The sequence below is a fragment of the Calditrichota bacterium genome (assembly GCA_013151735.1).
Classification (GTDB): domain Bacteria; phylum Zhuqueibacterota; class JdFR-76; order JdFR-76; family BMS3Abin05; genus BMS3Abin05.
Genome location: JAADHR010000188.1, coordinates 1 through 46978, shown reverse-complemented (window position 1 = coordinate 46978; position 46978 = coordinate 1). Strand labels below are relative to the sequence as shown.

At 48.1% G+C, this 46978-nt stretch carries 38 protein-coding genes; 29 read left to right on the top strand and 9 right to left on the bottom strand.

What is annotated here, in order from left to right; all coding sequences use genetic code 11:
- The 7 genes from hisH to nifJ all read right to left on the bottom strand — a co-directional run.
- Positions 1-559, bottom strand: a 559-nt coding sequence (gene hisH / locus GXO76_13370; protein NOY78847.1) for an imidazole glycerol phosphate synthase subunit HisH, incomplete at its 3' end; no start/stop codon positions are given.
- Positions 556-1137: an imidazoleglycerol-phosphate dehydratase HisB gene (gene hisB / locus GXO76_13365; GenBank protein ID NOY78846.1), complete on the bottom strand. Its 582-nt coding sequence runs from the start codon at positions 1135-1137 to the stop codon at positions 556-558. The genes hisB and hisH, both read right to left, overlap by 4 nt.
- 188 nt (positions 1138-1325) lie before the next feature.
- Complete coding sequence (gene hisC / locus GXO76_13360) at positions 1326-2405, bottom strand: histidinol-phosphate transaminase (protein ID NOY78845.1); 1080 nt, start codon at positions 2403-2405, stop codon at positions 1326-1328.
- Positions 2406-2427: 22 nt separating this feature from the next.
- Positions 2428-3723, bottom strand: a complete 1296-nt coding sequence (hisD, locus tag GXO76_13355; GenBank protein NOY78844.1) for a histidinol dehydrogenase — start codon at positions 3721-3723, stop codon at positions 2428-2430.
- Positions 3720-4325, bottom strand: coding sequence for an ATP phosphoribosyltransferase (locus tag GXO76_13350; protein NOY78843.1), 606 nt, complete (start codon positions 4323-4325; stop codon positions 3720-3722). The genes hisD and GXO76_13350 overlap by 4 nt, the downstream gene beginning before the upstream one ends.
- A complete protein-coding gene (hisZ, locus tag GXO76_13345) occupies positions 4325-5302 on the bottom strand; it encodes an ATP phosphoribosyltransferase regulatory subunit (protein ID NOY78842.1) in 978 nt (325 codons plus the stop codon). Before hisZ ends, GXO76_13350 begins: the two co-directional genes overlap by 1 nt.
- Positions 5303-5967: 665 nt before the next feature.
- Entirely contained in the window at positions 5968-9549 is a 3582-nt protein-coding gene (gene nifJ / locus GXO76_13340; protein NOY78841.1) for a pyruvate:ferredoxin (flavodoxin) oxidoreductase, read from the bottom strand.
- 387 nt (positions 9550-9936) lie between these two features.
- Here nifJ and GXO76_13335 point away from each other — a divergent pair, with 387 nt between their 5' ends.
- From GXO76_13335 to GXO76_13200, 28 genes are all read left to right on the top strand, one after another.
- Entirely contained in the window at positions 9937-11592 is a 1656-nt protein-coding gene (locus tag GXO76_13335) for a sodium:solute symporter family protein (GenBank protein NOY78840.1), read from the top strand.
- A 51-nt stretch (positions 11593-11643) separates the two neighbouring features.
- Entirely contained in the window at positions 11644-11892 is a 249-nt protein-coding gene (locus tag GXO76_13330; protein ID NOY78839.1) for a hypothetical protein, read from the top strand.
- 571 nt (positions 11893-12463) lie between these two features.
- Positions 12464-13417 carry a hypothetical protein gene (locus GXO76_13325; GenBank protein ID NOY78838.1) on the top strand — a complete coding sequence of 318 codons (954 nt, stop codon included), beginning with the start codon at positions 12464-12466 and terminating at the stop codon, positions 13415-13417.
- 14 nt (positions 13418-13431) lie between these two features.
- On the top strand, positions 13432-14715 hold the full coding sequence (locus GXO76_13320; protein NOY78837.1) for a galactokinase: 1284 nt from the start codon (positions 13432-13434) through the stop codon (positions 14713-14715).
- 241 nt (positions 14716-14956) lie between these two features.
- Entirely contained in the window at positions 14957-18550 is a 3594-nt protein-coding gene (locus GXO76_13315) for a PAS domain S-box protein (protein ID NOY78836.1), read from the top strand.
- Between the two features lie 172 nt (positions 18551-18722).
- Positions 18723-19904, top strand: coding sequence for a glycine C-acetyltransferase (locus GXO76_13310; GenBank protein ID NOY78835.1), 1182 nt, complete (start codon positions 18723-18725; stop codon positions 19902-19904).
- Positions 19905-20011: 107 nt separating this feature from the next.
- The gene (locus GXO76_13305) at positions 20012-20326 is read left to right on the top strand and encodes a nucleotidyltransferase domain-containing protein (GenBank protein NOY78834.1); all 315 of its coding nucleotides are present in this window, start codon (positions 20012-20014) and stop codon (positions 20324-20326) included.
- Positions 20310-20696 carry a HEPN domain-containing protein gene (locus GXO76_13300; protein ID NOY78833.1) on the top strand — a complete coding sequence of 129 codons (387 nt, stop codon included), beginning with the start codon at positions 20310-20312 and terminating at the stop codon, positions 20694-20696. Before GXO76_13305 ends, GXO76_13300 begins: the two co-directional genes overlap by 17 nt.
- A 46-nt stretch (positions 20697-20742) precedes the next feature.
- Positions 20743-21633 (top strand): squalene synthase HpnC, encoded by an 891-nt coding sequence (hpnC, locus tag GXO76_13295; protein NOY78832.1) that lies wholly within the window; start codon positions 20743-20745, stop codon positions 21631-21633.
- The gene (hpnD, locus tag GXO76_13290) at positions 21617-22519 is read left to right on the top strand and encodes a presqualene diphosphate synthase HpnD (protein ID NOY78831.1); all 903 of its coding nucleotides are present in this window, start codon (positions 21617-21619) and stop codon (positions 22517-22519) included. The genes hpnC and hpnD overlap by 17 nt, the downstream gene beginning before the upstream one ends.
- Complete coding sequence (locus GXO76_13285; GenBank protein NOY78830.1) at positions 22519-23847, top strand: FAD-dependent oxidoreductase; 1329 nt, start codon at positions 22519-22521, stop codon at positions 23845-23847. The genes hpnD and GXO76_13285 overlap by 1 nt, the downstream gene beginning before the upstream one ends.
- Before the next feature lie 264 nt (positions 23848-24111).
- Positions 24112-25272 carry a Re/Si-specific NAD(P)(+) transhydrogenase subunit alpha gene (locus GXO76_13280; GenBank protein ID NOY78829.1) on the top strand — a complete coding sequence of 387 codons (1161 nt, stop codon included), beginning with the start codon at positions 24112-24114 and terminating at the stop codon, positions 25270-25272.
- Positions 25272-25568: an NAD(P) transhydrogenase subunit alpha gene (locus tag GXO76_13275; protein NOY78828.1), complete on the top strand. Its 297-nt coding sequence runs from the start codon at positions 25272-25274 to the stop codon at positions 25566-25568. Before GXO76_13280 ends, GXO76_13275 begins: the two co-directional genes overlap by 1 nt.
- Before the next feature lie 78 nt (positions 25569-25646).
- Positions 25647-27017, top strand: a complete 1371-nt coding sequence (locus tag GXO76_13270; GenBank protein ID NOY78827.1) for an NAD(P)(+) transhydrogenase (Re/Si-specific) subunit beta — start codon at positions 25647-25649, stop codon at positions 27015-27017.
- Between the two features lie 348 nt (positions 27018-27365).
- Positions 27366-27875, top strand: coding sequence for a ferritin (locus tag GXO76_13265; protein ID NOY78826.1), 510 nt, complete (start codon positions 27366-27368; stop codon positions 27873-27875).
- A gap of 256 nt (positions 27876-28131) precedes the next feature.
- Positions 28132-30774 carry a TIGR03960 family B12-binding radical SAM protein gene (locus tag GXO76_13260; GenBank protein ID NOY78825.1) on the top strand — a complete coding sequence of 881 codons (2643 nt, stop codon included), beginning with the start codon at positions 28132-28134 and terminating at the stop codon, positions 30772-30774.
- 130 nt (positions 30775-30904) lie between these two features.
- Positions 30905-32461, top strand: a complete 1557-nt coding sequence (locus tag GXO76_13255) for an Rne/Rng family ribonuclease (protein NOY78824.1) — start codon at positions 30905-30907, stop codon at positions 32459-32461.
- 317 nt (positions 32462-32778) lie between these two features.
- The gene (rplU, locus tag GXO76_13250; protein NOY78823.1) at positions 32779-33090 is read left to right on the top strand and encodes a 50S ribosomal protein L21; all 312 of its coding nucleotides are present in this window, start codon (positions 32779-32781) and stop codon (positions 33088-33090) included.
- A 19-nt stretch (positions 33091-33109) separates the two neighbouring features.
- Complete coding sequence (rpmA, locus tag GXO76_13245; protein ID NOY78822.1) at positions 33110-33361, top strand: 50S ribosomal protein L27; 252 nt, start codon at positions 33110-33112, stop codon at positions 33359-33361.
- A 266-nt stretch (positions 33362-33627) separates the two neighbouring features.
- Positions 33628-34551 carry a malate dehydrogenase gene (gene mdh / locus GXO76_13240; protein NOY78821.1) on the top strand — a complete coding sequence of 308 codons (924 nt, stop codon included), beginning with the start codon at positions 33628-33630 and terminating at the stop codon, positions 34549-34551.
- A gap of 145 nt (positions 34552-34696) precedes the next feature.
- Entirely contained in the window at positions 34697-35539 is an 843-nt protein-coding gene (locus GXO76_13235) for a fumarate hydratase (protein NOY78820.1), read from the top strand.
- Positions 35540-35561: 22 nt separating this feature from the next.
- Positions 35562-36119, top strand: a complete 558-nt coding sequence (locus GXO76_13230; GenBank protein NOY78819.1) for a Fe-S-containing hydro-lyase — start codon at positions 35562-35564, stop codon at positions 36117-36119.
- A gap of 133 nt (positions 36120-36252) precedes the next feature.
- Entirely contained in the window at positions 36253-37971 is a 1719-nt protein-coding gene (locus GXO76_13225; GenBank protein NOY78818.1) for a succinate dehydrogenase/fumarate reductase flavoprotein subunit, read from the top strand.
- A gap of 11 nt (positions 37972-37982) precedes the next feature.
- On the top strand, positions 37983-38432 hold the full coding sequence (locus GXO76_13220) for a succinate dehydrogenase (GenBank protein ID NOY78817.1): 450 nt from the start codon (positions 37983-37985) through the stop codon (positions 38430-38432).
- A gap of 13 nt (positions 38433-38445) precedes the next feature.
- Positions 38446-38820: a hypothetical protein gene (locus GXO76_13215; protein NOY78816.1), complete on the top strand. Its 375-nt coding sequence runs from the start codon at positions 38446-38448 to the stop codon at positions 38818-38820.
- Between the two features lie 12 nt (positions 38821-38832).
- Entirely contained in the window at positions 38833-39687 is an 855-nt protein-coding gene (locus GXO76_13210) for a succinate dehydrogenase iron-sulfur subunit (protein NOY78815.1), read from the top strand.
- A gap of 269 nt (positions 39688-39956) precedes the next feature.
- The gene (locus tag GXO76_13205) at positions 39957-41108 is read left to right on the top strand and encodes a hypothetical protein (protein NOY78814.1); all 1152 of its coding nucleotides are present in this window, start codon (positions 39957-39959) and stop codon (positions 41106-41108) included.
- A 39-nt stretch (positions 41109-41147) separates the two neighbouring features.
- The gene (locus tag GXO76_13200) at positions 41148-42290 is read left to right on the top strand and encodes a hypothetical protein (GenBank protein ID NOY78813.1); all 1143 of its coding nucleotides are present in this window, start codon (positions 41148-41150) and stop codon (positions 42288-42290) included.
- Between the two features lie 38 nt (positions 42291-42328).
- On the opposite strand, the gene cydC is transcribed toward GXO76_13200, so the two are convergent.
- Together cydC and cydD are read right to left on the bottom strand one after the other, a co-directional pair.
- Positions 42329-44074 carry a thiol reductant ABC exporter subunit CydC gene (gene cydC, locus GXO76_13195; protein NOY78812.1) on the bottom strand — a complete coding sequence of 582 codons (1746 nt, stop codon included), beginning with the start codon at positions 44072-44074 and terminating at the stop codon, positions 42329-42331.
- Entirely contained in the window at positions 44074-45804 is a 1731-nt protein-coding gene (cydD, locus tag GXO76_13190) for a thiol reductant ABC exporter subunit CydD (GenBank protein NOY78811.1), read from the bottom strand. The genes cydC and cydD overlap by 1 nt, the downstream gene beginning before the upstream one ends.
- 306 nt (positions 45805-46110) lie before the next feature.
- Between cydD and GXO76_13185 the strand changes: the two genes are divergently transcribed.
- Positions 46111-46978, top strand: an 868-nt coding sequence (locus GXO76_13185; protein NOY78810.1) for a TIM barrel protein, incomplete at its 3' end; no start/stop codon positions are given.

Genomic DNA, 46978 nt, shown 5'->3' with positions numbered 1-46978 from the left:
CATCCTGACTCTTTTCCGGGTGGAATTGAACGCCGAAAACGTTCCGATTAAAGGCCACGGAGGTGAAAACCTGTCCGTATTCCGTTGTCGCTAATTGGTGGTCGCTGTCGGTTTCCGAATAGTAGGAATTGGCAAAATAAAAAAAGGTCCCGGTGGGAATACCCGCAAAAAGGGGAGAGGGCTGGGTCCAATTAACCCGATTCCATCCCATGTGCGGAATGCGCACGGTTTCCGGGAACTGCTTAACGTGTCCGGGAATCCAATCCAGACCCTTGAAAAAGCCGTGTTCTTCGCTGTCGGTGAAAAGTAACTGGTGTCCCAGACAGATGCCGAGCAGCGGAGTCCCTTTTTTGAGACTTTCCTCCAGCACGGAAACAAGCCCCGTTTTCTGGAGATTTTGAATGGCGGCTCCGAAGGCGCCCACGCCGGGGAAAATCACACGTTCGGCCCGGAAAAGGGTTTCGGGCGCGTCGGTAATTTCTGCCGCGTATCCCAGCTTTTTCAGGGCTTTGGCCACGCTGGCCAGGTTGCCCACACCGTAATTGACAATGGCAATCATTTGGTTGACAGCACTCCTTGAATTTTGGGATCGATTTCCACCGCCTGCCGCAGCGCCAGTCCCACAGCTTTGAAAATGGCTTCCACGATATGGTGTGTGTTGCGGCCCTTCAATAGGTCGATGTGCGGGGTGAGCCAGGCATTGGACGCAAAGGCGCGGAAAAATTCCTCCACCATCTGGGTGTCGAAACCCAACGCCGGGTTGGTCGGAATGTCGCCGTCCAGGTGAAGAAAGGCGCGCCCGGAAATGTCCAGCGCCACCCGGACAAGTGCCTCGTCCATGGGGAGCAGGGCGTTGGCAAACCGCCGAATGCCCGCGCGATCGCCAATGGCTTGCGCAAAAGCCTGCCCCAGTACGATGCCCACATCTTCAATCGTGTGGTGCTGGTCCACGTACAAATCCCCTTTGGCCTGGACGGTTACATCAAACAAGGATGTTCGGGCCAGGGCGTTCAGCATGTGGTCAAAGAATCCGATTCCGGTTTTCAGCGTGGCCTGGCCGGTACCGTCCAGGGTAAGGCTCAAAGCGATGTCCGTTTCCCGTGTTTTTCGGGTAACGGTGGCGGTGCGTGTTTTCATGGTTCAAGTCCTTTCTTTTTGGATTGAAAGGCTGTGTAAAATTGGTTTTCCCGGAATTTTTGTGGGAAAGTAACAATTTATTCTTTGTAGAGCCGCAAAATCTTGCGGCTCTACAAGTGTTTTTTTGCCCATTTCACCAAAGGTTTTCCCTAATCCGTTTCGGTGTTTTTCAGCCTTCCGGCATCCCCCTAAAAGGGTTTTAGCTCTCTCTCAACGATTTCCTTTAGCGCAGTTAAAAATTGGTCATTTTCTTCCGGTTTTCCAATGGTCACGCGCAGGGCTTTTTCCAGCTTCGGGTAGTGGGACACATCCCGAATGAGAATGCCCCGCTGTTTCAATCCCTCAAAAATCGTTTGAATGGGGAGCTCCCGGCTTTCAAAGAGAATAAAATTGGCCCGGCTGGGGAAAACACGGATTTTATTCAGGCGGGTCATTTCCAGAAAAAGGCGTTCCCGCTCCGAACGAATAAGGGCAACGTTTTTCTTAATGGCATCTGCGTGACGAAAAAGTACCGCGGCAGCCACCTGCGAAAAGCGGTTCACACTGAAAGGTAGTTTGGCTTTTTTGAGTTCAGCCACCACCTCCGGCTGGCCGAGCATATAACCCAGACGGAGTCCCGCGAGACCGAAGCCCTTGGAAAGTGTCCGTAAAATCAGCAGGTTGGGGTAGACGGCAATCAAATCGCGGGCGGTCTCCTGAGAAAATTCGAAATAGGCCTCGTCCAGCACGAACAGACCGTCAAAATGCTGAAGAATTTTTTCCACCACCCGGGTGTTCAGAAACGCACCAGTCGGATTGTTGGGCGAATCAATGAGAAGCATTTGAACAGATTTTTCACGCAGGGTGGCGAAGATTTTTTCTTCGTCAAATTGAAAATCCCTGTTCAGGTAGACTTCAAACACCTCGCAATTAAAAATTTTTGCCAGCCGGGGGTACACGGAAAATCCCGGCCGAATAAGCAGAAGACCGTCCCCGGGATTCAGTGCGCCGATCATGGACGCCTGAATCAGCTCGTTGGATCCATTTCCAATAAGAATTCCCTGCCGGGGATGGCCGGTGTAGGCGGAAAGGGCCTCGAGCAAGTCCTCCGGCTCCTCGCTGGGGTAGCGTGACCATTCATCCTGCTGAAAGCGCTGCCAAATTTCCTGTTTGATTTCCGGAGGCACGTCAAAAGGGGATTCGTTCTGATTGAGTTTGATTGGGAAACCCTCCTGAGGAACCGTATACGCCTCCAAATCCTGGACGGAAAATTTTAAAAATGGAATCATTCTGTTTTTCCTGTTTCGCGGGCTACTTTTTTCCCGGGTTAATATTTTTCTTTCGGATTTCTACTGACTTCGCATGTGCCGTTAGTCCTTCGGTTTCGGCAAAACGTGCGATTTTGTCGGCTTCCTTTTGTAATTTTTCCTGCGAATACGCAATCCACGAGCTGCGTTTTAAAAATTCCAGTACACCCAGCGGAGAGGAAAACCGCGCTGTTCCGGATGTCGGGAGCACGTGCGACGGCCCTGCCCAGTAATCCCCAAGAGCCACAGGGGAATAGGCTCCCACGAAAACCGCCCCGGCGTGGGTGATTTTTTGAGCCACTTCGATCGCGTTTTGGGTTTGAACGGAAACGTGTTCCGGCGCAATCTGATTGACCAGCCGTATACCCTCCTCGATGGCGCCTTCAAACAAAATAATCTGGCTGGCTTCTGTCAGCGAAACCTCCAAAATCGCTTTTCGGGCCAGTTTTTTTACCTGTTTCTGAACAAGAGTTTGAACGGCTTCTACCAAACTGTCGGAATTGGTTACCAGAATGCTGCGTGCCCGTTCATCGTGCTCGGCCTGCGCCAGAATTTCCCAGGCCACAAAGTCGGGATTGGCCGTTTCGTCTGCCAGAACCACCACCTCGCTGGGGCCGGCGAGACTGTCGATGCCTACCTGTCCGAACACCGCTTTTTTGGCAATCTGAACAAACACATTCCCGGGGCCCACAATTTTGTCTACAGGACGAATGGTGGCCGTTCCGTAGGCCAAAGCAGCAATGGACTGCGCCCCGCCTACCCGGTAGGCCTCCGTGACGCCTGCAATCTGGGCGGCAGCCAGAATCGCCGGATGAACGGTTTTGTCCGGTCCGGGTGGCGTTACCAGTACGATCTCCTTTACGCCGGCCACACGAGCGGGGATCGCCGTCATAAGCACGGTGGACGGGTAGGGCGCTTTTCCGCCCGGGATGTAAATTCCGACCCGTTCCATGGGCAGGTAGCGCTCGCCCACAATTTCACCCAAAGCCCCCTTTTTTTGCCAGGATCGAGGCAGTTGCTGTTGTGAAAAGATCTCAATATTTCGTGCTGATTCAGTTAAGATTTCAAACAAAGCCGGTTTTACAAGTTTTTTGGCCTCTGGATTTTGGAAATCCAGTGGAATGTCGGAAATATCGAAATCCGAGCTGTCAAATTGACGTGTCCAATGTGCCAGGGCGGTGTCCCCTTCACGGCGGACGGAATTCAGAATTTCCTTCACGGATTTGGATACCTGGGAATCGTCACCCGGTAATTGGAATCGGCTCAGGCTGAATGTATTTGCGTGAATGACAGGAATCATGTTTTCAGTCTCCGGCAAAGGGTTTCAATGGCCTGGCGTTTCAGGGCAAAGCTGGCCCGGTTGACAATGAGGCGCGCGGAAATAGGGGCAATCGTTTCCAGTACGTGCAGATTGTTTTCCTTGAGGGTACGTCCGGTTTTGACGATGTCCACAATCACATCCGACAGGCCCAGAACAGCTCCCAGTTCCACCGAACCGGAAAGTTTAATCAACTCCACGGGAACGCCCTTTCGATAGAAAAAATCGGTGGCGATGTTGGGATATTTGGTAGCGACCTTTAAGAACGGCAAGGTCTGGTATTCTTGAAGCGGTTGTTTTCCGGCAACCACCATATTGCAGGTGCCAAACTTCAGGTCCAGAAGCTCGTACACATCGCCTCCTTTTTCCCAGATATTATCTTTCCCGCAAATGCCCACATCCGCAATGCCATATTCGACGTAAAGCGGCACGTCCTGGTCCTTAATGAAAATTGCCTGGAATTGGTTGGACGCGTCGTTGGCGACCAGTGCGCGATTGTGGGGTTCGGAAAGGGCAACCCCGGCAGCCCGAAGGCGCCGAATGGCCGTTTGCAAAAGTCGCCCTTTGGCCAGCGCAAGGGTCATCATAGGACAGCCTCCAATCGTTCTAATGTGAAAGAGAATCCCACGGCAGGCAGATCGGCCCCGAATTTTTGGAGAAGTTGATCGTAGCGGCCGCCGCTGCCAATTGGGAACCCAAGGTTTTGAGTAAAAATTTCAAACAGAATCCCCGTGTAGTAGCGCATGCCCTTTAGATTTCCCAGATCAAATGTGACAAATTGCAAGAGATTCTCATCGTTGAGGCGCCGGTACAGGGCATTCAAGTGGGTGAGAATAGCGTCAATCTGAAATGAACCGGACAGAGCTTCCAATTTTTTTAGGATTTCTTCTTTGCCAACCCAGAGCGGAAGCTGGCGCAGGATGTCCTGAATATCAGAGGAAATGGACCGGGATACAAGAAACTGGTCCAGCTCTGGAAGACGTTTTTCCCCCAAAAAGAAGCGAATGGTTTCTTGATCATTCGAAGACAGACCAGCTTCGGTCAAAATAGCGTTAACCACACCTACGTGTCCCAGGTTGATTTGAAACCGGGACAGCCCGATGGTTTGCAGAGTGGTAATGGCTGTCTTCAGAAGCTCGAAATCAGCAGTGACCGTATTGGTGCCAATGAGTTCAACGCCCGCCTGAACGAATTCGGAGAATTTTCCGGCATGAGGGGCTTCCTTCCGAAACACCGGGTTGATGTAAAAAAGCCGCAACGGCAGGGGAGAAGGCGTGAGTTTTGTGGCCACCAGTCGCGCAACCGCGCAGGTGCTGTCTGCACGAAGGGTCAGCAGATCGCCGTCCCGGTTGAAGAAACGGTACGACTGATTGAGCAGATCGTCCCGCATGCCCCGCCGAAAGACATCGAAATATTCGAACGTGGGGGTAATCACTTCTTGAAATCCCTGCAGGCGGAATTGGTCCCGCAGGCGTTGTTCCAGATTGCGGCGTTTTTCTGCGCGTTTAAAATAATAGTCCACTACACCAGGTGGCAGTTGTGCCACCGATCGGTTGAGCATAAAAATCTCCAGAATAGTTTTTTGGTTTTTTCTATTTTTCGGTACGGTCTGACCAGGTAGTCAGACAACACCTAAAAATGACCTGTTTTTACCTAAACAAAAAAGCCCACTTCCGATTGGGTAAGTGGGCTCGATTTGAAAATCCTGTATTTTTATTTAAAGTTTACCCGCAAATCGGCCCACGGTGTTCCGATGGTGATGGTGTAAATGCATGTCAGGCCTGCGAATAAACATAGCGTTCTCCAAAATTCCTTAATTAAATTGAACTAAAGATAAGCAAAATTCTGTCAAAAAGCAAGAAGTTTTTGGAAAACAATTAAAAAAATCACTGTGCAGGTGCGATGGCGCAAGGGGAAAAATAAACAAATGTTAAGTGGTGAGATTTTACGATCCGAGCAATTTACACAAAAACGCCGAAGGCGTTAAACATTTGCAGGAGTTAGAAAAGGGATCGATTTTGACAACCCCAGCGGGGTTGAACCGAAATGTTCTGATGTTGAACCCCTTCAGGGTTCCAAGATTTTTCCTTTGAATCATTCTACACATGTTCAACCGCTTCGCGGTTGAAAAAATCACTGTGGAGGTGCGATGGCGCAAAGGAAAAAATAAACAAACAATAAAAAAAGGGGCGCTTTTAGACAAGGCGCCCCTCTTATGGTTTCTTTTTATTTCATCGTGTCCGGAATACTGAACTGACTGTAATCCATTTCGGCCAGTTGCTTGTAGTAGCTCCAGCGGGCTTTGGCCTCGCGTTCGGCTTCTTGCAGTAATTTCTCAGCCCGTTCCGGGCGGCTCTTGGTCAGCATCTTGAACCGGGTTTCGTTGTAGGCGTATTCCTTAAAGTGAATCGACGGTTCCTTCGAATCCAGCTTTAACGGATTTTTACCCTGTTTGGCCAGCTCAGGATTGTAGCGGTAAAGCACCCAGGCTCCCGATTTTACCGCCAGTTCCTGTTGGCGGTCGCCCAGCATCATGTCGATACCGTGTTCAATGCAGTGGCTGTAGGCGATGATGATCGAGGGACCGTTGTAGGCCTCGGCTTCCATAAAGGCGCGAACCGTTTGGGCATCGTTGTAGCCCATGGCCACTTTGGCCACGTACACGTTGCCGTAGGTCATGGCCATCAGCCCCAGGTCCTTTTTGGGCAGGGGTTTTCCGGCGGCTGCAAACTTGGCTACGGCGCCCAGCGGGGTTGCCTTGGATGCCTGACCGCCCGTGTTGGAATACACCTCTGTGTCCAGAACCAGAACGTTAACATTCCGTCCGGAGGCCAGCACGTGATCCAATCCGCCGTACCCGATGTCGTAAGCCCAGCCGTCACCACCGATAATCCAGACGCTCTTCTTAACCAGAAGGTCGGCCAGAACCAGAAGGTGTTTGGCCTCTTCAGAATCCATTTTGGCCAGTTTCTGTTTCAACTGAGCCACGCGTTCCCGCTGCAACCGAATCCCGATTTCATCATGTTGATCGGCACTCAGAATCTCTTCAGCCAACTGCGGGCCAATCTCTTTGGCTAACCGCCTTACGAGTTCTGCTGCAAATTCAGACCGCTGGTCAATCGATAGCCGAAAGCCATAGCCGAACTCCGCATTGTCTTCGAACAAGGAGTTTGACCAGGCTGGTCCGCGCCCCTCGGGATTAATGTCCCAGGGAGAGGTTGGCAGGTTCCCGCCGTAAATGGATGAACACCCCGTCGCGTTGGCAATCAGTGTCCGGTCGCCAAACAATTGCGTAACCAGCTTAACGTAGGGTGTTTCTCCGCAGCCTGCACATGCGCCGGAATATTCAAATAGCGGTTGCAGGAATTGGGAGCCTTTTACCGTATCCAGACGCACTTTGGTTCGGTCCACCTCGGGGAGGCTTTCGAAAAATTCAAAATTTTCCCGTTCCTGTTCGCGCAGCGGCGGCTGAGGTGCCAGATCCAGCGATTTGTGTTCGGGATTCTTTTTGTCTTTTGCCGGGCAGATGTACACACACGCACCGCAGCCCGTACAATCTTCGGGGGCTACCTGCACCGTATATTTCCATCCGGGGAATTCTTTACCGCGGTAGTCCATCGATTTAAATGTGGGCGGCGCGTCATCCAGGTGTTTGGGATCGTATGCCTTGATCCGAATAGCGGCGTGGGGACAGACAATGGCACATTTGTTACACTGAATACAAAGGCCTTCGTCCCAGACAGGAATTTCCAGCGCAATGTTACGTTTTTCCCACTTGGCCGTTGCATTCGGAAATGTGCCGTCCGGAGGCAGCATACTTACCGGCACCTCATCGCCTTCACCCGCAATAAGTCGGGCCGTAAATTTTTGCACAAATTCCGGCGCTTTCGGAGAAACCACCGGAGGCATTTCGATTGTGCTGGTCGGCTTGTCAGGATAATCAATTTTGTGAAGATGAGCAAGGGCCTGATCCACCGCGTTGAAGTTTTTCTGAACGATTTCTTCACCCTTTTTGCCGTATGTTTTTTTGATGGCATTTTTGATGGCGTCAATGGCCTCATCTTTTGGAAGAATACCTGAAATGGCAAAAAAGCAGGTCTGCATAATCGTGTTGATGCGTAAACCCATGCCCGTCTTTTTTGCGACTTCATAGGCGTCGATCGCATAAAAATTGAGCTTTTTATCGATAATTTGCTGCTGGACTTTTTTGGGAAGTTTGTCCCAGGTTTTTTCCGGTCCGTAGGGGCTGTTCAGCAGAAATGTGGCCCCTTCCACGGCATTCTTAAGCATATCAAATTTTTCGATGAAGAAAAACTGGTGACAAGCCACAAAATTTGCCGCGTTAATTAAATAGGTAGACCGAATGGGACGCGGTCCGAAACGCAGGTGCGAAACCGTCATCGAACCGGCCTTTTTGGAATCGTACACAAAGTAACCTTGTGCGTAATTTTTGGTGCCTTCTCCAATAATCTTAATGGAGTTTTTGTTGGCGCTCACGGTTCCGTCAGAACCGAGCCCGTAAAACATGGCCCGCACCACATCATCCTTCTCGAGGCTGAATTTGGGATCCCATTCCAGACTGGTGTGGGTTACATCGTCGTGAATACCCACTGTGAAGTGGTTTTTGGGTTTGTCTTTTTTGAGCTCATCAAACACACCCTTTACCATGGCCGCTGTGAATTCTTTGGAAGAGAGACCGTAGCGTCCGCCGACGACCCTGGGGGCTGTCTTAAAAGGAGCCGTGCCATCGCTCATGGCTTCTGTAATGGCGGTGATCACATCCAGATAAAGCGGTTCGCCTGTGCTGCCGGATTCCTTGGTTCGATCCAGTGTGGCAATCACTTTTACCGTGGGCGGCAGGGCCTGCATGAGGTGCTTAATAGAGAAGGGGCGGTACAATCGAACCTTCACCACACCCACCTTTTCGCCCTTTTCCATCAGGTATTCCACGGTTTCGTGAGCGGTTTCCACACTGGAACCCATCAGCATAATCACGCGTTCGGCATCCGGAGCCCCGACATAATCAAACAGGTGGTACTGACGCCCCGTAATTTTAGCAAATTTATCCATCTGTTTCTGCATGATGTCCGGGGCTTTCAGGTAGAAGGGATTGGCGGCTTCCCGGTTCTGGAAGAATACATCCGGGTTTTGAGCCGTGCCGCGAATAAAGGGATTGTCCGGGCTGAGGGCGCGCTGGCGATGGGCTCTGACCAGGTTGTCGTCGATCATGGCCCGCATGTCGTCGTCACTTAACTGTTCAATCTTGGAAATTTGATGCGAGCTTCGAAATCCATCGAAAAAATGAACCAGCGGCACACGGGATTCCAGTGTAGCGGCCTGGGCAATCAATGCAAAATCCATGATTTCCTGGGTAGAACCCGAAGCCAAAAGCCCAAATCCCGTTCCTCGGGTAGCCATGACGTCACTGTGATCGCCAAAAATAGAAAGGGCGTGCGTAGCAACGGAACGAGCAGCCACGTGAAAAACAGTGGAATTTAATTCGCCCGCAATTTTAAACATATTGGGAATCATCAGAAGCAAACCCTGGGATGCGGTAAAGGTGGTGGTTAGCGCACCTGATTGCAGGGAGCCATGCACCGCACCCGATGCCCCGCCCTCGCTCTGGAGCTCCACCACGGTGGGAATGGTGCCCCAGATATTTTTTTGATTCATTGCAGACCACAGGTCTGCCCATTCTCCCATTGGAGAGGATGGTGTGATGGGATAAATGGCGCAGACTTCGTTTACTTTATGAGCAACATAAGCCGCGGCCTCATTTCCATCGATTGTGACCATTTTTCTACTCATGTTCAATCCTCCAATCTATTAAAATTTTGGTAAGAGACGCGTGTGATGTGTACAAAACGATCTCTTATTCCAATGCCATTTCCAAATCAGCACTAAATATAATCAAAAATTAAACAAAATACAAAATAAAATTGGGCTTGTGCTATATTTTTGATGTTTTATCGGCAAATAAATGGGCTGAATTGAGTCCTATTTTCAATAATTCCGAATGGAGCCGTTGCATTCGGCTTCTTTCCAAAACTCGTTCCTTAGTAAATTGTGGAACGGTGTTCGATTTTGCTTGACTTAAATCGATTTAATCTTTAAATTAGCTTTTTAAAATTACTAACCTTGTAAACAACTACCGTACGTTAAGGAATCTGGAAGAAGATTGAGGAGGACAACAGCATGCTGCATATTTCCTGGGTAGATTGGTCAGTTATTGCGCTCTATTTTGTTTTCGTTATTGGCATTGGAATTTATCTGCGAAAATTTACCAGCACAGGAGAAGATTTCTTCCTGGCGGGACGCCGAAACAGCTCATGGATTGCCGGACTCGCTTTCCTGAGTGCCAATATGGGTGCCCTGGAGCTGCTCGGAATGACAGGAAACACTTTCGAGTATGGCATGTACGTCGCGCATTTTTATTGGATTGGGGCCATTCCCGCCATGCTTTTTCTGGCTGTTTACATGATGCCCTTTTACTACAGCAGTAAAATCCACTCGGTTCCCGGATATTTAAAACTCCGATTTGATGAAAAAACCCGGGTCTTGAATGCGATTTCCTTTGCCCTGATGACGCTCCTGGTCTCTGGGATTAATCTGTACGCCATGGCCCTTGTCCTGCGGACATTTTTGGGGTGGAACTGGGACGCCTGCATGTGGGCATCGGCTGTAACGGTAGCCGCTTATGTGACTATGGGCGGATTAATGTCCGCTATTTTTACGGAGATCATTCAGTTTTTCCTGATCTGGTTTGGCCTGATGCTGGCATCAATTATGGGGTTGATTGAAATAGGGGGCTGGAAGGCCATTTTTGCACGAATTCCCGATTCCATGGGAAAACTCTGGTCCACTTCTGCCGATCCCTCACTGAATGGCATGCACGTGACCTGGATGGGAATTGTTCTGGGGTTGGGATTTGTTCTTTCATTTGGCTATTGGACGACTGATTTTTTGGTGGTCCAGCGTGCCCTCTCAGCCAAAAATCTGCGTTCTGCACGAATGACTCCGGTCATTGCTTCATTCTTTAAAATGGCGCTTCCTTTTATTGTCATTATGGGGGGGCTGATTGCCTGGGTGCTTGCACGTGACCCCAGCAGCGGCTTTAAATTATTGGTTGATAACGGACAGGTCCGCTACGATTCGGCTCTGCCCATGCTTCTGGCGCGGTACTATCCGGAGGGTCTGATTGGCCTTGGGGTAACGGCCCTGCTGGCCGGATTTATGGCCGGACAGGCCGGAAACATCAGCGCATTTAATACCGTCTGGACCTACGATATCTACAAATCGGTCATTAAAAAGAATGCCTCCGACAAGCATTACGTCTGGATGGGACGGGTGGCCACCATTGCAGGTATTCTCATCAGCATCGTCACTGCGTATTGGGCAAAATCCTTTCCCAGCATTATGGACTACATGCAAGCGATTTTCTCGTGGGTCAATGCTCCTTTGTTTGCAACCATGCTTTTGGGAATGTTTGTGGTCTGGATTACGCCCAATGGCGCCTTCTGGGGATTGGTGGCAGGGATGGTTTCTTCTTTTACCCTGTTTATCCTGGTGAAATTTGATCTCATTTCCCGCTCGCTAATCACCCTGTCAAATAATGCCAGTCCCATGGCAGCCAATTTCTGGCGTGCCTGGTGGGCCTGGTTGATTTGTTTTAGCGTAACCATTATCGTAAGCTTTTTTACAAAACCGCGACCCAGGGAGGAACTGGTGGGCCTTGTGAAACGAATGACACCGATTGCAAAGGAAGAGGACGCTCCCTTTTACAAAAAGCCGGCCGTTGTTGCCGTTTTTTCTCTGATTATCCTGGTTGTACTAAATCTGCTCTTCTGGTAAAAATAAGTTTGTTTGAAGTCGTTTTGATTGTTTCACTTAAGGAGACTAAAAATGTCTGAGAAGAAAATGTTATCCATTTGGTTTTTTGTAGGTCTTATGTTGACGGTTCTGGGGTTAATGGTTACCCTCACGGGAGTTAATTATTTGTTTCATCCCCAAAATCAAACACCGGTAACGCTTGTCCATCAACATCTCTGGTGGGGTCTGAGAAATCCAAACCTGTGGTGGGGAGCCATCATGTTGGTCGGGGGGTTGCTTTTTCTGATTCCGGCGTACATTCATTACCGGGCGGAGCGGTAAATAAAGGGTTTTTCATCTTTCGATAGGAAGAGTCTTTTTTTCAGTTCTCCGGTATGGCACGTTAATGTGTTCGTGAAGAAATTTTGAAATCTATTCTTTTCTGCGTTTTTACAGGAGATTAAAGATGGACAGGCGTACATTTTTAAAAGATCTTGCATTCATGGTACCAGCCAGCTGTTCGTATGGGAAAATGGAAAGGAATTCGGCGAAATATCAAAAAAGGGAATTTAAAACTTGAACTGTACAATCTCGAAAATGATGTACAGGAACGTCACAATGTGGCAATCAACACCCGGAGATTGTGCGCGAAATGGAAGCCATTATGAACCGGGAACATCAGGTAGCGGAAAACCCTGCGTTTCGATTAGCCCCGCTGGATTCGCTGAAAAAGCGTGGTTCAGCCGGATCAGGCATTCATTCGCCGATGGCACCCCTAAAAAAATGAAAGTGCAATGCGGAAATTGAGGCGTAGAACCGAGGGCGATCTCTGAAATTCAAAGCGGTCCCAAATCTCGGATTTCTTGATCAGAAAGACGAAAGAGTTTAATTCTCCACGGTTGAGGTGCTGAATATGTTTGGTTGGGAAAAAGAGCGATTCGGAACATTTACCCGAATCCGGTTGATCAATCGAGAAACGAAAGAATTCGTTGCGTTTGTTCCCGGATTTGGGGGGAATGTAAATGAACTCGTCCTCAGAAAAAATGGAAAAACGATCTCGGTTATCGATGGATTTTCTTCCGCTGAGGAAATGATTCAAAATAAGTTTATGAAAAGCGGAAGACTCATTCCGTTTCCGAATCGGATTTTAGACGGCATTTACAAGTTTAATGGAAAAAAGTACCAATTGCCGATTACGGAACCGGCAAGGCAGAATGCCATTCACGGCTTTTTTTACAATCAACCCTTAGAGGAGAAATCGATTCGTTCCCTAAGTGATCGAATCGTGGCGGAGTTGGCCTTTGATTACACCGGCGAGTACCCGGGATACCCTTTCAGGTTTTCCGTTGGACTAACCTACACGCTGACCGAGAATCACGAGTTTATCATTCATTCCCGGGTAAAAAACAGCGGCACTCAACCCCTTCCTTTTGGAGACGGATGGCACCCGTATTTTCGGCTGAACCGGCCACCGGATGAATTGTTCTTGAAACTTCCAGCCAGCAAAAAACTGCGTCTCACGGATCGGATGGTTCCGAACGGGGAAACAGAAATCGACAATCGTTTTACACAGGCTGCCCGGATTGGCACCTCTCAATTGGATACGGTATTTAAATTGCCTGAAACCGAAGGCGTAGCCGCTGCCGATCTGATAGACCCGCAGGAAAACGTGACCCTTCGGGTGTGGCAGGAAACCGGTCCCCGCAAATACAATTTCATGGTGGTTTTTATCCCTCCCAATCGCCGGTCCATTGCAATTGAACCGATGACCTGTGCTACAAACGCGTTTAATAACCATGATGGGTTAATTGTTCTGGAACCGGGTGAGGTTTTTGAAGCCGAGCATGGTGTGAAATGGGTCCAATAGAGGATATTGCGAAGATGCCCGAACAAAAAGAGACGGTATTTTCCCGTGAGATGCGGGATTCATTATCGCAACTTTACGGCACGGCCGAAACAGAGATTGAAAAACAGGTCAGACGCTTTAAAAAAATATTGGACACCTACACCCGGCTCTTTGGGACAGATCGCGTGAGTTTTTACAGTGCACCCGGCCGAACGGAGCTTGGCGGAAATCACACGGATCATAACCATGGAAAAGTACTGGCGGCCAGTGTCAATCTGGATGCCGTAGCGGCTGCAGGGGAGTTTCCCGAAAACAAGATCGTCCTTTTTTCAGACGGTTATCCCGAGGCATTTGTGGTTGATCTTGCCCGGCTGGATCCGATTACGGCCGAACGGGGTACCACCTCTGCCCTCATTCGGGGCATTGCCGCGCGATTTGTGGAGACGGGACACAAGATCGGAGGCTTCCGGGCCGTTGTTTCAAGTGACGTTTTGCCGGGTTCAGGCTTGAGCTCATCGGCAGCCATCGAGGTGCTTATCGGAACCATCCTGAATGAAATGTACAATTCAGGGGAAATTCCACCGGAAAAAATTGCCGCCATGGGGCAGTTTGCTGAAAATGTGTTTTTTGGTAAGCCGTGCGGGCTAATGGATCAAACGGCATCGGCCGTGGGTGGAATTGTAGCCATTGATTTCCAGAATCCGGAAGAGCCGGAAGTGACACGACTGCATTTCGATTTGGATGGCTTCGGGTACAGCCTCTTGCTTGTGAATACGGGAAGCAGTCACGCGGATCTCACGATCGATTACGCAACTATCCCTGAGGAAATGAAGGCCGTTGCCCGTTTTTTTGGAAAGGCCTTTTTAAGGGATGTCTCTGAAGCAGAGGTCTTTTCTCAGGCAGAGATTCTGCGAAAACGGGTGGGTGACCGCGCCCTCTTGCGGGCCTTTCACTTTTTTGCGGAAAATGATCGCGTGACCCGGCAGATTCAAGCGCTGGATTCGGGGGATTTTGGGAAATTTCTAAGGCTTGTAACCGAATCCGGGAATTCATCCTGGAAGTGGTTGCAAAATGTTACCCCGTCCGGAAATCCCGGGGAACAAAGTCTGGCCCTGGCATTGGCCTTGTCGGAGGATTTTATTCAAAAAAGGGGTGAAGGGGCCTGCCGGGTTCACGGCGGGGGATTCGCCGGTACGATTCTGACCTTTTTGCCGCAAAAATGGGTACCGGATTACACCGCCCGAATGGAATCGGTTTTTGGAGAAAATTCGGTTCTAAATGTGTCCATTCGGCCCACAGGAGCCACCCGGGTGTTCTGACTGTCCGCGGCAGAAAATAACACTCCGAAAAAGGACTTGCATATCTTGTTAGAGATTATTAATTTATAATCGGATTTATTTCTTAATAAATCTTCTTTACCTTAAACAAATCCTTGTTTCTGACTCCGAAATCTATTAAAGCAATGGAAAACAAACTCTCTGCTCCTTTTTCTCTTTGAAACAATGGCATAATTTTGTTTTATATGTCCCGTCCGGGGGACATCAAAAAAGGAACATTCGTATGAATTTAAGCATTCCTCTCATTCTCTCAAATCCTGACCTTGCACATATTCTTCAGGAAAAGTTGACCCAATTGGGACACCAGGTGCCTGCGATTTACCAGACCGAACAGGACGCGCTGAAAGGGTTAAAAACGGTTCAATCCGATTTAATCGTTATTTCTGCGCGCTTGATGAGCAAGATAGACGGCATAAAAGCCGCATCTCTGATCAGAAATTTCCACGCGATGCCCATTATTTTTTTGGTATCGGAAAAAAATCTCAAAATTATTGAACAGGCCAAGTGGATCGAACCGATCGCCTTTCTTGCAGAGCCGTTTGAAAAGCGCGCACTGAAATCGGCGATTGAACAAGCTCTTTTTAAACGGAAAATTGAGGAAAATGTCAGGGGGAATCGTGAGTGGTTAACCACAACCCTAAAAAGTATCGGTGATGCGGTAATTGCCACGGATGTAAATGCCTCGGTTATTTTCATGAATGGAACAGCCGAAACCCTGACAGGGTGGTTTGAAACCGAAGCCATTGGCAAACCGATATTTGAGATTTTTAATATTGTAAACGAGATAACCGGCCAGCCGGCGCCGAATCCCATCACACGCGTTTTGAAAGAGGGAATTGTGGAGGGATTGGCCAATCATACCACACTGATTCGCAGAGACGGTGCACGTTTCCCCATCGATGACAGCGGTGCCCCCATTCGGGACGATAAGGGGAACATCCTGGGCGCAGTGCTTGTTTTTCACGATATATCTCAGCGCCGGGAGGCAGAAAAGCGCATTCACCACCTTAATCGCGTTTTGCGTTCCATTCGTGACATCAATCAGTTGATTGTTCGCGCCGAAGATGAAAAAACGGTTCTCGAGCAGGCCTGCAGTATTCTCACCCGCGTCCGGGATTTCCCGTTGGCCTGGATTGGCCGTATTTCTTTAAAAGATCAACGTGTGATTCCTGTAGCAGCCTCTGGAAAAGATACCAGCTATTTAAATGCAATCACTATTCGTTGGGATGATTCGAAGAGTGGCCAGGGGCCCACGGGAATGGCCGTAAAAACACGCAAGCCGTTCGTGATGAGGGACATTTTAAACGATCCGCGTTACAAGCCCTGGCGCAGCGAAGCCCTCAAACGGGGCTACCATTCCAGTGCAGCCTTTCCCATTATAATTGACGACGAGCTCTACGGGGTGCTTAATGTGTACTCAACCCTCCCTGACGGATTCGATTCGGAAGAGGTAGACCTTCTGTCGGAGCTCAGCCGGGATCTGGCCTTCGCCGTTGATTCCCTGCGCAGAAAAAAACGAGAGGCGGATATTAAGCAGGCACTGCGTGAAAGCGAGGAGAAATATCGGAGTATTTTCGAAAATGCACTGGATGCCATTTATATCCAGGATCGTGAAGGACGCTTTCTGGACGTGAATCCAGCAGCGGAAAAGATGTACGGATACCCAAGGGATCATTTCCTCGGCAAGACCCCTGAATTTGTTTCGGCTCCCGGCAAAAATGATCTGACAAAAGTGGCAAAAATGGTGCAACGGGCATTTGAAGGGGAACCCCAGCAATTTGAATTCTGGGGGAAACGAAAAAATGGGGAGATTTTTCCCAAGATTGTCCGCCTAAACAAAGGAAAACACAAAGGCCAGGATGTTGTCGTGGCGTTTGCTCTGGACATTTCGGAACAGAGGAAGGCGCTGGCCGCCCTGGAAGAAAGTGAACTCCGTTTCCGGACGATCTTTCAAACCAGTCCCGATGCGATCAGTATTAATGAATTGAAGAATGGTATTTATCTGGAAATAAATGATCAATTTACACAATTAACCGGTTTCACGCGGGATGAAATTGTGGGCAAACCGATCAAGCATCTGGGAATTTGGGTGTCGGATAAAGAACAAAATGAATTTGTCAGAAAAATAAAAAGGAACGGTGAAGTCCGCAATTACGAAGCCTCTTTCAGGGTGAGAACGGGCGACATTCGCACAGGCTCCCTTTCCGCCCGGCTGGTTGAACTTGACAACCGCTTGTGTGTTATTTCAGTAACCCGTGATATTACCGAAGAAAAGAAGATCAATAAACAGATCCGCCAGCTGGCTTCGGTTATTGAACAGGCCAGTGAGGCCGTTGTCATTACGGATGTGGATGGTAACATCGAGTACGTAAATCCGGCTTTTGAGCGGTTAACCGGCTATTCCCGGGAAGAAGTGGCTGGCAAGAATCCGAATATACTTAAAAGCGGCAAACAAGAAGATGAATTTTATGCCAATTTATGGCGGACAATCACATCAGGCCAAATCTGGCACGGAACATTTATCAATCGAAAAAAGGACGGAAGTCTGTTCTACGAAGATGCCACAATTTTCCCGGTAAAGGATCGGCACGGGCATATCATTAATTATGCCGCGGTTAAACGGGATATTACCAAGGAACGGCAACTGGAAGAACAACTTCATCAATCCCAGAAATTGGAAGCAGTAGGGCAATTGGCGGGAGGGGTGGCGCACGATTTCAATAATCTTCTGACAGCGATTAATGGCTATTCGGAAATGATTTTGATGGATATGGATGAACAGAATCCGATCCGGGATGATGTCGTCGAAATATTAAAGGCGGGGAAACGGGCCGCGGATCTGACCCGTCAATTGCTGGCTTTTAGCCGAAAACAGGTGATTCAACCGCAGATTGTAAATATTAATACCATTATTTCAGATTCTTCGAAAATGCTCCGCCGTTTAATCGGTGAAGATGTTCGTCTGGAAATTGTGCTGGATGAGACGGTCTGCCCGATTGAGGCCGATCCCGGACAGATTGAACAAATTCTGGTAAATTTGGTTTTAAATGCCAGAGATGCCGTTCAGGAAGAATCCATGGTCGGGAAAGAGAAAAAAATCACAATCGAAACAAAAAATCGATTTCTGGATGAGTCTTACGTACAGACGCATGTCGGCAGTTACACCGGGAGACATGTTTTGTTGGCTGTGAGTGATTCGGGAGTCGGAATGGACCGGGAAACGGCCTCCAAGGCTTTTGAGCCGTTTTTTACAACAAAAGGGGTGGGAAAAGGGACCGGCCTTGGGCTTTCTACTGTTTATGGAATTGTCAAACAAAATAATGGGAGTATTTTCGTTTACAGTGAGCCCGGTGAAGGAACGACCTTCAAAATTTATTGGCCGTGTACCAGCAATGAAGTCGCATCTGATGATGCAAATATCCCGGATCAGAATGCCTTGAGGGGAAATGAAACGCTGCTGATTGTTGAGGATGAACCCGAAGTTCGCCATTTTATTCGGCGGGGATTGGAAAAACTGGGATACAAAATTCTGCTGGCAACGAATGGTCAGGATGCTCTGGATCTGGTGAAACGGGAGAATCCCAGGATTGATTTGCTGTTTACCGATGTTATCATGCCTCATATGGACGGAAAAGAATTGTCCGAAGCGTTGCAGAAAATTTACCCTGATCTGAAGATTCTTTTCGCCTCCGGATATACCGACAATCATATTGCTCACCGCGGGGTTTTGGACCCCGGGGTTCACTTCATCGGCAAACCGTATTCCGTTAATCTGGTGGCGTGGACGATCCGGAAACTTTTGGATCAAAAAACTTAATCAATCCAATGGATTTTTGGGAAGGGTTATGCAATAAAAATGCAAAAAATGTCTTGAATTTCTTTTCGTTTTTTGCGTAATTTAGTCGATTGATTGGAATGAATTGAACCTATCCGGCATTTCAGATGATGCTGGCGTTTTCAGAAACGGTCTTAATACTCAGGGAGGTCACATGGGAAAATTGGATTTCATTGAACAGGATTTGGAGGCGTTAAAACAGGCGGGCACCTACATCACCATTCGGACGATCGGGAGTCCTCAGGGGGCGTGGATTGTGGTTGATGGGAAAAAGGTGCTGAATTTATGCTCCAATAATTATCTGGGATTTGCAAATGACCCAAGATTGAGAGATGCGGCTAAAAAGGCCATTGACAGTTATGGTGTGGGGCCGGCGGCTGTTCGAACTATTGCCGGTACAATGGCGCTTCACACCACGCTTGAGGAAAAATTAGCAAAATTTAAAAATGTGGAAGCAGCCATCTCCTTTCAATCGGGATTTAACACCAATCTTGCCACCATTCCCGCTCTGGTCGGAAAGGATGATTTGATTTTTTCCGATGAGCTTAATCACGCCTCCATTATTGACGGATGCCGCCTCTCGCGGGCGAAAATTGTGCGTTACAACCATTGTGATCCCAACTCGCTGAAAGAACAGTTGGAGGCTTACAAAGATCATCCGGGCAAGAAATTGCTGGTCACGGACGGTGTTTTCAGCATGGATGGCGATATTGCTCCTCTGGACAAATTACTGGAAGTAGTCGAACCCTACGGGGTGATCACCATGGTGGACGATGCCCACGGCGAAGGCGTGCTGGGGAATGCCGGCCGCGGTATTGCGGATCACTACGGTCTGCACGGGAAATTGGATATCGAGGTCGGAACCATGTCGAAAGCCTTTGGTGTTGTGGGAGGCTATGTGGCCGGTAAAAAGCTTATCGTCGATTATCTCCATCAAAAAGCCCGGCCTTTCCTGTTTTCCAGCGCCGTTACACCGCCGGATGTAGCTGCCTGTATAGCGGCTGTGGATATCCTGCAGGAATCCGGTGAATTAGTAGAAAAACTGTGGGATAATGCCAACTATTTTAAGGCCAAAATGAGCGATTTTGGCTTCGATCTGGGCTTCAGTCAAACGCCCATTACACCGGTTATGATCGGCGATGAGAAAATGGCCTCTGAATTGAGCAAGCGGTTGTTTGAAGAAGAAAATATTTTTGCCCAATCCATCGCGTTCCCGACGGTACCCAGAGGCAAAGCCCGGATTCGTGTGATGATTTCCGCCAGCCATTCCAGAGACGACCTGGATTACGGCGCCGACAAATTTGCGAAAATTGGCAAGGAACTGGGTGTGATTTAGTGATCGTTGCAGTCCCCGGAAACGGCCGGTTTCCGGGGATTTGGCCTCAGGAATTCGTCGCAAATACTGCAAAATCGCAAAAGGGAAGTACACGTAATGGGTTTGAAATGAAAATGACGAGAAGAAAAAAAGAAGAAATAAAGAAAGAGATAAAAGATATCCTTTCTGCCGAAAAGGAGGTAGAAAGGATTATTATATTCGGCTCATTCTTGAATTCTGAAAACCCTAATGATATTGATATTGCTATTTTTCAAAATAGTCAAAAATCCTATCTAAGTCTGGCTTTAAAATATCGGAAATTAATGCGAATGATTGCGAAGAAAATTTCTTTAGATGTTATTCCTATTCGATCAGAACCCCTTAAAAGTTCATTTCTCTCAGAAATCGAGGGTGGAGAACTGATTTATGAAAGAAGAAAGTAGACTATGGTTGAAGTATTCCGAAGAGAATTTTGAATCAGCAAAAATATTACTAAATAGCAAGCTTTTTAATCCGTGTCTTCAGAATGTTCAACAATGTGTTGAAAAAGCACTGAAAGCACTTTTAATTCAGAAAACCTTAAAATTCAAAAAGACGCACAGTATTTTTGAGTTAAGGAATTTATTGGCGAAAGAGGAAATTGAGATTAATATTTCAGATGAGGAATGCGAATTTTTGGATTCAATTTATCTCCCATCAAAATATCCTCTTGGTAGTGCTCTGCCTTACTACGAACCGGATTTGGAGATTTGTGAGAAAGCCGTTTTAATTGCTGAGAAAGCACTCAATTTTGTAAAAAATATCTTGAAATAAGTGAATTGTTTTGAATAAAGAAGCAGACATTTTTAAAAAGGCCCCTATTTTTGGAAATCAGTTGAATTCATCGCTTGCGGAGGCGGAAGCCTTTACGCGAGACCTTGCGGTGACCCACTACGAAAATTTTATTGTCGGGTCAATTTTTCTTCCAAAGGAAAAACGGCAGCACATTTACAATATTTATGCGTTTGCACGCATTGGGGATGATCTGGCAGATGAAATTACGGACACGGACGAAAGCCTTGAGGCTCTTGAAGCCTATGAACATCAGTTAGAAGCCTGCTACAATGGACATGTCCGGACGCCTGTTTTTGCGGCGCTTTCCCGAACCATACGTGAGTTTAACATTCCCATTGAGACCTTTCAGCGGTTGCTGGCCGCATTCAAACAGGACCGGGTTAAAAATCGGTATGACACGTTTGACGAGGTTCTGGCCTATTGCCGAAATTCGGCCAATCCCATTGGTGAATTATTTCTGTACATTTTTGGCTACAATGACCCGTCGCTTTTGCCCTATTCGGATGCCATTTGTACAGCGCTGCAATTAACCAATTTCTGGCAGGATGTGAGTCGCGATGCAGCCAAAAATAGGATTTACATCCCCCTTGAGGACCTTGAGAGATTCGGTGTTTCGGAAAAGGATATTTTTCTAAAACATTTTTCTGAGAATTTTCGTACATTGGTGCAGTTTGAAGTCGATCGAACGCGAAAAATATTTGAAAAAGGCAAGAAATTAGTCCATCTTTTACAGAAAGATATTTTGCTGGATATTTGTCTTTTTATGGCCGGAGGCGAAGCTATTCTGAATAAAATTGAAAAACAGAATTATGATGTACTGAATAAACGCCCGGCTCTTTCCAAAAAAGAACAAGGACGCCTATTTTTAAGGGAATGGTGGCGTGTGAAGCGAGGGAAAAATGGCTGTAAATCCTGATCTGCTGGCGGAATTTCGAACCAGGCGGAAAATCTCTTTAAAAGATGCGTACGCATACTGCAAGAACCTGACCAAAAATCACGCTAAGAATTTTTATTACGCCTTTCTCTTCCTGCCACAGGAAAAACGCCTGGCTATTTATGCGGTTTATGCCTTTTGTCGTTACAGCGACGATCTGGCCGACGACGACCGCATTACAAACCGACGGGAGCTTTTTAAGAAATGGCGGCGTTCTTTGAATCACTGTTACCATGGGGAGGTTTACCACCCCATTTTGGTCGCCTTGCAGGATGTGGTCAAAAAGTTCAGCATTCCAAAATCCTATTTTGATGAACTCATCGACGGAATGGAAATGGACTTGTCTATTACCCGGTACGAAACCTTCGATGATCTTTACCAGTACGCGTACCGGGCAGCCTCGATTGTAGGACTCATTTCAATTGAAATTTTTGGCTACAAAAATGAACGCACCCGCGAATATGCCAAAAACCTGGGCATTGCTCTTCAACTCACCAACATTATGCGCGATGTAAAGGAAGATGCACAAAGGGGGCGAATTTATCTTCCGAAAGAAGACCTGGAGCGGTTTAAGGTTTCGGAAAAGGATTTGTTTGACGGCCAGTATCTGCCTTCATTTATTCGGTTGATGGAATACGAAGCCGCGCGGGCTGTTTATTTCTACGAACGGGCTGCGGAATTGATTCCTCCGGAGGATCGTAGTTTGCTTGCCACAGCCGAAATCATGAAAAATATTTATTTCCGGATTTTGCAGGAAATGGCCAAGGCCGGTTTTGATGTGTTTCGAACCGACCCCCGCATTTCCAAGCTCCAAAAGATTGGAATTGCTCTGAAAACCTGGTTTAAGATTAAACTGGGTCGAAAATAGTGGCAAAACGGGTGGCCATTGTCGGCGGGGGACTGGCCGGTCTCTCTGCAGCTGTTCACCTTCAGGCAAAAGGGGATGCCGTTACCCTGTTCGAAAAACGACCCTTTCTCGGCGGGCGCCTGTTTTCCTTTCAACATCCTCAAACGGGCTGGACCATCGACAACGGACCCCACCTGCTCATTGGTGCCTACCACTCAACCCGGCGATTCCTGAAAACCATCGGTTCCGCTTCCCATATTGACTTCCAACCCTTTTTAAAGACCGTTATGTTTAGTCCCCAATTCGGACGGGCCACCCTGCGGTCGTTTCCAATGTGGGGAAAACTCCACCTTGCTGCAGGATTATTCCGGTTTAAATGGCTGTCCCCAAAGGATAAGCTCCGAATTGCAGCCGCTTTCCTAAAGCTGCAACAATTAAAAGAAACACCCGATTTGGATTCTGTTACGGTTTTTGAGTGGTTAACCCGGAACAAACAGACGCAGGCGTCAATCCGCTATTTTTGGGAGATTTTGTGTCTGGCAACTCTGAACGCTTCCCCTAAGGTCGTCAGTTTTTTACCGTTTTTTCGCGTATTGAAGCGTGCTTTTTTGTCTGAGCAGCAGAATTCACGGCTTGGATTTGTGACGGCCCGTTTTGAAGATACCTTTGGAGCGCCCGCTGAGACCTATTTGAAAAATAAGGGGGTTCGGATTTACACATACGAGCCGATTGTGGGGATCCGCCTGAGGAATGACCGGGCGGTCGCATTGCGGCTAAAAAATACCTCTTTCCGCGAGTTTGACCATCTCGTCCTTGCCGTTCCGCCCGACGGTCTGAAGAAATGGCTTCCCCGGCCCATATTGAGTCGTATTCTTCCAAAAGAAATCCTGTTTACCCCGATTGTGAGTGTTTATTTTTACCTGAAGGAACCCCTTTTTTCGGAGAAATTTCTGGCGTTTGTGGGAGGAACCAGTCAGTGGATTTTCAACATGAATGCCATCCAGAGGGACATCTCGTGGGAAGGCTACGGGTTTAGCGTAACCATTAGCGGTGCGGAGAAGGAAATCCGTTTAAGCAAAGAAGAACTGATATCGAAAATTACGGACGATTTCAGGAAATTGCGCCCCGATTTTAACCCGGATGCCATTCTGCACGTTGTGGTCGTGAAAGAGAACCGGGCCACTGCCTTGTGTTACCCCGGACTGGATGCCATGCGGCCGTATCCGAAAACGCCGATTGAAAATATGGTTTTGGCAGGCGGGTGGACAAGAACCGGTCTTCCGGATACGATTGAAAGTGCGGTTTTGAGTGGCGAGCGGGCGGCAGAAATCATTGCCAGCAAGGATTAATTTTCCGTAAAAAAACACCTCTGTTTTTTTAGTGGTCACAATAATCAGGACGTAAGATAGTAAAGAGAATCTATATCAATTGCTATAGATATGCTATAGTCATTGAAAATTAACGGAGTTATAAGTAAATTTATGTTAAAAAAAAGACTTGACTTTTATTGAGAAAAGATTTAAGTTTTTTAGGATTTGTTTGCATGATTTACCTAAAAATAAAAGCGCATGAACCAACAAAAGTGAACCCCATGTGATCAAAAGGAGGTAACATTGAAAGTCGGAATTCCAAAGGAAATAGTGAAGGGTGAGACGCGGGTCGCCGTTATCCCTTCCATGATTTCCGTATTGACGAAAAATCAGCATGAGGTTTTTGTACAGGCGGGGGCGGGAGAAGGAGCGTTTTTTTCGGATGAAGATTATACGTCAGCAGGTGCTGTCATTGTAAAGGATCCGGAAGAGCTCTACCAGTCGGTCGATTTGTTGTTCAAGATTCAACCGCCGAAGGAGCATCCGGTGACGGGAAAACATGAAGCGGAAATGTTAAAAGAAGGAGCGGCTTTTATTGGGTTTCTATCCCCGGTATACAATCAGGAGGCCATTCGGAAACTGGCCGCGCGCAAAATCACGGCGTTTGCGATGGAGTTTGTACCGCGGATTTCCCGGGCCCAGAACATGGACGCCTTAAGTTCGATGGCCACAATTGCGGGCTACAAGTCGGTCTTAATTGCGGCCAACCAATTGGGAAAGATGTTTCCACTGATGATGACCGCTGCAGGGACCATTCCCCCGGCCACGATTCTGGTTTTGGGCGTAGGGGTGGCGGGTCTTCAGGCCATTGCGACGGCCAAAAGATTAGGTGCTAAAGTGGAGGCATTTGATCCCCGGCCGGCCGTTCGGGAGCAGGTCGAAAGTCTGGGAGCCCAATTTGTCCAAATGGAGGTTTTGGAAGATGTTGAAACGAAAGACGGCTATGCCAAGGAACAGCCGGAAGAATTTTTAAAGAGAGAGCAGGAGGTTATTGGCCAGAGATTTCCCAGGGTGGACGCCGTCATTACAACGGCGCAAATATTTGGCAAGAAAGCTCCCCTGCTGATTACGGAAGAAATGGTGAAAAAATTACCGGCAGGTTCTGTGATCGTTGATCTGGCTGCCGAACAGGGTGGAAATTGTGCGTTGACCGAGCCCGGAAAAATGGTGGAAAAACACAATGTGTTTATCTACGGAGCCGTCAATTTACCGGCTACGGTTCCCATTCATGCCAGCCAGATGTATTCGAAGAATGTGACCAATTTGTTCCAGCATCTTTACAAGGATCCTGAGGCAGGCCTTAATTTTGAGGATGAAATTACCAAGGGAGCCTGCATCACGTTTAATGGTGAAATTGTCAACGATTTTGTTAAGAATTTATTAGAATCCGGAGGTAAGAAATAATGGGCGCATCACTTGTCACATCGCTGACTATTTTTGTGTTAGCCATTTTTGTGGGATTTGAGGTGATTACGAAGGTTCCGCCGCTTTTGCACACTCCCCTCATGTCCGGTTCCAATGCGATTTCGGGTATTACCCTGGTGGGTTCACTCATCAGTGCCGGAGCGGGTATGACGGCACTTAGCACCGGTTTGGGTACATTGGCGGTTATTTTTGCTACCATCAATGTGGTCGGCGGATTCAAGGTAACCGACCGGATGCTTGAGATGTTTAAGCAGGATAAGAAGAAAAAGAAATAGTCTTCCTCGAAATGGTTCAGGTGTACTCGTTCGATAATTATGGAACGTTAACTTGAGAATAAATAAGGGAACTTAACTATGGAAACGATAACTAATCTGGTCTACCTGTTGGCTGCTGTATTTTTTATTCTTGGATTGAAGCTGCTCAGCTCACCTAAAACAGCCCGCCGAGGAAACCAGTTAGCTTTAGTGGGCATGTTGCTTGCCATTATCATGACGCTATTTGATAAACAAATTATTGATTTTACATATATTATTATCGGTTTAGTTGTGGGAACGGCCATCGGGCTTTACTGGGCGAAAGTCGTAAAAATGACCCAGATGCCTCAGATGGTGGCCATGTTTAATGGATTTGGAGGCGGGGCCTCCGCATTAGTGGCGTTTTCCGAATACTCCAGAATGGCCGGAGAGCCCCGAATCGATATTGCCATTGCATTGATTCTGAGTTTGTTTGTAGGGACGATAACCTTTTTTGGCAGTCTTATTGCCTATGCAAAATTACAGGGCATTATGCGGGGTGCCCCCATTGTTTACAAAATGCAGCAGGTGGTCAATGCTCTGATTTTAATCGCCATTATTGTCTTGTCTGTTTTTATCATGCTGAACTGGAGTCTGTGGGGGTTGCTCCTGGCCATTGTGATCCTATCCGCCTTTTTGGGTGTCCTGGGTGTTATTCCGATTGGCGGAGCGGATATGCCCGTTATTATTTCACTCCTCAACTCGTATTCAGGGTTGGCAGCGGCTTTTACCGGGTTTGCCCTTCAGAATAATGTACTAATTGTTGCCGGTGCTCTGGTAGGGGCTTCCGGAATCATCTTATCAGACCTCATGTGTAAAGCCATGAACCGTTCGTTGACCAATGTTTTATTTGCGGCTGTTGGCAGCGAGGGAGGCGGCGGCGCAGTGGGCGGTGAACAAAAAACGGTGACCCGCTATACAGCCGAAGATGGCGCCGTTATTCTGGATCGTGCCCAGTCTGTTATCATTGTTCCCGGTTACGGTTTGGCTGTGGCTCAGGCGCAGCACGTTCTTGCGGAACTGGCCCAAATTCTGATCGATCGCGGTAAAAAAGTGCGTTTCGCCATTCACCCGGTCGCCGGCCGCATGCCGGGACACATGAACGTGCTTCTGGCGGAAGCCAATGTTCCTTACGAGCTTTTGGTGGAGATGGAGGAAATCAACGACGATTTTCAGAACACGGATGTGGCGCTCGTGATTGGAGCCAATGATGTGATCAACCCTGTGGCGCGTTATAAAAAGGATAGCCCTCTGTACGGGATGCCCATTCTGAATGTGGACCAGGCGCAAACCGTTATGATTATCAAACGAAGCCTGTCTCCGGGATTCGCCGGGGAGGACAACCCGCTGTTTTACGAGGAAAAGACCATGATGCTTTTTGGTGACGCCAAAAAGATGGTTACCGAGCTCGTTCAAGTGATGAAGGAATAGCAAAAAACACCCCTTATTAGTTTTCAAAAAGCCACGTGACTCATTGAGGACGTGGCTTTTTTTATGAAGGGGAAGAGGTGTGTGTCTGAAAAGCCGAATCCGAATTCAAAAATTACTTTAAGGATGCCTGAGTCTGATCGAAAAAGATGTTATCCTCGACTGCGCCAGATAAATTTCTTGATCTGGAATAAAAAATCTTGCGGGTGTCAGGTAATTTCTGTATATTAAAAATAAGAATGATTCTGATCAATTCAACCCTTTTGCTCCCCAAAATAGCACAACATTGAAAGTCGGAGTGAGTTTGTCAGGGGATGTAATCAAACTTTAAAAATTTTACAGGAGGTTCACATGATTGATAAAAAAGTGCAGGAAGCAATTAACGAGCAAATTAAATTAGAACTGGAATCGGCCTATTTGTACTATGCCATGGCGGCTCATTTGCATGAAACCGGATTTGACGGAATGGCCAACTGGATGAAAATTCAGACCCAGGAAGAATTAGCACACGCCGCAAAATTCTTCGACTTTATCCACGAACGGGATGGCCAGGTTGATCTTAAAGACCTATCCAAGCCCCGGAAAAATTGGGAAACTCCGCTGGATATTTTTAGGGCGGCCTATAAGCACGAACAGTTTATTACCGGAAAAATCAATCAGCTTTACAAAATTGCCCAGGAAGAAAATGATTATCCGGCTGTGGTATTACTGCAATGGTTTATAAACGAACAGGTGGAAGAAGAAGCGACGGCTTCCAAAATTGTTCAGGATCTGGAACGATTGGGCGATTCCGGGCATGGTCTCTTTATGATGGACCGGGAACTGGGAACCCGGGTGTTTACCCCTCCGGCTGCCGAGTAAAAATAGGATTTCTCATGTCAAATGAGGAGGATTCCGGCGCTTATAGGTCTGAATCCATGAAAGATTCTGACCGGACTGTGTTAGGGTTTTAATTGGAGGCGCCGCGGATTTTGTCTTCCTTTGCCACATAAGAAACTTCTTCTTGAATTTTTTGAATTATTGTATTAGATTATTTAATGAATTGAATATTCGAAAGTTGTAAAAAATAAATGAATGATAAATTCCCTTTTAGATCGGGGAAACGACTCTTGGTTTAATGACAACTGATTTTAGAAGACTCGAGGGTGTTCTCAAACGGGTGGACCGCCCGGGTCGGTATATTGGACATGAATTCAACAGCGTAATGAAGGATGAAAATGCTGTTGATGTACGTGTGGGGCTTGTTTTTCCCGACGTCTACGAATTGGGAATGTCCTACGAAGGTTTCCAGATTTTATACCACATTTTGAATCAAATGCCCTCAGTCTGGGCGGAGCGCGCCTTTTCGCCATGGCCCGATTTTGAGCTATTTTTAAGAAAAGAAGGGATTCCCCTCTTTTCGCAGGAATCGAAATCAACACTTTGTTCTTTTGACATCATCGCTTTTACGATGCAATATGAGCTTCATGCAACCAATCTGGTTAATGCGCTGGATCTGGCCGGCATCCCTGTGTTTTCCGGGGAAAGGAAAGATTCTGACCCGCTCATAATTGCAGGCGGACCCTGCGTGTATAATCCCGAACCCCTTGCGGATTTTGTGGATGCCTTTGTAATCGGGGATGGGGAAGAAGTAGCGGTCGAGCTGGTGGACGTGTACAGGGAGGCTAAGCGGTCTCGGGAAAAACGGGAGGATATTCTAAGACGATGGGCGGATATTCAAGGGATTTACGTACCACGATTTTATAAAGATTTTTATGATGAAAAGGGGGTGTTTAAGGCACTGATGCCTGTTCTAAAGAAAATCCCAAAAAAAATTCACGCCCAAATTCTTCCGCAACTCCGTGCCAGCCATTACCCCGAAAAACCGGTGGTTCCTCTTATTCGAACCACGCATGACCGACTTACGGTAGAAGTTATGCGAGGATGTACCCGGGGATGTCGGTTCTGCAATGCGGGGTACATCTACCGTCCCACACGGGAGCGGCCCTATCCGGAAATTGTGAACGCCATTCAAAAAGCCCTGGATGCAACCGGTTACGACGAGGTGTCGCTTGTTTCGCTTTCCACCTCTGATTATTCGGACCTGGGGGCACTCTGGTTCACGCTGAAAAAGGAACTGGCCAGGAGGCACGTTTCCCTGTCGCTGCCCTCCTTGCGCCCGGAAACGATCACGCCGGAGCTTTTACAATCCCTGAGTGCCGAAAAAAAGAGCGGTCTGACCCTTGCGCCGGAGGCAGGAACGGATCGCCTGCGCCGTGTTATCAATAAATTTATGCTTGAAGAGGACATTCTCAGGGCCGTCGAAACGGCTTTCCAACAGGGCTGGCGGATGGTGAAGCTCTATTTTATGATCGGACTTCCCACGGAAACAACAGCCGACCTGGATGGAATTGTGGATCTGACAAACAAAATCTTGAAAATCGGAAAGCGTTTCGGTTCCGCAGGCGTTCGGATCTCAATTTCGCCATTTTCGCCAAAGCCGCATACGCCATTCCAGTGGGTGGCCCAGAACTCCGTCGAGGAGTTCGAGGAAAAAATCCGGTATCTGAAACAGAATCTTCCCAGACGAAATGTGCGCGTCAGTTACCGAAATCCCCGCGTTTCATTGTTGGAAGACGTGCTGTCCAGAGGCGACCGCAGACTCGGAAGGGTCATTTACCAGGCCTGGAAAAACGGCGCTACCTTTGATGCCTGGACGGATCAGTTTAAGTGGGAAGCCTGGCAAAAAGCATTTCAGGAAACAGGTATCGATCCGCAGCACTACACGCGGGAACGAAATCCCGATGAGGCGCTTCCTTGGGATCACATTACCCGGGGGATTAGCCGGAAATATTTGCAGCAGGAGTATGACCGGGCTTTTTCAGGAGCTATTACGGCCGATTGCAAATACGCCCTTTGCAATCTTTGTGGATTAATGAATCTCCCCGGCTGCCGGGAAGTTTTGAAACGGGGGACAAAAGAGAAGGCATCTACTTCCGAGGAAATTCTTATTGCCCGTACACGCCATCCCATCTACCATTGGAAGGATAGGATCCCCGCGGAAGAATCGTTTGATGCGATCCAGACAGCTTGGGATGCGCCCGCTGACGATCCGCATTGGTATCGCCTGGCCTATCAAAAATTGGGACTGGTTCGGTTTTTGGGGCACCTGGATTTGATGACTGTCATACAGCGCGCCTTTCGCCGCTTGAAGGTACCGCTGGTATTTTCGCAGGGATTTTCGCCTCACCCTAAAATTTCGCCCGGTCCGCCGCTTTCGCTGGGTTTCGAAAGTCTGGCCGAATATCTGGACGTTCAATTGTACGGTGAAGATTTCAGGGATTTGCCGGAACGGCTGAATGCCATTTTGCCCGAAGGACTTGCTTTTACAGCAATCCGAAAGCTTTCCGGAAAGACAGAGCCTATTTCATCTATTTTGACGGATGCTGCCTATCGTGTGCAATTGCCGGAAGATCCGGCAGGAGCGGAGCCCGATATAAAGGCATTTTTGGAGCGGTCTGCTATCTCCATCGTTCGGATTCGCAAGGGAAAGAAGAAAACCCTCGATATCCGGCCGCTTGTAACGGCTCTGGAATACCGGGCGAAGGAGCGCACGCTCCTGATTCAAACAAAGTTTGTCAGCGGGCAAACCGTAAAATTGCAGGAGATTTTTTCCGTCCTGTTTCCGGATCAGCCCGAGTTATTTTTGGAATCGACCGTTCTGCGGACGGGTGTCTGGGCCGTTCGGAATGGAGAACGATTGACTCCGATGGAGGTGTGAGCGCATTTGGGCAGTGGTTCTTTGGAAAAAGGATTGTGAAGAGAGACGCTTTTAAACCAGAATTTATAACATGAGCGGTCACCATTTTTCGTGGTGATCGGTCACTACTTAGAGGGAAAACGAGTGTAATATGCAGAAAGAAATTATTATTAATACGACAATTGCAGGAACACGGGTTGCTATTCTGGAAGACGGTCAGCTTGTGGAGCTTTTTGTCGAACGTCCCGAACAGGAACGAATGGTAGGCGATATTTACAAGGGGGTTGTGGAGAATGTGATCAAGGGAATGGGGGCGGCATTTGTGGACATCGGTCACGATCAGAATGCGTTTTTGCGTTTTTCAGATATTGGGGAATTTTTCGACAGTTACGGGCCCATTCTCTCGGACGACGACGACGAGGCCTATTGGAAGGCAATGGAAAAGGAGAAGGCCCGCAAGGGGGTTCCCCTGGTTACCGGCCAGGAAATTCTGGTTCAGATAGCGAAAGAACCGATCAGCACAAAAGGGGCGCGGGTTACATCTGAAGTATCCATTCCCGGCCGGTTTATGGTGCTGGTTCCCGGTTATGATCATGTGGGGGTGTCCCGAAAAATCGAAAACTTTCGGGAAAGAAAACGGCTGAAAAGAATTGCCTACAAAATCCGCCCGGAGGGTTTTGGTTTGATTATTCGAACCGCTGCCGCCGAAAAAGACGAGGCTGTTCTGAAAGCGGATTTAGACAATCTTTTGCGGACCTGGGAGAAAATCGAGAAAAAGGCCAAAAAGGAAAAAGCACCCACTCTGGTTTATAAAGAGATGGGCATGGTGTCCTCCGTCATTCGCGATTTGTTTACACAGGATGTAAATCGGGTGGTTGTCGATTCCCGCAAGCTTTATCGAGAGGTGATCCGATATCTGAAAGATGTGGCTCCTCACCTGATGCCGCGGGTAGAGCTTTACAAAGGAATGAAACCTATTTTTGACGAGTTTAATATTGAAAAGGAAATTGACAAAAGCCTGTCGCGAAAGGTCTGGCTCAAAAGCGGCGGGTACATTGTAGTTGACCAGACGGAAGCTCTGGTGGCCATCGATGTAAACAGCGGAAAATATGTCAGCCGTGGCGAACATGAAGACAGCTCCCTGAAAATCAATCTGGAGGCCGTAAAGGAAATTGCCCACCAATTGCGGCTGCGCGATCTGGGGGGGATTATCGTGATTGACTTCATTGATATGCACGATGAGCGCAACAAGATGAAGGTCTACACCGAGCTGAAAAAGGAACTTCGAAAACACCGCTCGAAAACAAGCGTGGCTCCGTTGAGTGAATTTGGCCTGATCGAGATGACCCGGGAGCGCGTCCGCCCCAGCCTGCTCTACGATTTTCTGGAACCCTGTCCCGTATGCGACGGCGTCGGGTATGTGCCTTCCAGCCCCACGGTAACGGCAAAAATCGAGCAAGCCATTCGGCGGCTTCGGGTCCAGCGCAAGGAGCGAAGAATTTCTTTGGTCGTCAACCCCGAAATGAAAAAATATTTGGTGAATGGTTTGTGGAACCGATCCCGAAAACTTATGTTGAAATACATGATTACAATTGATGTTGAAAGCAGCGAGGGGCTTCATTACGGACAATTTCGGATCATTTCAAAAAAGACCGGTGAAGATATTACCGATGAACTGATTGGAAAAAACCAGAATCAGAGTCAGTAGGCGGTATAAGTCCGGCAAAGGGATTAATTGGCGGCTCGAAAGTCCGTAAAAATGACCGGAATTCCAGAATAATGGGCACAATTTACGAGCTCGGTGGGCCGAATAAGGATGGCGCTGGCCGGGAGTTTTGCAAGGAACATTTATCAGCGTTATCATTCATGATCCCATTTCATTGGGTTGGCCGGTGAGGTCGTGCAATTTTTTGATGGAATGACCATTTTCCCAATAAAGGCTTGACAAAATCTATTCTGTTTCTTATATTTTGAAGTGACTAATTTACAATAAAATGAGAAAGATGGCAAGGAGGTTCATAATTTATGTATGCAGTTGTGGATATCGCAGGAAAACAAGTAAAAATACAGGAAGATGCCCGGGTAAAAGTCCCCTTTCTTGGCAAGGATGAAGGAGAAAAGGTTACCTTTAACCGCGTTCTTTTAGTGGCAGATGAAAAAGAAACGAAGATAGGGAAACCGGTTTTGGACGGTGCGTCCGTGGAAGCAACCGTTGTCAAAAATGGCCGCGAAAAGAAAATCATTGTTTTTAAGAAGATTCCGAGAAAAAACTACAATAAGAAGAACGGGCATCGTCAGCTTTTTACAGAAATAAAAATTGAAAAAATAGCCCTATAAAAAAGGAGGTGTTTGGAAGATGGCCCATAAAAAAGGGGTAGGCAGTTCCCGGAACGGCCGTGACAGCAATGCACAGCGCCTGGGTGTGAAACGTTTTTCCGGCCAGCGCGTTTCAGCCGGAAGTATTATTGTTCGCCAGCGTGGAACACATTTTCATCCCGGTGAAAACGTTGGAAGGGGAAAAGATGATACCCTCTTTGCCACAGCGGACGGTGTGGTGAAATTTGAAACACGGAAGAACAATCGAAAATATGTCAGCATTGTTCCATAAAAAAAAGAGAAGATTTTTATCTTCTCTTTTTTTATGACCCGTAGTATATCTCACAACGTCTTTGATAATAAATGGTTTGTCTCTCTCCAAAAAGCACCTATTTGGGGGAATGATTTTTTGAAAGAATGTGAGAATCCATACCGTCTTCCTTAGTTTGGTTCTCTTTGTGTGTATTTTAAGAACGCCCAGTGAAGGGCATTTTATTTGTGGTATTTCAAAATTACAAGGCAATAATAAAGAAACCCATTTAAGATCAGGAGGCAAAAATGAAAATAAGTGTCGTAGGCGCAGGGCACGTTGGTGCTACTGTAGCCAGAAATGTTGCCGAGCTGGAAATTGCCAAAGAAGTTGTTTTGATTGATATTATTGAGGGTGTTCCACAAGGAAAAAGTTTGGACCTTTGGGAGTCGGCTCCCATTCGGGGTTTTGATTCGCGTTTAATCGGGACCAACGACTACAAGGATACAAAGGACTCTGATGTGGTGGTTATTACAGCAGGAGTACCCAGAAAACCCGGAATGAGCCGCGATGATTTATTGATGACCAATTTTAATATTGTTAAATCGGTTACGGAAGAGGTCGTTAAGAATTCTCCCAATACGATCATCATTGTTGTTTCAAATCCATTGGATGTGATGGCCTACACGGCCATGAAGGTCAGTGGTTTTGAATCGCATCGCGTCATTGGAATGGCGGGTATTCTTGACACGGCACGCTATCGCTCCTTTATTGCTTTGGAAGCCAATGTTTCCGTAAAAGATATTCAGGCCATGGTTCTGGGCGGTCACGGTGACAATATGGTTCCCCTTCCTCATTTTACCACCATTTCAGGTATTCCTGTCAGCCACTTCATTCCAAAAGATAAATTGGATGCCATCATCAAGCGGACACGCGGCGGGGGCGGCGAAATTGTTGCTTATCTCAAAACAGGAAGTGCGTATTATGCTCCGGGCGCAGCCGTTGCGCAAATGGTTGAAGCCATTGCCAAAGACAGCAATCGTATTCTTCCTTGCTCAGCCTGGCTAACCGGACAATTTGGCATTCAGGACACGTTTGTCGGCGTTCCCGTGAAATTGGGACGAAAAGGCATTGTGGAAATTATCGAATTGCCGCTGACCGAAGAAGAATTGGCCGCACTGAAGGTTTCTGCAGACCATGTAAAAGAGAATATCGATAAGCTGCCCTTGTAAAGATTCTGCAAGCCCATATTCAGACGTTTTAAAAAGATAAAAATTGTGGAAATTCCCTGTCATTGGCAGGGAATTTCCGTTGATAATTCAGGATATCTACACAGAAAATGTGTATCTTTCAATGATCGAAAGGCGGGATAGAACAATGCGTGAATTAGACGTCGGAGAGATTACACAGGCTGTAAAGCGCTTAAGTATGGAAGCCAATTATTTTTTGGGCGATGATCAGGTAAACGCGCTGAAAGAGGCTCTGAAAAAAGAAGAATCTCCTGTGGGAAAAAGTGTTCTCAACCAGATTGTTGAGAATCAGGAAATTGCCCGGACTGAAAAGATGGCCATCTGCCAGGATACGGGTTTTACGGTTGTTTTTATCGATTTGGGTCAGGAGGTGCATCTGATTGGCGGTGACCTGACAGAAGCCGTTAATGAGGGCGTGCGGCAAGGGTATACAGAAGGCTATTTAAGAAAATCTATCGTTAAAGATCCTTTGCGCAGAGTCAATACCGGCGATAATACACCGGCCGTGGTTCATCTAAGACTGGTTCCCGGCGACAAAGTCAGTATCACCGTAGCACCAAAAGGGGGTGGAAGTGAAAATATGTCTGAGGTCCGAATGCTGAAACCGGCTGATGGTCCGGAAGGTGTGAAAAATTTTGTTATCGACCGGGTCCGCCGCTCCGGAGGCAATCCTTGTCCCCCCATTATTGTGGGGGTGGGAATTGGCGGCACATTTGAAATAGCGGCTTTGATTGCCAAAAAAGCTCTTCTGCGGGAACTTGGACAATTTAATCCCGATCCCTATTATGCGGAGATGGAAAAAGAATTGCTGCGTGAAATCAATAAATTGGGAATTGGCCCGATGGGCCTGGGCGGCCGTGTAACCGCACTGGGTGTTTTTATTGAATATCATCCCTGCCACATTGCCAGTTTACCGATTGCCGTAAATATTCAGTGTCATGCAGCACGTCATAAAAGCGTTGTGATTTAATCAGAAAGGGACGGTGACCACTATGAGCGAGAAAAAAATAGTAACTCCCCTGACGGATGATGTTGTCAAAACTCTGCGTGTGGGCGACACGGTCTACATTTCAGGAACCATTTACACCGCCCGTGATGCTGCTCACAAGCGCTTAGTCGATTTGCTTAATGAGGGAAAGGAATTGCCCATCGACGTAAAGGGACAAATTATTTACTATGTTGGACCGGCTCCCGCTCCCCCGGGAAAACCGATTGGTTCAGCGGGTCCAACCACCAGCTATCGGATGAATCCCTACGCACCCTACCTGATTGAACAGGGCCTAAAGGGGATGATCGGAAAGGGTGAAATGGGGGAGGGCGTCGTAGAGGCCATGAAAAAACATTGTGCCGTCTATTTTGCCGCCACCGGCGGAGCGGCCGCCCTGCTGGCCAAATGTGTAAAACATGCAGAGATTGTAGCTTACGAAGATCTGGGTGCTGAAGCGATCCGCAGGCTCGAGGTGGAAAATTTACCGGTCATTGTTGCTCAGGATTGCTATGGGGGAAATATCTACAAAGAGGGGGTTGAAAAGTACCGCGTTGCTTCCTGATGAGCCGCAAAAAATGGGGGAGGTGACTCATCGTATTTAAAAGCGGTGGATCCGAGAGCAAAATATCGAATAAAAAATGATTTCTTAGTCCTATGGTTCATGTATTGGTGTTCTCCCAAAATGGAGGTATCAAATGTCTGAAATGTTTACTCACGATGTGTTAATCCTGGGTTCTGGGATAGCCGGATTGAGAGCAGCAGTGGAAATTGCCGTTCAAACAGAGGGCAAGGTGGATGTGGGAATTATTTCCAAGGTTCAACTCATGCGTTCTCACTCCGTGGCCGCTGAGGGAGGAACAGCGGCTGTTTTACGCCCGGAAGAAGGGGATAGTTTTGATCTCCACGCCTGGGATACGATTAAAGGCAGTGATTTTTTGGCCGACCAGGATGTGGTCTATCGGTTTGTAAAAATGATGCCCGACGAAATTCGCCGTCTGGATCGCTGGGGAATTCCCTGGAGTCGGAAGCCCGACGGAAGAATTGATCAGCATGCATTTGGCGGACACGGGTATCCGAGGGCCGTATTTGCAGCAGACAAAACAGGTTTTTTTGAAATGCAAACCCTGTACGATACCCTGCTGCAGTACAACAATACAACCCGGTACGATGAGTGGTTTGTTACGTCTATTATAATTGAAGATGGCGTTTTCAAAGGATTGACGGCCATCGATATGGCGAACGGAGAATTTCACACCTTCCGGGGCAAAGCCCTGATTATTGCTTCCGGTGGGATTGGCCGGGTCTCCGGATTCACAACCTATTCCCACACGGTAACCGGCGACGGGATCGCCATGGCCTATCGGGCGGGCATTCCATTAAAGGATATGGAATTTGTGCAATTTCATCCGACCGGCTTGATTCCAACGGGAATCTTAATGACGGAAGCTTGCCGGGGGGAAGGCGGGTATTTGCGAAACAATAAGGGCGAACGGTTTATGGAACGCTATGCCGCCAGCCGGATGGAATTGGCGCCGCGGGATATTGTTTCTCGTTCCATCATTACCGAGATCAACGAGGGGCGGGGTTTTCCGGGCCCCCGGGGATTGGATTATGTTCATCTGGACCTCACTCATCTGGGTGCCGACAAGATCAATGAGCGACTGGGTTTTATCCGGGAATTGGCCATGAAATTTGTGGGGGTTGATCCGGTAAAACAGCCCATCCCCATTCGACCCGTTTGGCATTATTTGATGGGTGGAATTGATACCAACATCGATGGCAAAGCTTCAGGCGTTGAGGGTGTTTGGGCTGCAGGTGAGGCTGGTTGTGAAAGCCTCCACGGGGCCAATCGGCTGGGAACCAATTCCACGGCCGAATGTCTGGTTTACGGCAATATCACCGGAAATGAAGCCATAAAATACATTGATGGAAAAGATTTTCCCAAATTACCCGATGATGCGGTTCGGAAAGAAAAGGATCGCATTTTTAATGATCTTTTGAAACGGGATGGCAAAGAATCCGTTTACGGATTACGCGCGGAGGTTCGCGACATCATTGACAAACACATGCCTGTGTATCGAACGGGTGAAAAAATGAAGGAAGGTCTGGAACGGATTCGCCAGGTGAAGGAGCGCTATAAGAATATTACAGTCCGAGATAAGAGCAAAGCCTACAACACCGATCTGGTTTTTGCTCTCGAGTTGGGATTCATGATTGACGTGGCCGAAGTTTTGATTGAAGGTGGCCTGCGGCGTGAAGAATCCCGCGGAGGCCATGCACGTCTGGATTTTCCAAAGAGAGATGACGACAAGTGGCTCAAACATACAATTGCCAAATATACGCCAGATGGTCCGACGTTTGACTATTCGCCCGTGGCCATTACAACCTGGAAACCTGTTGAACGCAAGTATTAGGAGGTTAAACTATGAAAACTGTGGTCCAGGAAAAAAAGACTCGCCCCAATCGGCTTGGAATCGGCGGTTGGTTCTACGGCGGTAAATACGGTGCCGAGCGCTATATTTTTGTGCTTCACCGGCTGGCCGGCCTGGGAATTCTACTCTATTTTATTATTCATATTTTTGTGACGGGACAAAAAATTCATGGTAAGGAGGCCTGGAATGCGGCGATGAGCAGTGTGAGCGGAACCTGGTTTCACATTGGCGAATACCTTGTTTTTGCCGCCATTGCATTCCACGGTCTGAACGGCATTCGGCTAATTCTGGCCGAGTTTGGCTTGGTTCTGGGAAAACCCAAACGTCCCATCTACCCGTATACAACCGCAAATATGCGTATTCGGGTCTTAACGTGGAGTATGATGATTTTAGCTGCCATCCTGATGCTGGTTGGCGGATATGACTTTTTTCTGATGCATTAATAAGGAGGTTCAAATGCGTGAATCGACGTTGTGGTTTTGGCATCTCATAGCGGGCATTGTTATTATCTTTGTTCTTGGCATCCATATTGGTGTCATGCATCTGGATAAGATCATGCAGGCGATTGGCATTATGTCAGCCGGTGACGTGCTCTCTTATGCGGATGTGCTTGCCCGAGCCAAGACGATTGCTTATCTGATCATTTACTTATTACTCATGTGGTTTGCATTGTACCATGGATTTTATGGATTGCGTTCGATGATTCTGGAAATTTCCATGTCAAAAACAGCTCAAGCTGTGGTCAACTGGGTTATTTTCCTGTTTGGTTTCGGCCTGGCCGTATATGGTACCTATGCAATTATTATTGGCTACACCATGGCGAACGCTTAGGAGGACTGACGAATGAGTGAAACAAATGAAAGCTATAAAACAAACTTTGCTGAAACGAAAGATATTGTGTTTAAAATCTTTCGTTACGATCCCGATGTAAATACAGAGCCGCATTTCGACACCTTCACCGTTCCCGTGGTAAAAGGCTGGACGGTTTTGGATGCCGTGATGCATATCAAGGAGAATATGGATAGTACGGTTTCGTACCGCGCATCCTGCCGAATGGGTATCTGTGGCTCCTGCGCAATGGATATCAATGGCAAGCCCCGGCTGGCCTGCCAAACCCAGGTTATTGCTGAATTACAATCCGACGAGGTGGTGATAAAACCTCTGGCAAATTATCCGATTCTTCGGGATATTGTACCGGATTTAACCCCGCTGATTCAGAATCATGAAGCGGTGAAGCCGTACATTATTCGGAAGGACAAGGAAGATCAGAAGAATCCCAAAGGCGAATTGTACCAGACGCCTGATGAATTGGAGGAATATCTGCAATTCTCCTACTGTATCAAATGCGGAGCCTGTATGGCGGCATGCCCGGTGGTGGCCACAGATGAAGAGTTTCCGGGACCACAGGCCTTAACGCAAGCCTATCGTTACACCATTGATACGCGGGACGATGGGTTCATGGAACGGATTGATTCTGTGGATAAAACACACGGCGCCTGGCGGTGTCACTTTGCCGGTGCCTGTTCCGATGCCTGTCCCAAAGGTGTGGATCCGGCGTTTGCCATTCAGTTGTTAAAGCGGGAAATTACGGCTCGCAAATTCGGGAAAAAACGCGAACCGGCGCCTATTGCCAAACAACCTGTGAATGTGAAGCGCCTCGAAAGCGTGCCCTATCCTCCCGAAAAAACAGTCAAATGATGATCTGTTTTCCTTATACACTAATCAAAAGAGGTGGCGATTGTGCCACCTCTTTTTCCTTTTAGGACTATTATTTTCTTGACAATTTCCAATTTTTGGCCTATTATAATATACAAATCTTTTTGTCTGAAAGTATTTTGCCTTCAAATGGTTGGGATCTTCTTTCTAAGTTTGTTTCGTTTTATCGCAAACAGACGGTTCCTGAACAGGGAACCCATGCAAATCGTCACAATTCAAATCCGTTCGCCAATTTAAGGAGGAAGAGTTTTATGAAGCGGCTCCTTTTTGTTTTTTTAATTTTTGGGATAATTGCTGCACAGGCACAGGGACAATCTCTCTGGTATAAACAGTATCAACTTGGGCGTCGGGCGCTGGCCTCCGGGCGGTATCAAAAAGCGGCCGGTCATTTCCTGATTGCCATACGGGGCCACGGGAAAGATTCCAAACGGGTGAGAACCTACGGAATGCATTTTGAAGAATATTTTCCTCACCGGGAACTCGGCGTGGCCTATTATTATTTGAAAAAATACAAGTTGGCCCGGCAGCAATTGCGAACATCCATTGGACAGGCGCCTTCCCTTCGGGCAACAAAATATTTGGACCTGGTAAACAGGGCTCTTGGAGGGGAGAAAACCTCTCCTCAGGTTGCCCAGACCCGGAAACCCGCCTCTCAGCCGTCTTCTGCGGCAAAAAAGAAGGGGGAACAGTTGATTGTCGGGAATAAGACCATCAAATTGGTGGGTGAGCGAATGGGAATAGCGGTTCTTCCGTTCGAAAATAAGGGGGCCAGCAAAGACCTGGGAGAAATTGTCCTGGACAAAATGACCACCGTTTTGGTGAACAAGAATCGATTTAAGGTCATGGAGCGGGCCCAGCTTAACAGGATTCTGGAAGAACAAAAACTGGGCATGTCGGGAATTCTGGATGCCGCCACCGCCGCCAAAATCGGTAAAGGAATTGGGGTGGATGCCATCGTTATGGGAAGCGTGGTTCTGACGCAGAACGGCTCGGTCAGTATTGACGCCCGCGTCATTGATACGGAATCGGCGCGGATCATTACCGCCCGGGACGGGTACTCCGGCAGTTCGGATATGCAAAGTGTCAAAAACACCGTGGAAAACGTGGCCAATGCCATTGTGGAAGATTTGCCTCTGGTAGACGGGTTTGTCATTCAGGTTAACGGGCAGAAAATCATGCTGGATAAGGGATTAAACAGCGGCCTGAGGCCCGGAATGAAATGCATTATTTACAGGGAAGGCAAGGAAATTCGCCATCCGATAACCGGGGAAGTCTTGGGACGCGAAACCAATATTATCGGAGAGGTTTTGGTCAACGATTCATTTGAAAAATACAGTGTGGCCAAACCGATTTCGACCACGGGGGGCGTCATAAGTGTAGGCGACAAATTCTTAACAAAATAAACACTGGAAAATCACCTAACCAAAAATAAAGGAGAACGCATGCGAAAATTAATCGGAATAATGACAGTTATTTCATTTTTTACACTGATTGCTTATTCTGCACATGCGCAAAGCCGCTTAAATCCAACCGGAAGCGGAGCCCGCGCATCGGCTATGGGATATGCCTTCACCGGTGTTGCGGATGATGCAACCGCCATTTCCTGGAATGCCGCGGGGCTCACGCAACTCATGGCGCCGGAAGTCTCTGTAATCGGCCGAGTGAGCGCCGGCAGCGAAACAACCGAGGGAGCCACCTTCACAATTGACCGCGCGTCTGATTTTAATTTGAATTTTGCCAGTTTTGTGCTTCCGCTTTCCATGGGAACCAGCAACATGGTAGTAGGGGGGGCCTATCGGAATGTGTTTGATTTTAACAACACAACAACCTACACATCCACCGAAACCGGAGACAAAGCAACCTATAAAGAAAAAGGCGGGGTTTGGGGCATTTCTCCCAGTGTGGCGATGCAGTTTATTCCTAATTTTTCGATTGGCGGTACGTTCAATATTTTAACCGGAAGCGACGAAAGCTCCTGGGAGAGCAACGGTCAAACATCCTCTAACAGCGGGAAAACAGATTATTCCGGTGCGTCCATCGAAATCGGGACACTTGCCCATTTTAATCATTTTTCGATTGGCGCAAATTTTAAGCTGCCGTACACATTGAAAATTAAAAAGAATGACAGCGAAACCGACCTTAAAATTCCCATGTTTTTCTCGGTTGGTGCCGTGTTTCGCCCATTCGACAATTTAATGCTGGCAGTTGACTATCAGGCCAGACCGTGGTCGAAGGCCACTTTTTCATCTGACCGAGAAAAAGATGTGAGCAGCGGTTTTGAAGATGCCAATTCCATTCATCTGGGTGGGGAATTTGTGATCAGCCTCGGTGGATTGGCGATTCCTCTCAGAGCCGGGCTCTACACCGATCCCAAGCCCTGGAAGGATGATGAGGGAAACAAGATTACCGGTACCATGCTGACGCTGGGAACGGGTCTGGCATTTGGAAATCTTTCGCTTGACGCCAGCCTGGAACTGGGGGGATCCACCTACAACAGCGAGCTCTGGAATGGCTATGATTATACCATGGCCAAGACTACGGATGTGGATGTTCGAATGACACTGGGGGCCACGCTGGGTCTTTAGTCCGGGTTACAAATCCACGGTTTGGGTCCCCGGTACGTTTAAAGTGCCGGGGACTTTTTTATCCATTCGTGCTGCAGGCGCCACATTTTGGCGTAATTGCCGTCGGATGCCAGCAGCCCGGAGTGGGTTCCTTCTTCAACGATTTTTCCATTGCGCAAAACGTAGATTCGGTGTACATTCTCCAGTCCTGCCAACCGATGTGTAATCAGCAATGTGGTTCGCGTTCGGGTGATTTTCCAGAGTGTGTGGAGTATTTTTTCTTCTGTAATGGCATCCAGGTTGGTTGTTGGCTCATCCAGAATGAGAATCGGACTGTCTTTGAGAATGGCCCGGGCCAGAGCCAGGCGCTGACGCTCACCGCCGCTTAATTGGAGCCCCTGTTCCCCGATCCAGGTGTCGTACCCCTGCGGCAGATTTTGAATAAACGCGTGAATATCGGCTTGTTTGGCTGCATCTGCCAATTCTACGTCACGGGCATCCGGTTTGGCCATGCGTAAATTTTCGGCAATCGTCCCGTTGAATAAATGGGTGTTCTGCGAAACCACACTCACCTGGCGCCTCCACTCTTCCTGGTTTAGGGCTCGAAGCTCTTGCGAGCCCGCCCAAATATGCCCTTCCGAATAATCGTAGAATCTTAGGAGTAGGTGAACAAGTGTGGATTTGCCCGCCCCGCTGGGTCCCACAATGGCAATGACGTGATTTTCCGGTACCTCAAATGAAAGATGTTTCAGCACCGGCTCCTTTGAACCGGGATAGGCAAAGCTGAGATTTTGGACGGTCAGCGAGAATGTGCGGGGAAGCGGTGCCGGTTTTTCCACATCGCGCACGGCCGGCTGAGCATCGGTCATTTCAAACAAGCGTCCGGCCGACTGGAGGCTTTGTTCCAAAAACTGAAGGGCGGTTGGCAGGGGAAAAAGGGATTCGAAGGCGGCCATCACGCCCATCACCAGGACGGCCAGATAAACCCCGTCGAGGAAAGAATGCGTGACTTGTGGTATGGCAACCAGCAGCATAGCAATAACCGTCGCATCCAAAAATAAATTCATCAGGGAATCGTGAAGGCCGGTGATAATCGCCATTTTGTGCTGGAGCTTCGTGTAGGTTTGGTACTGTTTTTCAAGTGTTTTAAAATGGTTTTCCGCCTGGCCAAAAGCCACCAGATCGGCCATTCCCTGCACACCGTCGATAGTGGCGGTATTTACCCGGGATTGCAGGGAAGCCCATTGGCGCCCGATTGGGCGGCTCAGCAGCCAGGTCACCGCTGGAATTCCCAAACCGGCCGCGAAAAACGCAAGTGTGAGAACCCATGCAAAAGCGACGCTAAAACTGCCCAGCAAGACCCACATCAGAAGCAAAACGAGAGCGGCCACAAACGGAGGAGCAATGACGCGGACGTACATGTGTTCCAGATTTTCGATGTCGGAAACCACGCGGGTCAGCAAATCCCCACTGCGGTAGTGAAGGAGTCGTGCCGGAGCCAGGGGTTCAATCGATCGGTAAAACCACACGCGAAATTTGGCCAGAAGCCGAAAGGTGACTTCGTGCGAAACATACCGTTCCAGATAGCGGAAGATGCCCCGGGAAATCCCGAAAAAGCGTACACCCACAATGGCCACCTGCAATACGGCAATAGACGGATGCAGGGCCGCCCTGGAAATGATGTACGCGGAGGTCATCATCAGGCCGATGCTGCTGCCAATGGTCAGAAATCCCAGAAATGAGGCCAGAGCCATCCACCATTTGTAGGGAGCAGCCAATTTCATAAGCCTGAAAAAGGATTTCATCACGCCACCCCCTCGTAAGCCGTAACCAATTTTTTGTACAGGCCGTTTTGCTGCAAAAGCGATTCGTGGGTACCCGCTTCCAAAATTCGGCCTTTAAAAATAACCAGAATGCGGTCTGCTGAACGGCTTGTACTCAGCCGGTGTGCGATCAACAAAACCCGTCGGCCTTGCATTAGCGTTTGCATGGCCGATTGAATTTTTGCCTCCACTTCCGGATCGAGGTTGGATGTGGGTTCATCCAGAATAACAAAAGGGGCATTTTTTAAAAAGGCGCGCGCCAGAGCCAGGCGTTGGGCCTGTCCGCCACTGAGCCGGGCGCCCTTTTCACCGATGAGAGTGTCGTAACCCCGGGGCAGGGCCCGGATAAAATCATCCATTTCGGCTTGTTTGGCTGCCTGTTCAATTTGAGTAAGGGATGCCTCCGGCTGTCCCATGCGGATGTTTTCGGCAAGGGTTCCGTAAAACAGGTGTGGATTTTGCGGAACCCAGGCAATTTGTCGGCGCCAATCGTCCGGATTGAAATGGCTGATCGGCTGATCGTTTGCCAGAAGTCTTCCGGATTCGGGTTTAAGAAATCGCAGAAGAAGATGGGTGATGGTGGTTTTCCCGGAACCGCTGGGTCCCACCAGCGCCGTCCGCTTTCCGGGTTCTAAAGTAAACGAAACCTCCTGTAATGCGGGCCGGCTGCCTGAATCGTACGAAAAACTGACGGATTCAAATTTAAGGACTGCCTGTTTTAAATCGGGTACGCGGGCAGGTGTACTCAGGGGTTCCGGAGCGGAGGTTTCCAGAATTTGGAAAATGCGCCGGGCCGCGGCCGTTCCCTCCATTCCGGCATGAAATCGGGTTCCCAACAACCGCATGGGCAAATAGAATTCCGGTGCCAGAATCAAAATGAACAGGGCGTTTTCAAAGGCCATTTTGGCGTACAGCAACCGAAGTCCAATTTCCACCGCGACGACCGCCGTACTGATGGTGGAAACCAGTTCCAGTACCAGAGCGGACAAAAAGGCCACCCGCAAAACAGTCATGGTGTGCACCCGAAAATCATTGCTGATGTCTGCAATCATTTTGATTTGCTCTTGGCTTCGCCCCAAAATTTTGAGTGTGGTCAATCCCTGCAAAACATCCAGAAAATGAGCGCTTAACCGGCTGAGGGTTTTCCACTGTTTTTGGGTCAGTGCCTGTGCAATATTCCCGATGAGAATCATGAAAAGTGGAATCAGAGGAGCCGTCAGGAGGAACACAAAGCCGGTTAACAGGTCGTTGGGAAAGACAAAAAACAAAATGGTGACAGGAATTAACGTGGATAAAAAAAGCTGCGGCAGATACTGACTGAAGTAGGCGTCCAGGGCATCCACACCGGAAAGCAGGGTATTGCTGATTTCGCCACTCCGTTCGGATTTCATCCGCACAGGACCCAATTGAAGAAGTTTTCGGATGAGGGCGCTGCGCACCGAATCTTTCACATGACGGGCCACTTTCCCGGCCGTCATTTCCTGAAGCCAGATGGCAGCCGCCCGGAGCAGGCTGAAAAGTCCGAAAAGATAAATGAATGATGCCAAATCCCGCAGGGGCATTTTCTGCAGAAATGCCCTGGAAATTGTTCGGCTGAGAGCGGCCGCCTGCCCGATGGTAAACACACCGGCAGCCACACCAAAGATAACCGCCAGTGCCATGAGAATACGGACGTTTTTCAGAAGATTGAGAAGCCGCTTGTCTAAATTCATTTAATTAGTCAATCGTTAGAATAAGCAGATTAACCCTATTTTCAAAATCAAACATTTTAATGTAGAATTTCTGACGGTGAGTTGCAACAAGAAATCTGACATTTTGACGAGAAGTGGCTGTTTGGGTATCTTGGATAACGGAATTTGTTAATTCGCTGCCGGTGGCCTGGATATCCTGAAACGTGAAAAATCTTCGCAATTTATTTGTGAGGAAAGTGTAAAAAATTTTTTTAAAAATCGTTTTCCGCTTGCATTTTTCAGGATAGTTTTTCATATTAAAGAAGCTTTCGAAAAACAACATTCCTTTTGAAATATCGTTATTTTGCTGCCATTCAAACATCAATTAAAGGCCGATTTATGATGACTGAAAAACAAATTTCTGCCGGACTTCAGGCGCTGGAGTCTGAATTTGGAAAAGACCGGGTGGCCCAAGCCATTCAGGCGGTTCAAAGTTTCAGGGTGGAAGTGCCCAGTTGGATTTTTGGTCCCTTTGGCGGAGGCCGGTTTGGGGACTACATGCCCCCGGGAGCCGCCCAAACGATTGATCAGAAATTGGAGGATGCCTCTTTTGTAAACCGACTCACCGGAGCGACGCCCACCATCGCTACGCACATTCTCTGGGATTTTTCGGAAGATGGCGTAACCGGTAATTACAAGCTGGCCGAGCGGGTGGCGCGTGCCGCCGAAGAACGGGGGCTGCATATTGGATCTGTGAGTCCCACCTATTTTTTAAAAGGATCGTACCGGGGAAGCCTGTCTTCGGATGACCCTCAGGTTCGAGAGCGCTACGTTGAGCAGACCATTCTCGGCGGAAAAATTGCAAAGGATTTGGGAACTCAATTGCTGACACTCTGGTTCCCGGACGGGTCGCTGTATCCCGGCCAAATTCAGTTACGAAAAGCCCTGGCGAATCTTCAGGACAGTCTAAAAAAAGCGCATTCGAAGATCGATTCGGATGTGACCATTTTGATCGAGTACAAGGTTTTTGAACCGGGAACGTACAGCACAACCATTTCGGATTGGGGAACGGCGTATCTTCTGGCGAAGCACCTTGGAAAGAATGTGGGGGTCTTAGTGGATTTGGGACACCATCCGCACGGGAAAAATATCGAGCAGATTGTAGCTTACTTGATTCACGACGGCATGAAAGCCGGATTTCACTTCAACACCCGTT

Excerpts from the sequence above, each read along its gene's own strand:
- GXO76_13305 (NOY78834.1), top strand. The coding sequence starts at position 20,012 with ATGAAAATGACGAGAAGAAAAAAAGAAGAAATAAAGAAAGAGATAAAA.
- GXO76_13350 (NOY78843.1), bottom strand. The coding sequence starts at position 4,325 with ATGACCCTTGCGCTGGCCAAAGGGCGACTTTTGCAAACGGCCATTCGG.
- GXO76_13220 (NOY78817.1), top strand. The coding sequence starts at position 37,983 with ATGAAAACTGTGGTCCAGGAAAAAAAGACTCGCCCCAATCGGCTTGGA.
- hisC (NOY78845.1), bottom strand. The coding sequence starts at position 2,405 with ATGATTCCATTTTTAAAATTTTCCGTCCAGGATTTGGAGGCGTATACG.
- GXO76_13315 (NOY78836.1), top strand. The coding sequence starts at position 14,957 with ATGAATTTAAGCATTCCTCTCATTCTCTCAAATCCTGACCTTGCACAT.
- GXO76_13255 (NOY78824.1), top strand. The coding sequence starts at position 30,905 with ATGCAGAAAGAAATTATTATTAATACGACAATTGCAGGAACACGGGTT.
- GXO76_13205 (NOY78814.1), top strand. The coding sequence starts at position 39,957 with ATGAAGCGGCTCCTTTTTGTTTTTTTAATTTTTGGGATAATTGCTGCA.
- GXO76_13230 (NOY78819.1), top strand. The coding sequence starts at position 35,562 with ATGAGCGAGAAAAAAATAGTAACTCCCCTGACGGATGATGTTGTCAAA.
- GXO76_13200 (NOY78813.1), top strand. The coding sequence starts at position 41,148 with ATGCGAAAATTAATCGGAATAATGACAGTTATTTCATTTTTTACACTG.
- hisB (NOY78846.1), bottom strand. The coding sequence starts at position 1,137 with ATGAAAACACGCACCGCCACCGTTACCCGAAAAACACGGGAAACGGAC.
- cydD (NOY78811.1), bottom strand. The coding sequence starts at position 45,804 with ATGAATTTAGACAAGCGGCTTCTCAATCTTCTGAAAAACGTCCGTATT.
- GXO76_13320 (NOY78837.1), top strand. The coding sequence starts at position 13,432 with ATGCCCGAACAAAAAGAGACGGTATTTTCCCGTGAGATGCGGGATTCA.
- mdh (NOY78821.1), top strand. The coding sequence starts at position 33,628 with ATGAAAATAAGTGTCGTAGGCGCAGGGCACGTTGGTGCTACTGTAGCC.
- GXO76_13325 (NOY78838.1), top strand. The coding sequence starts at position 12,464 with ATGTTTGGTTGGGAAAAAGAGCGATTCGGAACATTTACCCGAATCCGG.
- GXO76_13300 (NOY78833.1), top strand. The coding sequence starts at position 20,310 with ATGAAAGAAGAAAGTAGACTATGGTTGAAGTATTCCGAAGAGAATTTT.
- GXO76_13330 (NOY78839.1), top strand. The coding sequence starts at position 11,644 with ATGTCTGAGAAGAAAATGTTATCCATTTGGTTTTTTGTAGGTCTTATG.
- cydC (NOY78812.1), bottom strand. The coding sequence starts at position 44,074 with ATGAAATCCTTTTTCAGGCTTATGAAATTGGCTGCTCCCTACAAATGG.
- hpnD (NOY78831.1), top strand. The coding sequence starts at position 21,617 with ATGGCTGTAAATCCTGATCTGCTGGCGGAATTTCGAACCAGGCGGAAA.
- GXO76_13260 (NOY78825.1), top strand. The coding sequence starts at position 28,132 with ATGACAACTGATTTTAGAAGACTCGAGGGTGTTCTCAAACGGGTGGAC.
- GXO76_13265 (NOY78826.1), top strand. The coding sequence starts at position 27,366 with ATGATTGATAAAAAAGTGCAGGAAGCAATTAACGAGCAAATTAAATTA.
- GXO76_13275 (NOY78828.1), top strand. The coding sequence starts at position 25,272 with ATGGGCGCATCACTTGTCACATCGCTGACTATTTTTGTGTTAGCCATT.
- GXO76_13310 (NOY78835.1), top strand. The coding sequence starts at position 18,723 with ATGGGAAAATTGGATTTCATTGAACAGGATTTGGAGGCGTTAAAACAG.
- GXO76_13215 (NOY78816.1), top strand. The coding sequence starts at position 38,446 with ATGCGTGAATCGACGTTGTGGTTTTGGCATCTCATAGCGGGCATTGTT.
- GXO76_13210 (NOY78815.1), top strand. The coding sequence starts at position 38,833 with ATGAGTGAAACAAATGAAAGCTATAAAACAAACTTTGCTGAAACGAAA.
- hisZ (NOY78842.1), bottom strand. The coding sequence starts at position 5,302 with ATGCTCAACCGATCGGTGGCACAACTGCCACCTGGTGTAGTGGACTAT.
- hisD (NOY78844.1), bottom strand. The coding sequence starts at position 3,723 with ATGATTCCTGTCATTCACGCAAATACATTCAGCCTGAGCCGATTCCAA.
- GXO76_13225 (NOY78818.1), top strand. The coding sequence starts at position 36,253 with ATGTCTGAAATGTTTACTCACGATGTGTTAATCCTGGGTTCTGGGATA.
- rpmA (NOY78822.1), top strand. The coding sequence starts at position 33,110 with ATGGCCCATAAAAAAGGGGTAGGCAGTTCCCGGAACGGCCGTGACAGC.
- rplU (NOY78823.1), top strand. The coding sequence starts at position 32,779 with ATGTATGCAGTTGTGGATATCGCAGGAAAACAAGTAAAAATACAGGAA.
- GXO76_13270 (NOY78827.1), top strand. The coding sequence starts at position 25,647 with ATGGAAACGATAACTAATCTGGTCTACCTGTTGGCTGCTGTATTTTTT.
- nifJ (NOY78841.1), bottom strand. The coding sequence starts at position 9,549 with ATGAGTAGAAAAATGGTCACAATCGATGGAAATGAGGCCGCGGCTTAT.
- GXO76_13335 (NOY78840.1), top strand. The coding sequence starts at position 9,937 with ATGCTGCATATTTCCTGGGTAGATTGGTCAGTTATTGCGCTCTATTTT.
- GXO76_13235 (NOY78820.1), top strand. The coding sequence starts at position 34,697 with ATGCGTGAATTAGACGTCGGAGAGATTACACAGGCTGTAAAGCGCTTA.